Annotated in this window: 48 protein-coding genes, 1 tRNA gene and 1 rRNA gene (1 of these 50 only partly in view); 28 read left to right on the forward strand and 22 right to left on the reverse strand. The window is 73.3% G+C overall.

All coding sequences use genetic code 11. The annotated features are described in order from the left end of the window. Positions 1–93 (forward strand): 5S ribosomal RNA (gene rrf, locus ACF09E_RS31725); the annotation flags it as partial. A 5-nt stretch (positions 94–98) separates the two neighbouring features. Beyond that, a tRNA-Thr gene (locus ACF09E_RS31730) sits at positions 99–174 on the forward strand. A 98-nt stretch (positions 175–272) separates the two neighbouring features. Here the strand turns inward: ACF09E_RS31730 and ACF09E_RS31735 are convergent. After that, positions 273–2921: a SpoIIE family protein phosphatase gene (locus tag ACF09E_RS31735; RefSeq protein WP_392209171.1), complete on the reverse strand. Its 2649-nt coding sequence runs from the start codon at positions 2919–2921 to the stop codon at positions 273–275. 270 nt (positions 2922–3191) lie between these two features. Between ACF09E_RS31735 and ACF09E_RS31740 the strand changes: the two genes are divergently transcribed. From ACF09E_RS31740 to ACF09E_RS31780, 9 genes are all read left to right on the forward strand, one after another. After that, entirely contained in the window at positions 3192–8669 is a 5478-nt protein-coding gene (locus ACF09E_RS31740; RefSeq protein WP_392209173.1) for a HAMP domain-containing protein, read from the forward strand. Positions 8670–8991: 322 nt separating this feature from the next. Further along, positions 8992–9666 (forward strand): two-component system response regulator, encoded by a 675-nt coding sequence (locus ACF09E_RS31745; protein ID WP_392209174.1) that lies wholly within the window; start codon positions 8992–8994, stop codon positions 9664–9666. 126 nt (positions 9667–9792) lie between these two features. After that, positions 9793–12624: a DNA translocase FtsK gene (locus ACF09E_RS31750; RefSeq protein ID WP_392209176.1), complete on the forward strand. Its 2832-nt coding sequence runs from the start codon at positions 9793–9795 to the stop codon at positions 12622–12624. Positions 12625–12917: 293 nt separating this feature from the next. After that, a complete protein-coding gene (locus ACF09E_RS31755; protein ID WP_392209178.1) occupies positions 12918–13745 on the forward strand; it encodes a helix-turn-helix domain-containing protein in 828 nt (275 codons plus the stop codon). Between the two features lie 90 nt (positions 13746–13835). Further along, complete coding sequence (gene rimO / locus ACF09E_RS31760; RefSeq protein ID WP_392209180.1) at positions 13836–15353, forward strand: 30S ribosomal protein S12 methylthiotransferase RimO; 1518 nt, start codon at positions 13836–13838, stop codon at positions 15351–15353. Further along, positions 15350–16027, forward strand: a complete 678-nt coding sequence (gene pgsA / locus ACF09E_RS31765) for a CDP-diacylglycerol--glycerol-3-phosphate 3-phosphatidyltransferase (RefSeq protein ID WP_392209182.1) — start codon at positions 15350–15352, stop codon at positions 16025–16027. The genes rimO and pgsA overlap by 4 nt, the downstream gene beginning before the upstream one ends. Then, positions 16024–16545, forward strand: coding sequence for a CinA family protein (locus ACF09E_RS31770; RefSeq protein ID WP_361858186.1), 522 nt, complete (start codon positions 16024–16026; stop codon positions 16543–16545). Before pgsA ends, ACF09E_RS31770 begins: the two co-directional genes overlap by 4 nt. Positions 16546–16654: 109 nt before the next feature. Further along, positions 16655–17038: a helix-turn-helix domain-containing protein gene (locus ACF09E_RS31775; RefSeq protein ID WP_030326330.1), complete on the forward strand. Its 384-nt coding sequence runs from the start codon at positions 16655–16657 to the stop codon at positions 17036–17038. Between the two features lie 253 nt (positions 17039–17291). After that, positions 17292–17561, forward strand: coding sequence for a hypothetical protein (locus tag ACF09E_RS31780; RefSeq protein ID WP_383437435.1), 270 nt, complete (start codon positions 17292–17294; stop codon positions 17559–17561). Here the strand turns inward: ACF09E_RS31780 and ACF09E_RS31785 are convergent. The 3 genes from ACF09E_RS31785 to ACF09E_RS31795 all read right to left on the reverse strand — a co-directional run bounded on the left by ACF09E_RS31785 (position 17509) and on the right by ACF09E_RS31795 (position 24155). Then, positions 17509–18303, reverse strand: a complete 795-nt coding sequence (locus ACF09E_RS31785; RefSeq protein WP_392209473.1) for an SDR family NAD(P)-dependent oxidoreductase — start codon at positions 18301–18303, stop codon at positions 17509–17511. The genes ACF09E_RS31780 and ACF09E_RS31785 overlap by 53 nt on opposite strands. 272 nt (positions 18304–18575) lie before the next feature. Then, complete coding sequence (locus ACF09E_RS31790) at positions 18576–19391, reverse strand: DNA-formamidopyrimidine glycosylase family protein (protein ID WP_392209185.1); 816 nt, start codon at positions 19389–19391, stop codon at positions 18576–18578. Between the two features lie 114 nt (positions 19392–19505). Continuing rightward, complete coding sequence (locus ACF09E_RS31795; RefSeq protein WP_392209187.1) at positions 19506–24155, reverse strand: DEAD/DEAH box helicase; 4650 nt, start codon at positions 24153–24155, stop codon at positions 19506–19508. Between the two features lie 109 nt (positions 24156–24264). Between ACF09E_RS31795 and ACF09E_RS31800 the strand changes: the two genes are divergently transcribed. From ACF09E_RS31800 to ACF09E_RS31810, 3 genes are read left to right on the forward strand one after another with little or no spacing between them, the layout of a single operon-like run. Further along, positions 24265–25110 carry an AraC family transcriptional regulator gene (locus tag ACF09E_RS31800; RefSeq protein WP_361858195.1) on the forward strand — a complete coding sequence of 282 codons (846 nt, stop codon included), beginning with the start codon at positions 24265–24267 and terminating at the stop codon, positions 25108–25110. Between the two features lie 10 nt (positions 25111–25120). Then, positions 25121–25861, forward strand: coding sequence for an AzlC family ABC transporter permease (locus ACF09E_RS31805; RefSeq protein WP_392209189.1), 741 nt, complete (start codon positions 25121–25123; stop codon positions 25859–25861). Then, positions 25858–26166 carry an AzlD domain-containing protein gene (locus ACF09E_RS31810; RefSeq protein ID WP_392209191.1) on the forward strand — a complete coding sequence of 103 codons (309 nt, stop codon included), beginning with the start codon at positions 25858–25860 and terminating at the stop codon, positions 26164–26166. Before ACF09E_RS31805 ends, ACF09E_RS31810 begins: the two co-directional genes overlap by 4 nt. A 23-nt stretch (positions 26167–26189) precedes the next feature. Here ACF09E_RS31810 and ACF09E_RS31815 read toward each other — a convergent pair whose 3' ends face one another. Next, positions 26190–27119, reverse strand: coding sequence for a hypothetical protein (locus ACF09E_RS31815; RefSeq protein ID WP_392209193.1), 930 nt, complete (start codon positions 27117–27119; stop codon positions 26190–26192). Between the two features lie 79 nt (positions 27120–27198). Here ACF09E_RS31815 and ACF09E_RS31820 point away from each other — a divergent pair, with 79 nt between their 5' ends. Both ACF09E_RS31820 and ACF09E_RS31825 read left to right on the forward strand, forming a co-directional pair. Next, positions 27199–27393, forward strand: coding sequence for a DUF3046 domain-containing protein (locus tag ACF09E_RS31820; protein ID WP_361859889.1), 195 nt, complete (start codon positions 27199–27201; stop codon positions 27391–27393). 405 nt (positions 27394–27798) lie between these two features. Then, positions 27799–29013, forward strand: coding sequence for an AI-2E family transporter (locus ACF09E_RS31825; protein ID WP_392209475.1), 1215 nt, complete (start codon positions 27799–27801; stop codon positions 29011–29013). A gap of 25 nt (positions 29014–29038) precedes the next feature. Here ACF09E_RS31825 and ACF09E_RS31830 read toward each other — a convergent pair whose 3' ends face one another. The 4 genes from ACF09E_RS31830 to ACF09E_RS31845 form a co-directional block, all read right to left on the reverse strand. Next, a complete protein-coding gene (locus tag ACF09E_RS31830; protein WP_392209195.1) occupies positions 29039–29818 on the reverse strand; it encodes a cytochrome d ubiquinol oxidase subunit II in 780 nt (259 codons plus the stop codon). A 158-nt stretch (positions 29819–29976) separates the two neighbouring features. Then, positions 29977–31335, reverse strand: coding sequence for a cytochrome ubiquinol oxidase subunit I (locus tag ACF09E_RS31835; RefSeq protein ID WP_392209197.1), 1359 nt, complete (start codon positions 31333–31335; stop codon positions 29977–29979). Positions 31336–31501: 166 nt separating this feature from the next. Continuing rightward, the gene (locus ACF09E_RS31840; protein WP_392209199.1) at positions 31502–32170 is read right to left on the reverse strand and encodes a response regulator; all 669 of its coding nucleotides are present in this window, start codon (positions 32168–32170) and stop codon (positions 31502–31504) included. Beyond that, positions 32167–33582 (reverse strand): sensor histidine kinase, encoded by a 1416-nt coding sequence (locus ACF09E_RS31845; protein ID WP_392209201.1) that lies wholly within the window; start codon positions 33580–33582, stop codon positions 32167–32169. Before ACF09E_RS31845 ends, ACF09E_RS31840 begins: the two co-directional genes overlap by 4 nt. Positions 33583–33653: 71 nt before the next feature. On the opposite strand from ACF09E_RS31845, the gene ACF09E_RS31850 reads away from it, so the two are divergent. Beyond that, entirely contained in the window at positions 33654–34010 is a 357-nt protein-coding gene (locus tag ACF09E_RS31850) for a hypothetical protein (RefSeq protein ID WP_392209203.1), read from the forward strand. A gap of 56 nt (positions 34011–34066) precedes the next feature. On the opposite strand, the gene ACF09E_RS31855 is transcribed toward ACF09E_RS31850, so the two are convergent. The 3 genes from ACF09E_RS31855 to ACF09E_RS31865 all read right to left on the reverse strand — a co-directional run bounded on the left by ACF09E_RS31855 (position 34067) and on the right by ACF09E_RS31865 (position 36095). Further along, a complete protein-coding gene (locus ACF09E_RS31855; RefSeq protein WP_392209204.1) occupies positions 34067–34651 on the reverse strand; it encodes a DUF3291 domain-containing protein in 585 nt (194 codons plus the stop codon). A 31-nt stretch (positions 34652–34682) separates the two neighbouring features. After that, a complete protein-coding gene (locus ACF09E_RS31860; RefSeq protein WP_392209206.1) occupies positions 34683–35423 on the reverse strand; it encodes a helix-turn-helix transcriptional regulator in 741 nt (246 codons plus the stop codon). Positions 35424–35489: 66 nt separating this feature from the next. Continuing rightward, a complete protein-coding gene (locus tag ACF09E_RS31865; protein ID WP_388806922.1) occupies positions 35490–36095 on the reverse strand; it encodes a GPP34 family phosphoprotein in 606 nt (201 codons plus the stop codon). A 635-nt stretch (positions 36096–36730) separates the two neighbouring features. Here ACF09E_RS31865 and recA point away from each other — a divergent pair. After that, the gene (gene recA, locus ACF09E_RS31870; protein WP_392209209.1) at positions 36731–37873 is read left to right on the forward strand and encodes a recombinase RecA; all 1143 of its coding nucleotides are present in this window, start codon (positions 36731–36733) and stop codon (positions 37871–37873) included. A gap of 4 nt (positions 37874–37877) precedes the next feature. Further along, on the forward strand, positions 37878–38444 hold the full coding sequence (gene recX / locus ACF09E_RS31875) for a recombination regulator RecX (protein ID WP_392209211.1): 567 nt from the start codon (positions 37878–37880) through the stop codon (positions 38442–38444). A 46-nt stretch (positions 38445–38490) separates the two neighbouring features. Here the strand turns inward: recX and ACF09E_RS31880 are convergent, their stop codons facing one another. The 8 genes from ACF09E_RS31880 to ACF09E_RS31915 form a co-directional block, all read right to left on the reverse strand. Next, positions 38491–38910, reverse strand: coding sequence for a rhodanese-like domain-containing protein (locus ACF09E_RS31880; protein WP_392209212.1), 420 nt, complete (start codon positions 38908–38910; stop codon positions 38491–38493). Then, on the reverse strand, positions 38907–39485 hold the full coding sequence (locus ACF09E_RS31885; RefSeq protein ID WP_388806918.1) for a cysteine dioxygenase: 579 nt from the start codon (positions 39483–39485) through the stop codon (positions 38907–38909). Before ACF09E_RS31885 ends, ACF09E_RS31880 begins: the two co-directional genes overlap by 4 nt. 106 nt (positions 39486–39591) lie before the next feature. Then, positions 39592–39678 (reverse strand): putative leader peptide, encoded by an 87-nt coding sequence (locus ACF09E_RS31890; protein ID WP_311605579.1) that lies wholly within the window; start codon positions 39676–39678, stop codon positions 39592–39594. Between the two features lie 32 nt (positions 39679–39710). Beyond that, a complete protein-coding gene (locus ACF09E_RS31895; RefSeq protein ID WP_392209214.1) occupies positions 39711–41489 on the reverse strand; it encodes an FAD-dependent monooxygenase in 1779 nt (592 codons plus the stop codon). A gap of 192 nt (positions 41490–41681) precedes the next feature. After that, positions 41682–42572: an amino acid ABC transporter permease gene (locus ACF09E_RS31900; RefSeq protein WP_392209216.1), complete on the reverse strand. Its 891-nt coding sequence runs from the start codon at positions 42570–42572 to the stop codon at positions 41682–41684. Continuing rightward, the gene (locus ACF09E_RS31905) at positions 42569–43243 is read right to left on the reverse strand and encodes an amino acid ABC transporter permease (RefSeq protein ID WP_361853606.1); all 675 of its coding nucleotides are present in this window, start codon (positions 43241–43243) and stop codon (positions 42569–42571) included. Before ACF09E_RS31905 ends, ACF09E_RS31900 begins: the two co-directional genes overlap by 4 nt. A gap of 119 nt (positions 43244–43362) precedes the next feature. Further along, positions 43363–44184: a glutamate ABC transporter substrate-binding protein gene (locus ACF09E_RS31910; protein WP_361853603.1), complete on the reverse strand. Its 822-nt coding sequence runs from the start codon at positions 44182–44184 to the stop codon at positions 43363–43365. Between the two features lie 54 nt (positions 44185–44238). After that, positions 44239–45036, reverse strand: a complete 798-nt coding sequence (locus tag ACF09E_RS31915) for an amino acid ABC transporter ATP-binding protein (RefSeq protein WP_388806912.1) — start codon at positions 45034–45036, stop codon at positions 44239–44241. Between the two features lie 295 nt (positions 45037–45331). Here ACF09E_RS31915 and ACF09E_RS31920 point away from each other — a divergent pair, with 295 nt between their 5' ends. Together ACF09E_RS31920 and ACF09E_RS31925 are read left to right on the forward strand one after the other, a co-directional pair. Further along, complete coding sequence (locus tag ACF09E_RS31920; protein WP_392209218.1) at positions 45332–46045, forward strand: response regulator transcription factor; 714 nt, start codon at positions 45332–45334, stop codon at positions 46043–46045. An 18-nt stretch (positions 46046–46063) separates the two neighbouring features. Further along, entirely contained in the window at positions 46064–47500 is a 1437-nt protein-coding gene (locus ACF09E_RS31925; protein WP_392209220.1) for an ATP-binding protein, read from the forward strand. On the opposite strand, the gene ACF09E_RS31930 is transcribed toward ACF09E_RS31925, so the two are convergent. Continuing rightward, complete coding sequence (locus ACF09E_RS31930; protein ID WP_392209222.1) at positions 47479–48477, reverse strand: TAXI family TRAP transporter solute-binding subunit; 999 nt, start codon at positions 48475–48477, stop codon at positions 47479–47481. The two genes, ACF09E_RS31925 and ACF09E_RS31930, sit on opposite strands and share 22 nt — an antisense overlap. A gap of 677 nt (positions 48478–49154) precedes the next feature. Next, positions 49155–50813 carry a glutamate--tRNA ligase gene (locus ACF09E_RS31935; protein WP_392209224.1) on the reverse strand — a complete coding sequence of 553 codons (1659 nt, stop codon included), beginning with the start codon at positions 50811–50813 and terminating at the stop codon, positions 49155–49157. 196 nt (positions 50814–51009) lie between these two features. On the opposite strand from ACF09E_RS31935, the gene ACF09E_RS31940 reads away from it, so the two are divergent. From ACF09E_RS31940 to ACF09E_RS31970, 7 genes are all read left to right on the forward strand, one after another. Then, on the forward strand, positions 51010–52338 hold the full coding sequence (locus ACF09E_RS31940; protein WP_392209226.1) for an MFS transporter: 1329 nt from the start codon (positions 51010–51012) through the stop codon (positions 52336–52338). Continuing rightward, positions 52335–53252: a TIGR03619 family F420-dependent LLM class oxidoreductase gene (locus ACF09E_RS31945; RefSeq protein WP_392209228.1), complete on the forward strand. Its 918-nt coding sequence runs from the start codon at positions 52335–52337 to the stop codon at positions 53250–53252. The genes ACF09E_RS31940 and ACF09E_RS31945 overlap by 4 nt, the downstream gene beginning before the upstream one ends. Before the next feature lie 32 nt (positions 53253–53284). Beyond that, a complete protein-coding gene (locus ACF09E_RS31950; protein WP_392209230.1) occupies positions 53285–54328 on the forward strand; it encodes a LysR family transcriptional regulator in 1044 nt (347 codons plus the stop codon). Positions 54329–54546: 218 nt separating this feature from the next. After that, the gene (locus tag ACF09E_RS31955; protein WP_392209232.1) at positions 54547–55476 is read left to right on the forward strand and encodes a DMT family transporter; all 930 of its coding nucleotides are present in this window, start codon (positions 54547–54549) and stop codon (positions 55474–55476) included. 106 nt (positions 55477–55582) lie between these two features. Continuing rightward, positions 55583–56197, forward strand: a complete 615-nt coding sequence (locus tag ACF09E_RS31960; RefSeq protein ID WP_392209234.1) for a LuxR C-terminal-related transcriptional regulator — start codon at positions 55583–55585, stop codon at positions 56195–56197. A gap of 102 nt (positions 56198–56299) precedes the next feature. Then, a complete protein-coding gene (locus tag ACF09E_RS31965; protein WP_392209236.1) occupies positions 56300–56719 on the forward strand; it encodes a 4-oxalocrotonate tautomerase family protein in 420 nt (139 codons plus the stop codon). A gap of 276 nt (positions 56720–56995) precedes the next feature. Then, positions 56996–57366: the 5' portion of an arylmalonate decarboxylase gene (locus ACF09E_RS31970; RefSeq protein ID WP_392209238.1), read on the forward strand. Its footprint extends 433 nt past the window's final position; the window shows 371 of its 804 coding nt (coding positions 1–371); its start codon is at positions 56996–56998; its stop codon lies beyond the right edge, outside the window.

The following is a 57366-nucleotide window of genomic DNA, read 5'->3' on the forward strand; positions in this document are numbered from 1 at the left end:
ACGCCCGGTTACATTCCGAACCCGGAAGCTAAGCCTTTCAGCGCCGATGGTACTGCAGGGGGGACCCTGTGGGAGAGTAGGACGCCGCCGAACAACCCGCCCTTTTAGCTCAGTCGGTAGAGCGTCTCCATGGTAAGGAGAAGGTCAACGGTTCGATTCCGTTAAAGGGCTCCAAGTAGAAAGGCCCCCGCCATCAGGCGGGGGCCTTTCTACGTTCCGGGGAGAGACGCATCGGTCGGCGATCCCCCAGGCAGGGGGGATCGCCCGTGCCGTCAGCGGTCGTCAGGCTCGCGCAGGCGCATGGCCAGGATCGCCATGTCGTCGGAGGCCGGAGCCTGCGCGAAGCGCTCCACCGCGCGAAGCACTCGTGCGGCGACCGCGCCGGCCGTCAGGCCCGTACAGGTCTTGAGGACCTCGGCGAGGCCGTCGTCGCCCAGCATGCGGGTGCCCTCACGGCGTTCCGTCACGCCGTCCGTGACACACAGGAGGACGTCGCCCGGGTCGAGCGTGACGGTCTCCTCGTACAGTTCGAGGTCCTCCATCACCCCCAGGAGCGGCTGGGGCTCCGCGGCGGGGCTCACCGAGCCGTCGGGACGCAGGCGCAGCGGCAGCGGATGGCCGGCGCACACGACCTTGAGGATCGCGGAACCGTCCTCCTGCGGGCGCATCTCGCCGTACAGCAGCGTGAGGAAGCGACTGCGGGCACCCTCGTCGAGGATCGCCGCGTTCAGGCGCTCCAGGACGGCCGGGCCGCCGAAGCCCTCGCGGGCCAGCAGCCGCAGCGCGTGCCGGGCCAGGCCGGTGACCGCGGCCGCCTCCGGGCCCGTACCGCAGACGTCGCCGATGGCGAACCCGTAGGCGCCGTCGCGGATCGGGAAGAGGTCGTAGAAGTCGCCGCCCACCTCGTTGCCCTCGCCGGCCGCGCGGTAGATCACGTCCACCTCGACCCCCGGGATGTCCGGCAGGCCGGGCGGCAGGAGGCTGCGCTGGAGGGACTGGCTGATCGCCACGCGCTCCGAGTAGAGGCGGGCGTTGTCCAGGGCCAGGGCGGCCCGGCGCGAGAGGTCCTCGGCGAGCTCCAGGATCTCCTGGCGGAAGTGGTCCTCCGAAGGCCTGCCGAGGGTCAGCATGCCGATGACCCGGTTGCGGGCGACCAGCGGCAGGACGACCGTCTCGCCAGCGACCGTGCTCGCGGTGGCGAGGGTGTTGTCGATGCCCGAGGAGAGCGGGCTCGCCGGGTGGTCCAGGGCGCGGACCGAGGCGGTCACGGCCGCGCGCTGAGCGGCCTCGCCGGGAGCGGTCCAGACACGGGCGCCGGGCGTCGGCACCGGGTCGGGCGGCGAGATCGAGGACAGCAGGTCCTTGAGGCCGTCGATGCGGTCCTCGTCCTCGTGCAGCACGTACGACAGGTACGGGTCGGAGGCCTGGTCGGCGATCGTGTAGACCGCGCACCAGGTGGCGAGGGTCGGGACCGTCATCTGGGCCATCAGCGCCAGTGTCTGGTCGCGGTCGAGGGTGCCGGCCAGCAGGTCCGAGGCCTCGACGAGGAAGCTGAGGGAGCCGCGGCGCAGGCGCTCCAGCTCGCCCAGGCGGGCGGACTCCACGGCCAGGGCGATCCGGTCGGCGGCGAACTGGAGGCGGAGCGCCTCCTCGTTCGAGTAGCGGTTCGCGGTCTCGGCGGCCACGCCGAGGGAGCCGGTGAGCCGGCCCTCCACCTTCAGGGGCACGGTGACGACCGAGCGCATGCCGGTGCCTTCGAGGAGGGGGACGGCGCCGGGAACGGCGGCCAGGTCCTCGTGCACGGCGGGCATGCGGGCGGAGCCGTAACGGCTGGCTCCGGTCTCGACGGGGACGCGGGCGAAGCGCTGGCGGGCGGCCGGGAGACCGGTGGTCGCCCGGACCTCCAGCTCCGTCTCGTCGTCGGTGGCCAGGAGCAGGAAGGCCGCGTCGCCGTCGAGCATGTCGCGGGCGCGCTCGACCGTGCGCTGGAGGAGTCCGTCCAGGTCGTCGGGGGCGGGGGAGCCGATGAAGACCTCGAAGGGGTCGGTCGTGCGGCTCTCCGAGCCGGGCTCCGCTGCGGGGCGCTGCGGGGTCTGGAGGATCGCCCGCTCGTGCTCGCGGACCAGGAGGCAGACGGTCGAGGGCTCTCCCTGGGCGTCGCGGACGCGGAGGTGGGCGGCGTAGACCGGGATCACGCGGCCGTCGGAGCAGCGGATGCCGTAGCTGCCCTCCCAGCGGGAGAGGCGGAGGGCCTCGGCGAGGCCCGTGCCGATGCCGGGGGTGTGGGGCCAGGCGGCGAGGTCGCCGAGGGGCTTGCCCGTGACCTGTTCGGAGGCGTACCCGAAGAGTTCCTCGGCGTCCTCGTTCCAGGCGCTGATGGCGCCGCCGCGGTCGATCTGGACGACGGCGACGCGGACGCGGCTGTCGGTGACCGGGAGGAGGGACTCGGGGAGGACCGGGCCCGCGGAGCGGGTGCCGACCGGGCGCTGGGCGAGGTCGAGGTGGAACCAGACGTGCTTCCGCGTCGGGGTGTAGTCGACGCCCCAGCGGTGGGCGAGGGCGGCGCAGAGCAGCAGGCCGCGGCCGTTCTCGCGGTCGGGGTTGCCGAGGGCGCGGCCGCCGGCCTGGACGGGGATCTCGCGCTCCGGGTAGCGGTCGGCGACCTCGACGCGGATGCTGTCGTCCGAACGGAGGCAGAGGACCTCCGCGGAGGTGCCGGCGTGGATGACGGCGTTGGTGACGAGCTCGCTGGTCAGCACGACGGCGTCGTCGACGAGCTCCGGGTGGCCCCAGCCCTGGAGGGTGTCCCGGACGAAGGCGCGGGCGGCCGCGACGGACCGCCCGACGGGCTCGAAGCTGGCAGTCGCCCGCGCGGTGATCACAGAACTCCTCGTACGCGTCTCGACGCCCGGCTCTGCCATGCTCGGTCTGTCCCTCCCGCTGCCCGGTGGTCGTGTGTGCACCACACCGCCCCCGCCGGGCGGACCGGGGCGGTTGGACAGTCGGAAGCCAGGTTACTTACCTTCACCGTCCGAGCGGATGCCGGTCATCGCTGAATCCGTCCCCAGAGGGTAGGGGCGGATGTGCGAAGCTGCCGAACTGTTATCGCCTGGTTCGGTGGCGGTGAAACACTGGGCAGGCTACCGGCGGAAGCCGGAGCGGTACGGTCGACCCCTTTCGGGAGGGACACGGTGGAACCTGGCACGGCGGCGCGGCGCGGCGGAGGCAGCGGTACGCGCGCGAGGGGCGGGCGTTCCCGTGGGGGGACGGTGCAGGTCGACGCGGCTGCGCTGGAGCGGCTGCTGGCCGCGCTGGTGTCCATGCGGGACGGCAACCTCCGCAGGCGGCTCACGGTGTCCGGCGACGGGGTCATGGCGGAGATCTCCGCCGTGTTCAACGAGGTCGCGGACCGGCAGATGCACGTGACGGGTGAGCTGTCCCGGGTCCGCCGGGTGGTGGGGCGCGAGGGCAAGCTGTCCGAGCGTCTGGAGGCCGGTGCGGGTGAGGGGGCGTGGGCGGCGGCGATCGAGGCCGCGAACGCGCTCGTCGACGATCTGGCCCGGCCGGTGTCCGAGGTGGGCCGGGTGCTCTCGGCGGTGGCCGAGGGCGACCTGGACCAGCGGATGGACCTGCGTTCGGAGGGTGCCGACGGGGCGGTGCGGCCGCTGCGCGGCGAGTTCCTCAAGGTGGCCCGTACCGCGAACAACCTCGTCGACCAGCTGTCGGTGTTCGCCTCCGAGGTGACCAGGGTCGCCGTCGAGGTGGGTACGGACGGCAAGCTGGGCGGGCAGGCGCAGGTGCGCGGGGTGTCCGGTTCGTGGAAGGACCTCACGGACTCGGTCAACACCATGGCGAACCGGCTGACGGCCCAGGTGCGGGACATCGCGCTGGTGACGACGGCGGTCGCGGACGGTGACCTGTCGCAGAAGGTCACGGCGAACGTGGCCGGCGAGATGCTGGAGCTCAAGAACACCGTCAACCGGATGGTCGACCAGCTGTCCTCGTTCTCGTCCGAGGTGACCCGGGTCGCCCGCGAGGTGGGCACGGAGGGCGAGCTCGGCGGTCAGGCCGAGGTGGCCGGGGTCGCCGGTGTGTGGAAGGACCTCACGGACTCCGTCAACACGATGGCGGGCAACCTGACCAGCCAGGTGCGCGGTATCGCCGAGGTCACGACGGCGGTCGCCAACGGCGACCTGTCGCAGAAGGTGCGGGTGTCGGCGCGCGGTGAGATCGCGCAGCTGGCGGACACCATCAACCAGATGACGAAGACGCTGCGGATCTTCGCCGACGAGGTGACCCGGGTGTCGGGCGAGGTGGGCGCCGAGGGCCTGCTCGGCGGCCAGGCGCAGGTGCCGGGCGCGGCGGGGACGTGGAAGGACCTCACGGACTCGGTCAACACGGTCTTCCGGAACATCACCACGCAGGTGCGTGACATCGCGCAGGTCACCACGGCGGTGGCGAACGGCGACCTGTCGCAGAAGGTCACCGTGGACGTGGCCGGCGAGATGCTGGAGCTCAAGAACACCGTCAACACCATGGTGGACCAGCTGTCCGCCTTCGGTTCCGAGGTGACCCGGGTGGCCCGGGAGGTCGGCGTCGAGGGTCTGCTGGGCGGCCAGGCCGAGGTGAAGGGTGCGGCCGGAACGTGGAAGGACCTCACCGATTCGGTGAACACGGCCTTCCGGAACCTGACCGGACAGGTGCGTGACATCGCGCAGGTCACCACGGCGGTGGCGAACGGCGACCTGTCGCAGAAGGTCACGGTCGACGTGGCCGGCGAGATGCTGGAGCTCAAGAACACCGTCAACACGATGGTGTCGCAGCTGTCCTCGTTCGCGGACCAGGTGACCCGGATGGCGCGGGACGTGGGCACCGAGGGCCGGCTGGGCGGTCAGGCGCGGGTGGACGGCGTGTCGGGGCGCTGGCGGGAGCTCACCGACTCGGTGAACTTCATGGCCGGCAACCTGACCTCGCAGGTGCGGCAGATCGCGCAGGTGACGACGGCGGTGGCGCGGGGCGACCTGTCGCAGAAGATCGACGTGGACGCGCGCGGCGAGATCCTGGAGCTGAAGAACACCATCAACACGATGGTCGACCAGCTCTCCGCGTTCGCCGACCAGGTGACCCGGGTGGCCCGCGAGGTGGGCACCGACGGGCGGCTCGGCGGGCAGGCTCAGGTGCCGGGTGTGGCCGGTGTGTGGCGGGATCTGACGGACTCGGTGAACGGCATGGCCGGGAACCTGACCACCCAGGTCCGCAACATCGCGCAGGTCGCGACGGCGGTGGCGCGGGGCGACCTGTCGCAGAAGATCGACGTGGACGCGCGCGGCGAGATCCTGGAGCTGAAGAACACCCTCAACACGATGGTGGACCAGCTGTCGAACTTCGCCGAGCAGGTGACGAGGGTGGCCCGCGAGGTGGGCACCGAGGGCATCCTGGGCGGACAGGCCGAGGTGCAGGGGGTCTCCGGCACCTGGAAGGACCTCACCCAGTCCGTGAACTTCATGGCGAACAACCTCACCATCCAGGTGCGGAACATCGCCGAGGTCACCACGGCCGTCGCCAAGGGCGACCTGTCGAAGAAGATCACCGTCGACGCCCGGGGCGAGATCCTGGAGCTGGTGACGACCGTCAACACCATGGTCGACCAGCTGTCGAACTTCGCCGACGAGGTCACGCGCGTGGCCCGCGAGGTGGGCACGGAGGGCATCCTCGGCGGTCAGGCGCGGGTCCGGGGCGTCACGGGCACCTGGAAGGACCTGAGCGACAACGTCAACCTGATGGCCAACAACCTGACGAGTCAGGTGCGGAACATCTCCCGGGTCTCGGCGGCCGTCGCCAACGGCGACCTGACCAAGAAGGTGACGGTCGAGGCGCGCGGCGAGGTCGCCGAGCTCGCCGACACCGTGAACACGATGGTGACGACCCTGTCGTCGTTCGCCGACGAGGTCACCCGGGTGGCCCGCGAGGTGGGCACGGAGGGCGAGCTGGGCGGTCAGGCCCGGGTGCCGGGTGTCTCCGGCACCTGGAAGGACCTGACCGAGTCGGTGAACTCGATGGCCTCGAACCTCACCGGCCAGGTGCGCCAGATCGCGGCGGTCACCACGGCCATCGCCAAGGGCGACCTCACCAAGAAGATCGACATCGACGCGCGCGGCGAGATCCAGGAGCTGAAGAGCACCATCAACACGATGGTCGACCAGCTGTCGAACTTCGCCGAGGAGGTCACGCGGGTGGCCCGCGAGGTGGGCACCGACGGTCAGCTCGGCGGTCAGGCCCGGGTGCGCGACGTGGACGGCACCTGGCGGGACCTGACGGAGTCGGTGAACGAGATGGCCGGGAACCTGACCCGGCAGGTGCGGGCGATCGCCGCGGTCGCCACGGCGGTGACGCGGGGCGACCTCAACCTCAAGATCGACGGTGTCGACGCGGCGGGCGAGATCCAGGCCCTTCAGGAGAACATCAACACCATGATCGCCAACCTGCGCGACACCACCCTCGCCAACGAGGAGCAGGACTGGCTGAAGGGCAACCTGGCCCGGATCTCCGGCCTCATGCAGGGCCGGCGGGACCTGGACGACGTCGCCTCGCTCATCATGAGCGAGCTGACCCCGGTGGTCTCGGCGCAGCACGGCGCCTTCTTCGTGGCGATGCCGACCGGCTCCGCGCACGGCGACGCCGAACTCGTCGGCGAGGGGGAGGGCTCGTACGAGCTGCGGATGCGGGGGAGTTACGGGTACTCCGCCGGGTCCATGCCGACCTCGTTCCGGCCCGGCGAGACGCTCATCGGGACGGCGGCCGAGGAGAAGCGGACCATCCAGGTCAACGTGCCGCCCGGCTATCTGAAGATCTCCTCCGGGCTGGGGGAGGCCTCCCCGGCGCACGTGATCGTGCTCCCGGTGCTCTTCGAGGGCAAGGTCCTCGGCGTGATCGAGCTGGCGTCCTTCCAGCCGTTCACGCAGATCCAGCGCGACTTCCTCAACCAGCTCGCCGAGCTGATCGCCACGACCGTGAACACGATCAGCGTCAACACCAAGACCGAGGTGCTGCTCCAGCAGTCGCAGGAGCTCACCGAGCAGCTCAAGGAGCGGTCGGCGGAGCTGGAGCACCGGCAGAAGGAGCTGCAGGGCTCCAACCTGGAGCTGGAGGAGAAGGCCGAGCTCCTCGCCCGGCAGAACCGGGACATCGAGGTGAAGAACACCGAGATCGAGGAGGCGCGGCAGGTCCTGGAGGAGCGTGCCGAACAGCTCGCCGTCTCCATGCGGTACAAGTCCGAGTTCCTGGCGAACATGTCGCACGAGCTGCGCACCCCGCTCAACTCGCTGCTGATCCTGGCCAAGTTGCTCGCGGACAACGCCGAGACGAATCTGACGCCCAAGCAGGTCGAGTTCGCGGAGACCATCCACGGCGCCGGTTCGGACCTGCTCCAGCTGATCAACGACATCCTCGACCTGTCCAAGGTCGAGGCGGGCAAGATGGACGTCTCACCGACCCGGATCGCGCTCGTCCAGCTCGTCGACTACGTGGAGGCGACCTTCCGGCCGCTGACCGCGGAGAAGGGGCTGGACTTCTCGGTGCGGGTCTCGCCCGAGCTGCCGGCCACCCTGCACACCGACGAGCAGCGGCTGCTCCAGGTGCTCCGCAACCTCCTCTCCAACGCGGTGAAGTTCACCGACACGGGGGCGGTGGAGCTGGTGATCAGGCCGGCCGGGATCGATGTGCCGCAGTCGATCCGCGAGCAGCTCCTGGAGGCCGGTTCGCTGCGGGACCCGGAGGCCGATCTGATCGCCTTCTCGGTCACGGACACCGGCATCGGGATCGCCGCGAGCAAGATGCGGGTCATCTTCGAGGCGTTCAAGCAGGCCGACGGCACGACCAGCCGGAAGTACGGCGGTACGGGCCTGGGACTCTCGATCAGCCGGGAGATCGCGCGGCTGCTCGGGGGCGAGATCTTCGCGGCGAGCGAGCCGGGCCGCGGCTCGACGTTCACCCTCTACCTGCCGCTGAGTCCGACGGAGCTGCCGCCCGGGTACGGGCAGGGGGCGGCGGACGATCCGCAGCAGGGCGCCGAGGAGACGGCCGCCGGTGCCGTCCACCCGTTCCCGCACTTCTCGCCGCCGCCCGTGCGGACGGAGGCGCGGTCCGGGGCCGGGGCGCTCTTCCGGCACCGGCGGAAGGCGGCCGCGGAGGCGACCGGGGCACGGACGGAGGCGCCGGGGCAGCCCGGGCAGCAGACCGCCGTGGAGCGGCCCGAGCAGGAGGCGGAGGCCGAGCCGCGCCGCACCTTCGGCTTCTCGGGCGAGAAGGTGCTCATCGTCGACGACGACATCCGCAACGTGTTCGCGCTCACCAGCGTCCTGGAGCAGCACGGACTCGCGGTGCTCTACGCGGAGAACGGGCGGGAGGGCATCGAGGTCCTGGAGCAGCACGACGACGTCACGATCGTCCTGATGGACATCATGATGCCGGAGATGGACGGGTACGCCACGACGACCGCGATCCGGCGCATGCCGCAGTTCGCGGGGCTGCCGATCATCGCGCTGACGGCGAAGGCGATGAAGGGCGACCGGGAGAAGGCGATCGAGTCCGGTGCCTCGGACTACGTGACCAAGCCGGTCGACCCCGATCACCTGCTGTCCGTGATGGAGCAGTGGATGCGCGGGGAGTGAGTCCGGTCGCGTCCCGTGGTGCGGGCGGGTGGCTCCGCACCACGGGACCGCCGGGTCGTGCCGGCTCGGCGTCCTCGCTGACGGACTGTCGCCAGAAGGGTGTGAGGGGCCGGGATACGGGGAACCTTCTGGTCTCCCACCGCGTTTCCGGTACGTGCACAGTGACATCGCGGTGACAGGGTGTGGCGACGGGCGGGGTGCGGCTACGATGACCGGCACAAGGACGGACGGCGTTAGGGAGTCGTCTTCTGGGGCGGCGCCCGGTGCCTCCCCCGGTTCCGGGAGCCGGGGAGAGACGTCGCCGGGGCGAGGAGGACGGGGCATGGTGCAGAAGGCCAAGATCCTCCTGGTCGATGACCGGCCGGAGAATCTGCTGGCGCTGGAGGCCATTCTCTCCGCGCTCGATCAGACGCTGGTGCGGGCATCGTCCGGGGAGGAAGCGCTCAAGGCGCTGTTGACGGACGACTTCGCGGTCATCCTGCTCGACGTCCAGATGCCGGGAATGGACGGTTTCGAGACCGCCGCCCACATCAAGCGGCGGGAGCGGACCCGGGACATCCCGATCATCTTCCTCACCGCGATCAACCACGGCCCCCACCACACCTTCCGCGGGTACGCGGCCGGGGCGGTGGACTACATCTCGAAGCCGTTCGACCCGTGGGTGCTGCGCGCCAAGGTGTCGGTCTTCGTCGAGCTGTACATGAAGAACTGCAAGCTGCGCGAGCAGGCGGCGCTGCTCCGGCTCCAGTTGGAGGGCGGCGGCGAGGGCGGCCACGGCAAGGAGACCGCCGGTCTGCTCGCCGAGCTGTCCGCACGCCTCGCGGCCGTCGAGGAGCAGGCGGAGGCCCTGTCCAAGCAGCTCGACGACGACTCCGCCGACGCGGCGGCCGTGGCCACCGCCGCGCACCTGGAGCGGAAGCTCACCGGACTGCGCCGGGCGCTGGACGCCCTGGAGCCCGGCACCGGCGCCGCGCCGTCGCTCCCGACCCAGAGCTGACGTCCCGTCACCGTGTGTTCGGGCGGGCGCCGTCCCGCATGATGCGACGTCACCTTCGGGCCACGGTGGGAACGACACGAACGGGTGAGGCGGACAGCCGGTCGTCACACCGGTAACCTCACCATCATGGCTTCACGTACGTCCGGCAAGGGTTCCCAGGGCACGGCGGCCGCGAAGCCGCGCGCCGGTCGTACGACGGGCGCCGCGAAGAAGGCGGCACCCGCGAAGTCCCCCGCCAAGCCGCCCGCGAAGAAGACGGCGGCCAAGAAGGCGGCGCCCGCCAAGCGAGCCCCGGCGCGGAAGCCCGCGGCGAAGCGGCCCGCGCCCCGGCCCGCGCCGTCCCCCACCGGGGGCGTCTACCGGATCGCCCGCGGCGCCTGGCTCGGCCTGGCGCACGCGGTCGGGGCGATGTTCCGGGGGATAGGGCGGGGCGCCAAGGGCCTCGACCCGGCACACCGCAAGGACGGCCTCGCCCTCCTGCTGCTCGGCCTCGCCCTGATCGTCGCCGCGGGCACCTGGTCCAACCTCCGGGGGCCCGTCGGCGACCTCGTCGAGATGCTCGTCACCGGCTCCTTCGGCCGGCTCGACCTGCTCGTCCCGCTGCTCGTCGGCACGATCGGCGTACGGCTCATCCTCTTCCCGGAGAGGCCCGAGGCCAACGGGCGGATCAGCATCGGGCTCTCCGCCCTCGTCATCGGCGTCCTCGGCCAGGTCCACATCGCCTGCGGCTCACCCGGCCGCGGCGACGGCAGCGAGGCCATGCAGAACGCCGGCGGGCTCATCGGCTGGGCCGCGTCCCAGCCACTCGTCTTCATGATGGGCGAGGTTCTCGCCGTACCGATGCTGGTGCTCCTCACCCTCTTCGGGCTGCTCGTCGTCACCGCCACCCCGGTCAACGCGATCCCGCAGCGGCTGCGCGCCCTCGGCGCCAGACTGGGCATCGTCGAGCCCGCCTACGACCCCGCGCAGGACGACACCGAGGGGCGCGGCATCCCCGTCGGCGAGTACGACGGTCGCGACGAGGAGTGGCGGGAGGCCCGGCCGCAGCCCCGGAGCGGCCGGCCCGCGCGGCGCCGCGGCCCCGCCGACCCCTACGACGTGGACCGGGCCGAGGCGGAGCTCCTCGAACGGCGCAGCCGGCTGGCCCGCCGCCCCTCGGAGCGCGACGCCGAGGACGGCCTGGACCCGGTGGACGTGGCCGCGGCGGCGGCCGCCGCGCTCGACGGCGCGGTGCTCAACGGCATGCCTCCGTCCCCGGTCGTCGCCGACCTCACCCGGGACGTCACCGCGGACCGCAAGGCCGCCGTGGACGCCGCGGCGAAGGCGGCGGCCGAGGCGGCCGAGGCGGACGCTCCGGCCGCTCCCGTACCGCCCGCCCGCGGCGGCGGACGGCGGCCCGGCGGAGGCGTACCGGACCTGACCAAGCCCGCGCCCGAGCCGACCGACCTGCCGCCCCGCGCCGAGCAGCTCCAGCTGGCCGGCGACGTCACGTACGCCCTGCCCTCGCTGGACCTCCTGGAGCGGGGCGGGCCCGGCAAGACGCGCAGCGCCGCCAACGACGCCGTGGTGGACTCGCTCTCGAACGTCTTCACCGAGTTCAAGGTCGACGCGGCCGTCACCGGCTTCACCCGGGGGCCGACGGTCACGCGGTACGAGGTCGAGCTCGGGCCCGCCGTGAAGGTCGAGAAGATCACGGCCCTGACCAAGAACATCGCGTACGCCGTGGCCTCCCCGGACGTGCGGATCATCTCGCCGATCCCCGGCAAGTCCGCGGTCGGCATCGAGATCCCCAACAGCGACCGGGAGATGGTCAACCTCGGCGACGTGCTGCGGCTCGCGGCCGCGGCCGAGGACGACCACCCGATGCTCGTGGCGCTCGGCAAGAACGTCGAGGGCGGCTACGAGATGGCCAACCTGGCGAAGATGCCGCACGTCCTGGTCGCCGGTGCGACCGGCTCCGGAAAGTCCTCCTGCATCAACTGCCTGATCACTTCGATCATGATAAGGGCGACCCCCGAGGACGTCCGGATGGTCCTCGTCGACCCGAAGCGGGTGGAGCTCACCGCGTACGAGGGCATCCCGCACCTGATCACGCCGATCATCACCAACCCCAAGCGGGCCGCCGAGGCCCTCCAGTGGGTGGTGAAGGAGATGGACCTCCGCTACGACGACCTGGCGGCCTTCGGGTACCGGCACATCGACGACTTCAACCAGGCGATCCGGGACGGCAAGATCACGCTGCCCGAGGGCAGCGAACGGGAGCTCAACCCGTACCCGTACCTGCTGGTCATCGTCGACGAACTCGCCGACCTGATGATGGTGGCGCCCCGGGACGTCGAGGACTCGATCGTCCGCATCACCCAGCTCGCGCGCGCCGCCGGCATCCACCTGGTGCTCGCCACCCAGCGGCCGTCCGTGGACGTCGTCACCGGCCTCATCAAGGCGAACGTGCCCTCCCGGCTCGCCTTCGCGACCTCCTCGCTCGCCGACAGCCGGGTCATCCTCGACCAGCCGGGCGCCGAGAAGCTCATCGGCAAGGGCGACGGGCTGTTCCTGCCGATGGGCGCCAACAAGCCCGTCCGCATGCAGGGCGCCTTCGTCACCGAGGACGAGGTCGCGGCCGTCGTGCAGCACTGCAAGGACCAGATGACCCCGGTCTTCCGGGACGACGTCACGGTCGCCACCCGGCAGAAGAAGGAGATCGACGAGGACATCGGCGACGACCTCGACCTGCTGTGCCAGGCGGCCGAACTGGTCGTCTCCACGCAGTTCGGCTCCACGTCGATGCTCCAGCGCAAGCTGCGGGTCGGCTTCGCCAAGGCCGGGCGGCTGATGGACCTCATGGAGTCCCGGAACATCGTCGGTCCGAGCGAGGGTTCCAAGGCCCGCGACGTCCTGGTCAAGCCCGACGAGCTGGACGGCGTGCTGGCCGTGATCCGGGGCGAGTCGGCCGAATAGCGCGCGGCCGGACGGGTCCCCCGGGGAGCGCGGGGGACCCGTCCGGAGCAAGGCGGCGCCCGGCCGGAGTGGACGTCCGGGGAGCGGGTACGCGATCGAGACCGGGCCGAGACTCACTCGTAAGGGAATGGAGGGCAACCGTTTCCCCTGGCCGTACGTCAAGTTGAGCGGAGGGACAGAAGGATGTCCCAGCCTCATGGCGTACAAACAGCACCCGCCCGGTTGCCCCACCCTTTCGTACCACCCATAGACTGAACGTCCAGCAGGTGGCTACACGCTCGAAAGGCGCTCTCGTGTCCATCGGCAACTCCCCCGAAGACGACCGGACCTTCCCGGCAGACGACCGGGATCCGATCGGTCGTGCTCTCCAGCAGGCCCGCATCGCCGCCGGTCTCACCGTCGAAGAGGTCAGTGCCTCCACCCGTGTCCGGATTCCGATCGTGCACGCGATCGAGGAGGACGACTTCTCGCGCTGTGGCGGCGACGTCTACGCTCGCGGCCACATCCGCACGCTCGCGCGTGCCGTCGGTCTCGATCCGGCCCCGCTGATCGAGCAGTACGACGCCGAGCACGGCGGTCGTCCCGCCCCCACCCCCGCAGCCCCGCTGTTCGAGGCGGAACGCATCCGCCCCGAGCCGCGCCGGCCCAACTGGACCGCCGCGATGGTCGCGGCCATCGTCGCCGTCGTCGGGTTCGTCGGCTTCACGATGTTCAACGGCAACGAGGCGCCCAAGGGCACCTCCGCCGCGGACGGAGGACCGGCGCCCGCGCCGGAGAAGGCCACCTCCGCGGGCAAGCCGAAGCCGGTCAAGCCCACGCCGCCGAAGCCCACCGAGAGCGCGATCGCCGCGGTCCCGCAGGACAAGGTGACGGTGAAGATGACCGCCGCCGAGGGCAAGAGCTGGATCTCGGCCAAGGACGCCAACGGCAAGCTGCTCTTCGACGGGCTGCTCCTGGACGGCGAGTCCAAGACCTTCCAGGACGACGAGCGCATCGACCTCGTCCTCGGCAACGCCGGGGCGATCGAGCTCTACGTGAACGGCAAGAAGATCGACGACAAGTTCGAATCCGGCCAGGTCGAGCGGCTGACCTACACCAAGGGCGACCCCGAGGCCGGCTGAGCCGCCCCGCCGGGCCCGTGATGTGGCCCCTGTCGCGCAGGTGAACCCTGCGCGACGGGGGAACGGCCGGGACGAAGTAGTCTTGAGTCCATGCCCGAACGCCGTACCGTCGCCCTTGTCACTCTTGGCTGCGCCCGTAACGAGGTGGACTCGGAGGAGCTCGCAGGCCGCTTGGCAGCGGACGGCTGGGAGCTCGTCGAGAACGCCGAGGACGCGGACGTCGCCGTCGTCAACACCTGTGGATTCGTCGAGGCCGCCAAGAAGGACTCCGTCGACGCCCTCCTCGAAGCCAATGATCTGAAGGACCACGGCCGCACCCAGGCCGTCGTCGCCGTCGGCTGCATGGCCGAGCGCTACGGCAAGGAGCTCGCCGAGGCCCTTCCGGAGGCCGACGGCGTCCTGGGCTTCGACGACTACTCCGACATCTCCAACCGCCTCCAGACCATCCTCAGCGGTGGCAGTGTCGAGGCGCACACCCCGCGTGACCGGCGCAAGCTGCTGCCGCTCTCGCCGGTGGAGCGCCAGGCGGCCGCCGCCGCGGTCGCCCTCCCCGGCCACGGCGCCGTGGACGCCCCCGCGCCCGCCGCCCCGGCCACCGCGCCCGAGGACGTCCCCAGCGACCTGCCCGAGGGCCTGGCCCCCGCCTCCGGGCCGCGCGCCCCGCTCCGCCGGCGCCTGGACACCAGCCCCGTCGCCTCCGTGAAGCTCGCCTCCGGCTGCGACCGCCGCTGCTCCTTCTGCGCCATCCCCTCCTTCCGCGGCTCCTTCGTCTCGCGCCGCCCCTCGGACGTGCTGAACGAGACGCGCTGGCTCGCCGAGCAGGGGGTGAAGGAGGTCATGCTGGTCTCCGAGAACAACACCTCGTACGGCAAGGACCTCGGCGACATCCGGCTCCTGGAGAGCCTGCTGCCCGAGCTCGCCGCCGTCGACGGCATCGAGCGCGTCCGCGTCAGCTACCTCCAGCCCGCCGAGATGCGCCCCGGCCTGATCGACGTCCTCACCTCGACGGACAAGGTCGTGCCGTACTTCGACCTGTCGTTCCAGCACAGCGCCCCCGACGTGCTGCGGGCCATGCGCCGCTTCGGCGACACCGACCGCTTCCTGGAGCTCCTGGAGACCATCCGGTCCAAGGCCCCCACCGCGGGTGCCCGCTCCAACTTCATCGTCGGCTTCCCCGGCGAGACCGAGGCAGACTTCGCCGAGCTGGAACGCTTCGTCTCCCACGCCCGGCTCGACGCGATCGGCGTCTTCGGCTACTCCGACGAGGACGGCACCGAGGCCGCCTCGTACGAGCACAAGCTCGACCAGGACGTCGTCGACGCGCGCCTCGCCCACCTCTCCCGGCTCGCCGAGGAGCTCACCGCGCAGCGCGCGGAGGAGCGGATCGGAGAGACCCTGGAGGTACTGGTCGAGTCCGTGGACGACGAGGACGGCGTGATCGGCCGCGCCGCGCACCAGGCGCCCGAGACCGACGGTCAGGTGGTCCTCACCACGGCCGGCGGTACGAGCCCGGACGTGGCTCCGGGCCGTATGGTCGTGGCGAAGGTCGTCGGCACGGAGGGCGTCGACCTGGTGGCCGAGTGTCTTTTCGAGGAGGCAGGCAGATGACCGGAGTCCCGGCATCCGCGACGGGCGGGACCGGTAGGCCGGCGCCCCGCGGCAAGCTGGGCACGGCGGCCGTCAACCAGGCCAGTCTGTGGAACATCGCCAACATCCTGACCATGATCCGGCTCGTGCTCGTCCCGGCCTTCGTGCTGCTGCTCTTCCAGGACGGCGGTCACGACCCCGCCTGGCGCGCCTGGGCCTGGGCGGCCTTCGCCGTCGCCATGATCACGGACGTCTTCGACGGGCACCTCGCCCGCGCGTACAACCTGGTCACGGACTTCGGGAAGATCGCCGACCCGATCGCCGACAAGGCGATCATGGCGGCGGGGCTCGTCTCGCTGTCCCTGCTCGGGGACCTGCCCTGGTGGGTGACGGGCGTGATCCTCGCCCGCGAGCTGGGGATCACCCTCATGCGGTTCTGGGTGATCCGCCACGGGGTCATCCCCGCCAGCCGCGGCGGCAAGATGAAGACGCTCGCCCAGGGCACGGCGGTCGGCATGTACGTGCTGATGCTCACCGGCCCGCTCGCCACCCTCCGCTTCTGGGTGATGGCGCTCGCCGTCGTGCTGACGGTCGTCACCGGTCTGGATTACGTCCGCCAGGCCGTCCTGCTGCGCCGCCAGGGCCTCGCCGCCGAACGGGCCGCCGCCGCGGTGTCGGAGGCGGCGGCGCGATGACCGAGGCCGCCCGGGTGCTGGCGCTGCTCGCGGAGCGTGGTCACACGCTGGCCGCCGCGGAGTCGCTCACGGGCGGACTGGTGGCCGCGGAGCTCACCGGAGTTCCCGGGGCCTCGGTGTCCTTCCGTGGGTCGGTCACGGCCTACGCCACGGCCCTCAAGCAGGAGCTGCTCGGCGTCGACGCGGGCCTGCTCGCCGAATGCGGAGCGGTGGATCCCGAGGTCGCGCTGCAGATGGCGGCGGGTGTACGGGCCCGGCTCGGCGCCGACTGGGGGATCTCCACGACCGGGGTCGCGGGGCCCGATCCACAGGACGGGCAGCCGGTCGGAACCGTCTACGTCGCGGTGGCGGGACCCGCCGCGACGGGCGCCCGGGCCGGGAAAGTGGTCTCGTTGAGGTTGAACGGGGACCGCGCGGAAATCCGTAGAGAGAGCGTACGGAGCGTGCTGGAACTGCTCCACGAGGAACTCTCGGGAAATGCGCGGGCACAGGATACGGAACAGAACGGGGGGAATTGATGTTTGCAGCCCTGAGTGAACACGACATCGCTCCCCGCACGGCCGCAGCGCGAGGCGGTACGGTGGGGCGTGAAGGATGCGGCTACGCGGTCCGAGGAGGGAGCCACCGATGATTCTGCTCCGTCGCCTGTTGGGTGACGTGCTGCGTCGGCAGCGCCAGCGCCAAGGCCGTACTCTGCGCGAAGTCTCCTCGTCCGCCCGAGTCTCGCTCGGCTATCTCTCCGAGGTGGAGCGGGGGCAGAAGGAGGCTTCCTCCGAACTGCTCTCCGCGATCTGCGACGCGCTGGACGTACGGATGTCCGAGCTCATGCGTGAAGTGAGCGACGAGCTGTCACTGGCCGAACTGGCCGAGTCGGCAGCGGCGAGCGAACCGGTGCCGACGCCGGTGCGCCCGATGCTCAATTCGGTGTCGGTGACGTCGGTGGGCCGCGTGCCCACCGAGCGGGTGACCATCAAGGCGCCCGCGGAAGCGGTCGACGTGGTCGCCGCCTAGTCGTCGCCGTTCGAAGCGATACGGGTTCAGCCCCGGTCGGCACCCCTGGGTGCCGACCGGGGCTTTCCGATGGGCGGGGGTTTCCGCGGGGCGGTGTGTCGGGGGCCCGCGTCACTTGTCTGAGATGCCGGGTTCCGGTGCCTCGTGCATGGTGGGGGGAACGCACGACTGGGCCGTGTGCGCCGGGTCTGCCTCCGGTGCGCCCTCCCGCAGGGTGATCCTGCCGGTCTAGCGTCGACGGCAGGAGGCGGCCATGGTACGGCGACGGATGCCGCCGGCCACGCTCGCGCTGGTCGCGATCGGGCTGGTGGCCGGGGGGCTCTGGTGGTGGGCGGTGCTGCGCCTGCTCCTGATGCCGGCGGAGGCCGGCACGGTCGAGGGGGCGGTGGCCGCCGGGGGCTGGGGGCTGAGTCTGCTGCCGGTGCACGTGGCCGCCTCGTCGGGACGGCCGGGGGCCCTGGCCCGGCGGATCACCAGGGCATCGCGACGCCGCCGTTGGGGCGCAGGATCTGGCCTGTCGTGAAGGCCGAGGCGTCGGATGCGAGGTGCAGGACCGCGTGCGCGATGTCCTGGGCCTCCCCGACCCGGCCCAGCGGTGAGTGGCGGATCATCGCCGCCTCCGCCTGCTCCTGTGCGGCCGGCTCGTGCCGGTCCGTCATGGGGGTACGGATCCAGCCCGGGGCGACCGCGTTGACCCGGATGCCGTGCCGGCCCGCCTCCGTCGCCAGGGTCTTCGTCAGCTGGGCGACGGCGGCCTTGGTGACGCTGTAGCAGAGCAGGCCCGGGCTCGCGGTGTCCATCGCGCCCGAGGCCATCGTGACGATCGAGCCCGGGACGCCGGCCGCGATCATCGAGCCGGCCGCCTCCTGGCAGGCGTAGAGCACGCCCTTGAAGTTGACCGCGAGGATCCGGTCCAGGTCCTCCTCGCGGGTCTCCAGGACCGAGCTCGTGTGCATGATCCCCGCCACGGCGGCCATGACGTGCAGGGGGCCGGCCGCGCGGACGGCGGCCGCGAGTGCGTCCCGGTCGGTGACGTCCAGGGGGTGCGCGTGGGCGGTGCCGCCCTCGCGGGAGACCAGGGAGACGGTCTCCCGGAGGCCGGACTCGTCGCGGTCCGCGCAGTGCACGGTGGCGCCCGCCTGGGCCAGGAGGACGGCGGTGGCGCGGCCGATGCCGCTCGCGGCGCCGGTGACGAAGGCGGTGCGGCCGGTGAGGTCGTAGGCGGGGAGGCGGGGAGGGGGTGCTCCGGTCCTCGGCGCGAGCACCCCGGCGTCGGTCGCCGTGGTCGCGTCGGCGGTCAGGGTTGCGGTGTCGGTGGCTCCGGTGGCTTCGGTGGCGTCGCCGGTGGGGTCGGTGGCTGCGCGGGTCGGGTCGGTGGCTGCGCGGGTCGGTCCGGTGGCTTCGCCGGTGGGGTCGGCGGGTCCGGTGGCTTCGCCGGTCGGTCCGGTCGCTCCCGTCTCCCCGGGTGCGTGCGGCGTAAGCGGGTTGTGCGCCGTGTCCGTCATGGTCGGACCGTACGACCGTATCTGACGGGGCGTCAATTATCGGGAGCGGTCTCGTTCGACGGGCCCCGCTGGCAGCCGGGGCACCAGTACGTGACCCGGTCGCCGAGCTCCGCCTTGCGGATCGGGCCTCCGCAGCGGAGGCAGGGGTGTCCGGCGCGGCCGTAGACGTGCAGGCGGGTGCCCGGGCGGCGCGTGGTGGTGGTGCGGCGGTCGGGGTGGTCCTTGTTCGCCTCCAGGAGGCGGTGGGCCGTCGCCACCAGCCGGGCCGGGACGTCGGCCGCGAGGTCGCCGACGGGCAGCCAGGGGGTCACGCCGGCCAGGAAGGCCAGCTCCGACTTGTACACGTTGCCGATCCCCGCCAGGTTCCGCTGGTCCAGCAGGGCCTCGCCGAGCGTGCGGGCGGGGTCCGCCGTCAGCCGGCGGGTCGCCTCCTCGGCGGCAGGGGCGCCCCAGTCGGGTCCGAGCAGGTCCGGCCCCAGATGGCCCACCACGTCCGGCTCGTCCGCGGTGCGGATCAGCTCCAGGACGGGCAGGCGGTAGCCGTACGCGGTCTGCTCGGTGTTCCCGAGGATCGCGCGGATCTGGTGCTCCGGGCCGCCGCGCGGGCGCTCCCCGGTGGCGTACACGCGCCAGGCGCCGTCCATCCGGAGATGGGAGTGGAGGGTGAGGCCGCCCTCGATGCGGGTGAGCAGGTGCTTGCCCCGGGAGGTGACGTCGAGGAGCGTGCGGTCGGTCAGGTCGGCGGTGGCGAAGCGGGGGACCCGGAGGTCCGCGCGCGTCAGCGGGCGGCCGGCCAGCGCGGTGTGGAGGCGGCGGGCGGCCTGCCAGATGGTGTCTCCTTCGGGCACGGTTCCATGATGCCGGGTGCGTGGCGTCCCGTCCGGGCGCGCCGTCTCCACCGGCCATCTCGCGCTCCGCGTCCCCCGGCGCGTCCCGTGTCCTCGGCCCTCCGGCGGTGCCGGTCAGGCGCGGAGCCGGAGGCCTCTCGGGGTGGCGACGAAGCCCGCCTTCTCCAGCGGGCCGGCCAGGGGCGACGTCAGGGACGTCGCGCCGTTGACGCGTTCCACCGTGACCGTGCCCAGGGTGCCCGACTTCGCGGACGCCGCCAGGGCCTCCGCCGCGGCCGCGAGCGCCGGATCGTCCGGCTCCGTCCGCCAGGACAGGAGGGTCTTGCCGCCCCGCTCCATGTAGAGCGCGAGCTCGCCGTCGACCAGGACCACCAGGGCGCCCGCCTTGCGCCCCGGCTTGTGGCCCGCCCCCGTCGGGGGCTCGGGCCAGGACAGGGCCGCCCCGTAGGCGTTCGCCGGATCCGCCGCCGCGAGGACCAGCGCGCGGGGACCCGACGCTGCCTCCGCGCCGCGGTCCCGGGCCGTCGCGGCGGCCCGGAGCCGGTCCACCGCCCCGTCCATGGCGAACTGGGCCGCTCCGAGACCCTCGACGACATAGCCGCGCCGGGCCTGCCCGCTGTCCTCGAAGGCCGCCAGGATCCGGTACGTGGCGGAGAAACCGCCCTCCACCCCCTCCGCCGCCACCGCGCCCCGGGTGACCACACCGTGCCGGTCGAGGAGCGTACGGGCGAGGGCGTGCGCCCGGTGGGTCGGCTCCGGCTCCGGCGGGGGCAGCAGGGACCAGCGGCCGGAGACCGTGGGCGGGCCGGTGCGGGAGGTGGGACGGGCGGACGCGGACAGCGCGCCGAACCGGCCGCGCGGGACCGTGCGGCGCGCGCGATGGGCCGTGGAGCCGGCCGTGCGGCCCGAGCCGAGGAGCGAGCGCAGCGGGGCCAGGGTGTCGTTGGTCAGCCGGCCCGACCAGGCCAGGTCCCACAGGGCGTCCGCAAGCTGCGGATCGGTGGCGTCCGGGTGGGTGGTGGCCCGGATCTGGTCGGCGATCTGCCGGAAGAACAGGCCGTACCCGCCGGAGAGGGTGGTGAGCACCGACTCGTGCAGGGCGGACAGCTCCAGCGGGTGGGGCTGCGGGAGGAGCAGCGGCGCCGCGTCCGCCAGGTAGAGCGAGACCCAGCCGTCCTTGCCGGGCAGTGCCCCGGCCCCCGCCCAGAGCACCTCGCCGGTGGTCGTCAGCTCGTCGAGGAGCCCGGGGGAGTAGTCGCGGACCCGGGACGGCAGGATCAGCTTCTCCAGCGCCGACGCGGGCACCGGCGCCCCCTGGAGCTGCTCGATCGCCCGGGCGAGGCCGTCGATGCCGCGCAGGCTGTTGCTCCCCAGGTGCTGCCACTGCGGCAGGAAGGTGGCGAGCGCCGCCGGCGGCACCGGCTCCAGCTCGTGGCGCAGGGCGGCGAGGGAGCGGCGGCGCAGCCGGCGCAGGACGGTGGCGTCGCACCACTCCTGGCCGATGCCGGAGGGGTGGAACTCGCCCTGGACGACGCGGCCGCCGGCGGCGAGCCGCTGGAGGGCGCCGTCGGTGACGGCCGCGCCCAGGCCGAAGCGCGCGGCGGCCTGGGAGGAGGTGAACGGGCCGTGCGTCCGCGCGTACCGGGCGAGGAGGTCGCCCAGCGGGTCCTTCACCGGCTCGGTGAAGGACTCCGGTACGCCGACGGGCAGGGCGGTGCCGAGGGCGTCCCGGAGCCTGCCCGCGTCCTCGACGGCCGCCCAGTGCTCCCGGCCCCCGATCCGCACCCGGATCGCCCGGCGGGCCGTCTCGAGTCCGGGCGCCCAGTCCGGCTCGGCCCCGCGCCCGGTCAGCTCGTCGTCGGTCAGCGGGCCCAGCACCCGCAGGAGGTCGGCGACCCCCTCGGCGTCCTTGACGCGGCGGTCGTCCGTCAGCCACTGGAGCTCCTGCTCCAGCTCCGTCAGGACGTCGGCGTCCAGGAGCTCGCGCAGCTCCGCCTGGCCGAGCAGCTCGGCGAGCAGCCGGGAGTCCAGGGAGAGCGCGGCCGCCCGCCGCTCGGCGAGCGGCGAGTCGCCCTCGTACAGGAACTGCGCCACGTAGCCGAAGAGGAGCGAGCGGGCGAACGGGGACGGCTCCGCCGTCGTGACCTCGACCAGGCGGACCCGGCGGGCCTCGATGTCCCCCATCAGCTCCGTGAGACCGGGCAGGTCGAAGACGTCCTGGAGGCATTCGCGGACGGCCTCCAGGACGATCGGGAAGGAGCCGAACTCGCTGGCCACCTGGAGGAGCTGGGCGGCGCGCTGCCGCTGCTGCCAGAGCGGGGTGCGCTTGCCGGGGTTGCGCTTGGGCAGCAGCAGGGCGCGCGCGGCGCACTCGCGGAAGCGGGACGCGAACAGCGCCGAGCCGCCCACCTGGTCGGTGACGATCTGGCCGATCTCGCCCTTGTCGAAGAGGGCGTCGGCCGCGCCGACCGGTGCCTTGTCGGCGTCGAAGGTCGTGTCGAGGTGCCGTCCGGGATCGACCGGCTCGTGGTCGAGGAGGTCCAGGCCCATGTCCAGGCCCATCAGGTCCGCGTCCGGCAGGCGCAGCACGATGCCGTCGTCCGCGTGCATCACCTGCGCGTCCATGCCGTACCGCTCGGCGAGCCGGGCGCCGAGCGCCAGCGCCCACGGGGCGTGCACCTGCGCGCCGAACGGGGAGTGGATGACGACCCGCCAGTCCCCGAGCTCGTCCCGGAAGCGCTCGACCAGGATCGTCCGGTCGTCGGGCACATGGCCGCAGGCCTCGCGCTGCTCCTTGAGGTACGCCACGACGTTCTCCGCGGCCCAGGCGTCCAGGCCGGCGGTGAGCAGCCGCAGCCGTGCGTCCTCGTCCGTGAGCGCGCCGACCTCGCGGAGGAAGGCGCCGAGCGCGCGGCCGAGTTCGAGCGGGCGGCCCAGCTGGTCGCCCTTCCAGAACGGCAGCCTGCCGGGCACGCCGGGCGCCGGGGTGACGAGCACCCGGTCCCGGGTGATGTCCTGGATCCGCCAGGAGGTGGTGCCGAGGGTGAACACGTCACCGACCCGGGACTCGTACACCATCTCCTCGTCGAGCTCCCCTACCCTGCCCCCGCCCTTCTTGGGGTCCGAGCCGACGAGGAACACCCCGAAGAGGCCCCGGTCGGGGATCGTGCCGCCGGAGGTGACGGCGAGCCGCTGCGCTCCCGGCCGGCCCGTGACCGTGCCCGCGACCCGGTCCCAGACCACGCGCGGGCGCAGCTCGGCGAAGGCGTCCGACGGGTAGCGGCCGGCGAGCATGTCGAGCACGCCGGTGAACGCCGACTCGGGCAGGGAGGAGAACGGTGCCGCCCGGCGCACCAGGGCGAGCAGGTCGTCCACCTGCCAGGTGTCGAGCGCCACGATGGCCACGAGCTGCTGGGCGAGGACGTCCAGCGGGTTGGCGGGGATCCGCATCGACTCGATCGCGCCCGCGCGCATCCGCTCGGTCACCACCGCGGCCTGCACCAGGTCGCCGCGGTACTTGGGGAAGACCACGCCCGTCGACACCGCGCCGACCTGGTGGCCGGCGCGGCCCACGCGCTGGAGCCCGGAGGCCACCGAGGGCGGCGACTCGACCTGCACCACCAGGTCGACCGCGCCCATGTCGATGCCCAGCTCCAGGCTGGACGTGGCCACCACCGCGGGCAGCCGCCCCGCCTTCAGGTCCTCCTCCACCTGGGCGCGCTGCTCCTTCGACACCGAGCCGTGGTGGGCCCGGGCGAGCAGCGCCGGGGCGCCGCCGGCCGCCCCGGACTGGGCCATGACCTCGGCCGGGGGCGCCCCCTCGGGGAGGGGCTCGCCGGTCTCCCGCTCGTACGCGATCTCGTTGAGCCGGTTGCACAGGCGCTCCGCGAGACGGCGGGAGTTGGCGAAGACGATCGTGGACCGGTGGGACTGGACGAGGTCGGCGATCCGCTCCTCGACCTGCGGCCAGATCGACGGCTTGTCGCCGCCGTCCTTGCCCTCGGACGCGGGCGAGCCCCCCAGCTCGCCCATGTCCTCGACGGGGACGACGACGGACAGGTCGAACTCCTTGCCCGAGGGCGGCTGCACGATCTCGACGGCGCGGCCCGGCGACAGGTAGCGCGCCACCTCGTCCACCGGGCGGACCGTGGCCGACAGGCCGATCCTGCGCGCGGGGCGGGGGAGCAGCTCGTCGAGGCGCTCCAGGGAGAGGGCGAGGTGCGCGCCCCGCTTCGTGCCCGCGACCGCGTGGACCTCGTCGAGAATGACCGTCTCCACGCCCGCGAGGGCCTCCCGGGTGGCGGAGGTCAGCATCAGGAACAGCGACTCGGGTGTGGTGATCAGGATGTCCGGCGGGCGGGTCGCGAGGGCGCGGCGCTCGGCCGGCGGGGTGTCGCCGGAGCGGATTCCGACCTTGATGTCCGGCTCGGGCTGCCCGAGCCGGACCGACTCCTGCCGGATCCCGATCAGCGGTGAGCGCAGGTTCCGCTCGACGTCCACGGCCAGGGCCTTGAGCGGCGACACGTACAGCACGCGGCAGCGCTTCTTCGGCTCGGCCGGCGGCGGAGCGGAGGCGAGCCGGTCCAGGGAGGCGAGGAACGCGGCCAGGGTCTTGCCCGAGCCCGTCGGAGCGACCACGAGCACGTCGGAGCCCGCCTCGATGGCCGTCCAGGCGCCCTCCTGCGCCGCCGTGGGCGCCGTGAAGGCCCCGGTGAACCAGCCGCGGGTCGCGGGGGAGAACGAGTCGAGCGCGGACCTCACCATGCCCCCATCGTGCACCCCGGCACTGACAACCGCCCGGACCTGGGGATATCCGGGCCGGTCTCCCCGGTGCGGCACGGCGACGGTCCCCGTCCTGGCGCAGAATGGAGGCATGGCGAGCGGGGAGCGGGCACGGTACTGGCAGTACTCCGAGCTGCCCGGGGTCGACCTGCTGCATGCCCACTACATCCGTAAGGCCTTCGCCCGGCACACCCACGAGACCTTCGTCTTCGCCGCGATCACCGAGGGTGTCGAAGCCTTCCACTACCGCGACGACCTCGTCCACGCGGGTCCCGGGCAGATCGCCCTGGTGAACCCCGACACCCCGCACACCGGGCACGCGGGCGTGCCCGAGGGCTGGACCTACCGGACGATCTACCCGGACGCGGGGATCGTGCGGTCGATCGCCGCCGACACCCTGGCCCTGCGCGGCTCGGTCGGTTTCACCACGCCCGTCGTGGACGACCCGGAGGCCGCCCGGCTCGTCGTCGGCGTCCACCGGGCCGCCGAGGAGGGCAACGCGCTCGCGGCCGACAGCCTGCTCCGGCTGGTCACCGCCCGGATGCTGCGCAGCCACGGCGGGATCGTCAGCCCGCTCCCGCCGCGTTCGGCGGGGGCCCGGAACGCGGCACGCGCGCGTGCCGTCCTGGAGGACCGCATGACCGCGCCGCCCACCCTGGAGCGGCTCGCCACGGACCTCGACACCAGCCCCTTCGCCCTCCTGCGCGCCTTCCGGGACGCGTACGGCATGCCCCCGCACACCTGGCTGACCGACGCGCGCGTGCGCCGGGCCCGGCAGCTGCTCGACACGGGGATCCCGCCGGCGGAGGCGGCCGCGGCCGTCGGCTTCACCGACCAGTCGCACCTCAACCGGCACTTCACCCGCAGCGTCGGCGTCCCGCCGGGCGCCTACCAGCGCGCAAGAACGTACAAGACCGGGCCGCGGCGACTCCCGTAGCGTCCCCGACGTGGCAGAACAGACAGCACCTCCCGTCATACGCGACGGCACACCGGCCAAACCCGACGCCGCGGTCGTCCGCGACGCCCTCGGGGTCGGCGTCGCCGTCGGCCTCTCCGGCTTCGCCTTCGGCGTGACCTCCGCGGGCTCCGGCCTCAGCGTCCTGCAGACCTGCCTCCTCAGCCTGCTCGTCTTCACCGGCGCCTCGCAGTTCGCCCTGGTCGGAGCGCTGGCCGCGGGCGGCAACCCCTTCACGGCCGCCGCCGGGGCCTTCTTCCTCGGCACCCGCAACGCCTTCTACGGGCTGCGGCTCTCCCAGCTCCTCGCCGTACCGAAGGCCGTGAGGCCGTTCGCCGCGCACTGGGTGATCGACGAGACCGCCGCCGTCTCCCTCGCCCAGCCGACCCGCCGGGCCGCCCGCATCGGCTTCACCGTCACCGGACTCACGCTGTACGTCCTGTGGAACGCCACCACCCTGCTCGGGGCACTCGGCGCCGAGGCGATCGGCGACACCGCGGCCTGGGGGCTCGACGCGGCGGGCCCCGCGGTCTTCCTCGCCCTGCTCGCCCCCATGCTGAAGTCAGCGACCGAGCGGGCCACCGCCGCGATCGCCGTCCTGCTCGGCCTCGGGCTGCTGCCCGTGCTCCCGGCCGGCGTCCCGGTCCTCGCGGCCGCCCTCGCCGCGCCGCTGGTGCTCTGGTTCCAGGGTCGCCGGACGGCCCCCGCCGGACGAGAGAAGGACTCCCGATGAACGTGTGGATCGCGATCGCCCTGACCGCCGCCGGGTGCTACCTGGTGAAGCTGGCCGGCCTGCTCGTACCCGCCGGCGCGCTGGAGCGGCCCCTCGTCCAGCGGCTCGCCGCCCTGCTCCCGGTGGCGCTGCTCGCCGCGCTCACGGCGCAGCAGACCTTCGACTCGGGCGGTGCCGTGGTCCTGGACGCCCGCGCGGCGGGGCTCGCCGCGGCGGCCGTCGCCCTCGTCCTGCGGGCGCCGTTCCTGGTCGTCGTGGGCGCGGCCGTCGCCGTCACCGCGGGGGTGCGGGCGCTCGGCTGGTGACCCGCGGGCCCGGCCGCTCGCGGTCAGTCGATCGGCCGGCCGTGCGCGCGGAGCGTGCGGAGGGCCTCGACGGTGACCATGGGGCGGCACTCCAGGGCCGTGCCGGGGGCCCAGGTACGCCAGCGGATCGGCCAGCCTCCGTCCTCCTGCTGGTCCGCCGCGAGCCGGTCGAGCGAGCGGGTCATCTCCTCCTCGGTGAACCAGCGGGCCGCCAGCGAGTCCGGCACGCGCGCGTAGTCGTGCGGAAAGTGCAGCTCGCCCGGCGCGTAGCCGTCCGCCACCGGGTACTCCTCCTCCCGGTCCGGGTCCAGGACGGCGAGCCGCTGGTCCCGGACCATCCGGCCGAGCCGGTCGGCGGCGGCCTCCGCACGCGCGCGGTCCGGGGCCCCGTCCAGGAAGGCGACGGCCGCCTGCACCTCGTACGGGTGGGACTTCTCCAGCGACTCCACCGCCGACCAGCAGAACTCGGTCGCGCGGAACAGCCACGCGTGCCACACCTGGTTGCGGTGCAGCACCCCGACCACCGGGCCGGTGGCGAGCAGGGCGCTCGGCGGGGAGTCGACGACCGGGACGAACGGCGCGGACGGGTAGGGGCGCTGCGACGGGTGGACGGCCGGGAGCGCGCCCTCGTGCGTCGACACGTCCGTGAGGTAGCGGCAGATCCGCTCCACGCGCAGCCCGCCGCAGCGGCCGATGGAGTCCAGCACGCGCAGCGCGTGCGCGGTGTGCAGGGGCTGGCTGACCGGGCCGCGGAGATCGGGTTCGAGCGCGTGGCCGTAGCCGCCGTCCTCGTTGAGATACGCCGAGAGGGCCGTCTCCACCTGATCCGCGCCACCGCGCAGGAAGTGGTAGGAGAACCGGCGTTGTTCCAGGACGCGGGCCGTCAGCCAGACGAAGTGCTCGGCACGGGCCAGGGGTGTCGCGGGCGGGGGCGAGAGTGGTTTTTCGGCCATGCTCCGACCGTAGGGCGGAAAGTCGCGGTGACAAGGGCTATGGAGCGGGCTGCACTCTTGGGAGCGTGATACTGGGGTCATGCGGTTGACGATTTTCTGGGAACGGATGGCGGAGCACTTCGGTGCGTCGTACGCCGAGTCCTTCGCGCGGGACCACGTGATGGCCGAACTGGGGGGCCGGACGGTGCACGAGGCGCTGGACTCCGGCTGGGAGACGAAGGACGTGTGGCGGGCCGTGTGCGCGGCCGTCGACATTCCCGCGGACAAGCGCTGACCGGTCGCCGGCATTCCGGCGGACGAGCGCCGACCGGTCGTCGATGCGGACGCGGACGAGCGCCGGCCGGTCGCCGATGCGGACGCGGGGGGTCCGGGGTGGAATGTCCGTGCCGTACGCGAGACTGACGGGGTGGCTCCTCCGACTGACGACACCGACGGCTCCGACGGCTCCGACCCGAACGCACCGAAGGACTCGACCCACGGGACCGGACCGGACGCACCGCGCTCCGTGACCGGCCCGGCCGCCGCGACCGGCCCGACGGCCCCGGCCGGGCCCGTCGCCCCGACCGGTTCCGCCGGGGCCGCGGGTTCCGCCGGTCCTGCGGGCCCCGCCGTGTCCACGGCGACGGCCGGCAGAGGCGACGGCGGCGCGGCGCCCGTGCCCGCCGCCCAGGCGGCCCGGATGCCGCGATGGCTGCCGCGCGCCCTCGTCCTGGCCCTCGCGCTCTACTCCGTCTTCCTCCTCGGCAGCTGGGCCTTCCACCAGCTCGTCGGCCTCCTCGTCAACATCCTGCTGGCCTTCTTCCTCGCCCTCGCCATCGAACCGGCGGTGGGGCGGATGGCGGCCCGCGGGATGCGCCGGGGGCTCGCCACCTTCCTCGTCTTCTTCGCGGTCCTGATCTTCGGCGTCGGGTTCGTGGTCCTCCTGGGCTCGATGCTCGCCGGCCAGATCGTGGACATGGTCGAGAACTTCCCCGAGTACCTCGACTCGCTCATCAACTGGATCAACCAGAGCTTCCACACCGACCTGTCGCGGGTCGAGGTCCAGGACAGCGTCCTGAGCTCCGACTGGCTGCAGAAGTACGTCCAGAACAGCGCGTCCGGCGTCCTCGACGTCTCCGCCACCGTCCTCGGCGGCCTGTTCCGGCTCCTGACGATCTTCCTGTTCTCGTTCTACTTCGCGGCCGACGGACCCCGGCTGCGCCGCGCGCTCTGCTCGGTCCTGCCGCCCGCCCGGCAGACGGAGGTGCTGCGGGCCTGGGAGATCGCGGTCGACAAGACCGGCGGCTACCTCTACTCGCGCGGGCTCATGGCCCTGATCTCCGGCGTCGCGCACTTCGTGCTCTTCGAGATCCTCGACGTGCCGTACGCGCCCGCGCTCGCGGTCTGGGTCGGCCTGGTCTCGCAGTTCATCCCGACCATCGGCACCTATCTGGCCGGCGCGCTGCCGATGCTGATCGCCTTCACCGTGAACCCCTGGTACGCGCTGTGGGTGCTCGGCTTCGTGGTCGTCTACCAGCAGTTCGAGAACTACATGCTCCAGCCGAAGCTCACGTCGAAGACGGTGGACATCCACCCCGCGGTGGCCTTCGGCTCGGTCATCGCGGGCACCGCGCTGCTCGGCGCCGTCGGCGCCCTCATCGCCATCCCGGCCGTCGCCACGCTCCAGGCGTTCCTCGGCGCCTACGTGAAGCGCTACGACGTGACGGACGACCCGCGCGTCCACGGCCACCGGCGGTACGGGGAGGCCGTGGTCGCGCGCCTGCAGAAGGCCCTGCACCACAAGAAGGAGACCGGGCAGTGGGAGCCGCCGGAGGACTCCGAGGGAGCGTCGCGCGGATCGGACGGGCCGCCGTCGGGATCGGACGGGCCGCCGCCGGGATCCGGCGGGGCGTAGCCGGGATCTGTAAGGGTCCCTCGCCTCAGAGGTACGACGGCCCGGTGACCCGGTGCCGGAAGGTGTGCCAGATCCACCCCTGGACGACCACCAGCAGCGGCGTGACGACCAGGAGGGCGGGCACGAGGAGACCGAGCGTGCCGGGTGCCGCCGCCCGCCCGGCCAGCGGCAGCGCCGTGCCCGCCCAGACCGGCAGCCCGCCCATCAGGACCGCGGTCAGGGCGAAGGACTGCCAGGGGCGCCCGGAGCGCCCGACGAGCCTGCGGGCGCGCTCGTACGGCAGTCCCGAGAGGCGCAGCGTCGCGAAACCGAGCCCGTGCGCCGCGAACACCGCGGCCACCGCGAGCGCGGTGAGGACGGCCGTGGCCCCGGTCGCCGGTGCGTACGGCCGCCCGGTGAGCAGGGCGGCGAGCAGCCAGCCCCAGGACAGCGCCACGCCCCAGCTCCCGCAGGCCACCGCGGCGTCGCAGGCCGCGCGCCAACGGGGGCCGGGGCCCCGGCCGCGGGACCAGAGGCCCGCGTCCCGGAGGATCCAGCCGGTCAGCAGGGCCACGAGAACCGGGTACTGACCGCTGAGGAGTTCGCCTTCGAGGGCGGGGAAGCAGCCGACGAGGACACCGGCGGTGGCCACCAGCCAGACCTCGTTGCCCAGGAAGAACGGGGCGAACGAGGCCAGGACCAGCCGCCGCTCGCGGTCGTTCCGGCCGAGCCAGGGCATGAGCATCCCGGTGCCGAGGTCCGCTCCGGCGAGGACGGACCAGCCCGTCGCGAAGAAGGCGAGCAGGGCGATGGCCAGGGTCTCCACGGGGGCTCCTCGGGCTTTCCTGGGCGGGCGGTGGGATGAGGGGATGAAGCGAGGATGCGGACGGGCAGGCCGGCCGGCGTGGCGGGCGTCCCGTCCGGTGGCTGATCAGGCCGTCCGATGGCTGCTCGGGGCGTCCGGGGGCCCGGGGCGTCCGGGGCTCAGTAGCGGGGTGCCGGGAGGGCGTCGACGGGATCGGGTGCTCCGCCGTCGCCGCCGTGCCCGCTTCCGCCGTCGGTATCGCCGTGGCCCCGGGGCCCGCCCCCGCTCCCGCCCGCGGTCGGCCGTTCGTCGTGGCCGAGGCCGGCCTCGACCGGGCCCCGGCGGGCGTGCCGGATGAGGAGCCAGGCGTTGAGGGCCGCCAGGAGGACGAAGACCGTCGTGAAGGCCACCAGCGAGAGGCGCATGGTGCCGGGCGACAGGTCGGAGACCGCGTCCTCCGTCCTGAGCAGGCCGTACACCACCCAGGGCTGCCGCCCGGACTCCCGGAAGACCCAGCCGCTGATCATCGCGATGTACGGCAGGGGGACGGCCGCCATCAGGACGAGATGCCACGGGCGGAACCGGAAGACGGCCTTCCTGAAGGCGGCCAGGACCACCCCGGCGAAGCACAGGTACATCATCAGCGCGAAGCAGATCAGCATCACCAGCGCCCCGCCCCGGGTCCAGGCCTCGGAGGGCACGTAGTCGCCGGGCCCGAAACGTTCCGTCAGCTCGGCCTGGACCCGCGCGATCTCCGCCGACTTCCCCCGGAACACGGCCGACTTCATCGGCTGGAAGGCGTCGAGGACGGCGAGCTGCACCCCGCCGAAGACGGCGGTCACCATCAGCGCGGGTGCCGACAGGAACACCCCGATCCGCAGGCTCCGGCCGAAGAACTCCCACTCCGGGCTGCGCCGGAACAGGTGGTAGGCGCTCACCCCCGCCATGAAGAACCCCGCCGTGAGCAGCGCGCCCGCCACGACGTGGCCGAAGGCCAGCAGCGCCGAGGGGTTGGTGAGGACCGCGACCGGGTCGTCGAGGACCAGTTCGCCGTGCTCGGAGCGGTGGCCGACGGGATGGTTGAGGAAGCCGTTGGAGACGAGGATCCAGTACGCCGAGACGTAGGCGGTCAGGACGACGACCCAGATCGCGGCCAGGTGGGCCCAGCGGTTGAGCCGGTTCCAGCCGAAGATCCACAGGCCGAGGAAGGTCGACTCGACGAAGAACGCCACGATCGTCTCGACGGCGAGCGAGGCCCCGAGGATGTTGCCCGCCTCGTGGGTGAGCCCGCTCCACGCCATGCCGAACTGGAACTCCATCACCAGACCGGTGACGATGCCGACCGCGTAGTTGATCACGTACAGCTGGCCCCAGAACCGCACCATGCGCGCGTCCAGCGGCTTACGGCTGAACATGGCCCGTGTCTGGAGCACGGCGACCACGGTCGCGAGCCCCAGGGTGAGGGCGACGAACAGGAAGTGGCCGCCCGCCGTGAGGGCGAACTGCAGCCGCGCGAGATCGAGTACGTCCTGGTTCACCCGATCAGCGTCGGCGTACGACCAGGGGTGCGGCGTCACCCCCGGGAGGACAGTGGCCGTACCCCTGAGGTTGTGCCGGGGCACGCGCGCGTACCCCGTGAGTCGCGCCGGGCGGCCTGCCGCGCCCCCTGGCGCGTCCGGGGCGTGCCCGCCGACCCGCTCCCGGTCAGGCCAGCCAGCCCGGCGTGATCATCCCCGACTCGTACGCCAGGATCACCAGCTGGGCCCGGTCCCGTACCGCCAGTTTCGTCATGATCCGGCTGACGTGGGTCTTGGCGGTCGCGGGGGACAGCACGAGCCGGCCGGCGATCTCGTCGTTGGAGAGCCCGGCGCCCACCAGGCCGAGGACCTCGCGTTCCCGTTCGGTGAGGGCGTTGAGCCGGGGGCTCGGATCGGGCTGCCGGTCGGCCCGGCCGGCGAACTCGGCGATCAGACGGCGGGTCACGGCCGGCGCGATCAGGGCGTCCCCGCGTGCCACCACCCGCACCGCGTGGAGCAGTTCCATCGGCTCGGTGTCCTTCACCAGGAACCCCGACGCGCCCGCGCGCAGCGCCCCGTACACGTGGTCGTCCGCGTCGAAGGTGGTCAGGATGACCACCCGCACGCCTTCGAGCCGCTCGTCGGCGGTGATGCGGCGGGTGGCCTCCAGGCCGTCGAGGACCGGCATGCGGATGTCCATGAGGACCACGTCCGGCCGCAGTTCGCGGGCGAGCGCGATGGCCTGCTCGCCGTCGCCGGCCTCTGCGACGACCTCCAGGTCCTCCTCGTCGGACAGGATCGACCGGAAGCCGGCCCGGACCAGGGTCTGGTCGTCGGCGAGCACGACACGGATCATCGGGGGTCCCTTTCGGACGCGTCGCTCGGGGACGCGGCGGGCTCGGCCACGTCGGCTCCGGACGCGGTGCGGTCGGACGTGGTGCGGTCGGACGTGGTGGCGTCGGTGGTGCCGCGTTCGTGCACGCCGGGGTCGGTGGTGCCTTGTGCGCGGACGGCGGGGGCGGGAGCAGCGACCTCGCGCGCGGCGGGGGAGGGCGGTGCGGTCGCCGCGGGGCGGTCGGGGAACGGCAGTCGGGCGTCGACCAGGAAGCCGCCGTCCTCGCCGTTCCCGGCGGTCAGCTCTCCGCCCAGCGCGCGGGCCCGCTCGGCCATGCCCCGGACCCCGCTGCCGAGGGGCCGGTCCTCCGGCGCGCCCCCGCCGTCGTCCGCGATCCGCAGCCGCACCGCGCCCGCCTCCCAATCGAGGGTGATGCGGACGGTCCTCGCGCCCGCGTGGCGGGTGACGTTCGTGAGCGACTCCTGCACGATCCGGTACGCGGCCAGGTCGACGGGCGGCGGAAGGGCCACCGCGGTGCCCGTGATCTCCGTACGGACGTCGAGACCGGCACTGCGCGCGCGTGCGGCGAGGTCGCCGAGGAGCGCGAGCCCCGAGGAGGACGGGGCGGTCGGCGTCGGCTCTTCGGCCCGGCGGAGCACCCCGAGCGTCGCCCGCAGCTCGCGCAGTGCGTCCTTGCTCGTGGACCTGACCGCCTGGAGGGCCTCGGTGGCGGTGGCGAGTCCGGCCTCCGGCGCGGGCCCCTTGCCGAGGCGGTGGAGCGCGGCGCCCGACTGGACGTTGATCAGCGAGATGCTGTGGCCGAGCACGTCGTGCACCTCCCGGGCGATCCGCAGCCGTTCCTCGGTGGCGCTCTGCCGGGCCCGCGCCTCCTGCTCCCGCTCGGCGGCCAGCGCCCGCTGCTCCACCTCGTGCAGATAGGCGGCCCGGGTGCGCTGGGCCCGCCCCACCGCCACCAGGCTGATCAGCCAGCCGGCCAGCATGACCAGGGAGGTGTCGTCGATCTGCCGGTGCCCGGGCCGCTGCCGGATCTCGCCGAGCCCGACCGCGAGGAGCGTCACGGCGGCCAGCGCGACGGCGGCGGCGAAGCGGCCCTCGGCGGCGGCCGTGTACAGGGCGAGCGCGAAGGCGATCATCAGCGGGCCGTCCTGCGAGGACAGCGGGTAGTAGACGACGCAGGCGAGCAGCGTGACCACGGACACGGCGACGGGCTGCCGCCGTCGGAAGTACAGGGACCCGCAGCCGGCCAGGATCAGTGCCCAGCCGAGCGCCGTCCGGCCGGGGGGCTCGCTCGCGGAGCGCGCGGAGACGAGAGTCCAGACGGCGACGACGAGCAGCACGGCACCCGCCACGGCCGCGTCGGCGGCCCGTGGCGCAAGGCGCCCGCCGGCCGGGGAACGGTGGGGGAGGGGCATGCGTCGAAGGATAGGCGGGGGACGGTTCGCGGGGGCGGGCCGTGTCGGGTCGGGGGCTGCGGGGGGTTTCGATGATGTTCGGGTACGCGGACGAGTGGTGGGCGCTGCTGTTCGTGCCCGTGATCCTTTGGGTGCCGTTCGGACCCTTCCTCATGGGCGCCGTGGGGGTGTGGTGCGCCCGGCGGCCCGGGTGGTGGCCGCGGCTCTGGTCCGTGCTGCTGCCCCTGGTGCCCGTGGCGGTCTCGGCGACCGCGGTCGTGCTGCCCGTGGACGGCTGGGACGACCCCCGCCACACGGAGGACGTGCTCGGGTACGTCCTCGTCTACGTCCTGGGCCTCACGGTGCTGCCCTGGGTGCTGGGGTACGGGATCACCCGGGTGGTACGAGCGGTCCGGGCGCGTCGGGAACGGAGGCGCACGGACTCCTAGGGGGTGTCTTGCCGATCGGGCCGGGGCCCCGCGGGGTCTGATCGGCGGGACCCCCTTCAGGCGGGCGTGTCCCCCGCGGGCGCGGTTCCGGCGGGCGCGGGCGCGGTTCGGGCGGGCGCGGGTGCCCCGCCCGGCCGCGCCGCCGCGCCGCGCGGTGTCGCCCCCGCCTGCCTGGCCGCCTCGTCGGCGGTGGAGGCGGACGCGAAGGTGAACGCGCGCGGGGACGGGCCGTTCGTCCGCAGGTCCGCCAGCCGCTCCAGGGCCTCCTCGACGGTCGGGAGGTGTCCGGCGGGAACCCACCACAGCACCATGTGCGCCTCGACGTGCCGGGCGAACCACTCGCGCCGCCGCCGCATCACCTCCAGGTGCCCGCTGCGGTAGGCGAAGTCCCACAGCGCCTCCCGGCTCTCCCAGACCGACAGGTTGACGATGACGTCCTCGCCCGCCGGACGCAGGGCGGTGGCGTCCGGCGCGCCCTCGCCGACCAGCCGCCACACGAAGCCGGGTGCGGCGTCGGCGGCCGCGTTGACCGGGTCCAGCAGCTCGACGAACGGCGCCACGCGCGGGTCGTCGAGCGGGTGGAGGAGCGTGGCCAGGTTCAGCTGGGCGAGATGGACGGCGGCGTGCGGGGGTGCGGTCATGCCTCATCCCAGCACGACGCCGTTTTCTATGTCAATGATCGTTGTTTTTAGAATCCTCGACCACCACGCAGCACTCGCCCGGCCTCGCGTCCATGCGGGCGCGTACGGCACCGTCGGCGCCCAGCAGCCCTTCGAGCAGGGCGAGGTTCATGCCGCAGACGAGCGGCGGGAAGCGCTCCGCGACGGCGTGGAAGGGGCAGTTGCGCATCCGGACGACGCGCGCGGGCGCCGCCGCTCCCGGCGCCGATCCCGCCGTCGCGCCGAGGGGGTCCGTACGCGGATCGCCGTCGGCGCCGGCGGTCTCCAGGTGGGGTTCGTAGCCGCGGGCCGCCAGCGTCCGCATGGCCTCGTCGAGGCTGCCGCAGGGCGCCGCCGAGCCGCGCAGCCCCTCCCCGCGGCGGCGGGCGGCCGCGCGGAGCCCGGCGTCGAGCCCGGCCTCTTCGGCGGCCTCGGCGAGCAGCTCGGCGGCGGTGCGGTAGTCACGGGCCGGCAGGGAGACCGACCGCTCGGCCGACGCCCGTGTGTACACCTTGGCGGGGCGCCCGGCCCCCGGCCCCGAGCGCCCCGTCAGGCGACGGCTGCCGCTCTCCAGGAGCCCGGCGCCGGTCAGCTTGTCCAGGTGGTGCGCCGCGAGCGTGCGCGCCACCCCGGTGGCCTCGGCGGCCTCGTTGCGCCCGACCTCGCGTCCCTGCGCGACCACGTACGCGTACAGGCGTCGCCGCACCGGGTCCTGGAGCACGGCGATCGCGTCGATGTCCTGCGTGTCCTCCATCGGTCCATTCTAGAAACGACGCAGGTGGGAGATAGAAGGCCTCCGCGGGCCCGGGGGCGCCCGCGGTCAGGGGCCGCGCCAGACGTTGGCGAAGGCGGTGTTCTCGATGGTCCGCCGCTGGCGCACGGCCTCCAGCTCCATCACGGCCTCGTTGACGACCGCGACCACGGTGGTCACCGCCTCGTCCGCGAATCCCGGCTCCTCGTCGGACCACTCGCCGCCGACGCCCACGGCGGAGGCGAGGGCGGCCAGTACGGGCTCGCCCTCCTCCCGGCGGGCGGCGGCCCGCCGGCTCGCCTCCGTGTCGGCCGGCTCCACGGTCTCCGGGCCGAAGGGCAGCAGGCCGCTGCGCCTGCGCGTGAGCGCGCCGGCCTTCTCCAGGGTGCTCCGGTACGTGGCCGAGAGGTCGCGGCCCCGGCGCCACAGCCAGTCCTCGACCGGCTCGTAGGGCTCCTGCCGGACGAGCTCCGCCTCGGCCGCGGCGAGGAGACGGTCGTCCGGCGCCGACGGCGGGCCCGGCACGATCCGGTCCTCGTCGATGGCGGCCGCCCCCGAGCCGAGGAGATCGATCAGCTCGGCTCCCGCGAGCGCGAGCGACAGGTCCCCCTGGCCCACGGGACGCTCCGACCCCGGGTCCATGGCGATGATGAACAGGTCCTGCGCCGTGGTCATGAAGGCTCCCCTCGAAGGCGTCGGCATGGCGGGGCTCCCGCGCCGCCCGGCCGTCCCGGTCGTGACCGGTCGGGGGCGAAACGGCCGCCACGATCAGTATCGCTCGCCACTCGCGCGTCCGAAGCCCCGGCGGGCGGCGGGGAGTTCGGGGCGGCGCGGGGCCGGGGCGGCGCGGGGCCGGGACGGGGCGGGGACCGGGACGGGGCGGGGCTGGGACCGGGGTGATGCGGGGGTCGGGGCGATGCGGGGGCCGGGATGGTGTCGCGCGCGGCGAGCCGTGCCCGCCCGACCGGCCAACGGCCCTACGGTCGAAGGGGGGCGGGGGCGAGCCTCGGTCTACGGGGACGTGGGGCCGTGGAGCCTGGCCGTCCGCACCCGCCGTCCGCGCCCTGCCGGCCTCGCCCCCGCGGCGACGATCGGTGGGCGACGGCGGGGCCGAAGAGCCGGGGTCCGGCCCGGCGAGTGCGCTTGACACTGAAATCGAACATCCATTCTCATGGAAGCCCGGCCCTTGGAATCTCGGGCATTTCGCCGAGTTGTCCACAGGTCGGAGGGGACGTCGGGGCCCATTGTCAGTGGCAGGGGTTAGCGTCTTTCACATGAAGCGATCGACTCAAGCAAACCGGGTGGAACCCATGGCAGGAACCGACCGCGAGAAGGCGCTCGACGCCGCGCTCGCACAGATTGAACGCCAATTCGGCAAGGGCGCCGTGATGCGCATGGGCGACCGCACCCAGGAGCCGATCGAGGTGATCCCGACCGGATCGACCGCCCTCGACATCGCCCTCGGCGTCGGCGGCCTGCCGCGCGGCCGTGTCATCGAGGTCTACGGCCCGGAGTCCTCCGGCAAGACGACCCTGACCCTGCACGCGGTGGCCAACGCGCAGAAGGCCGGCGGTCAGGTGGCGTTCGTGGACGCCGAGCACGCCCTCGACCCCGAGTACGCCAGGAAGCTCGGCGTCGACATCGACAACCTGATCCTGTCCCAGCCGGACAACGGCGAGCAGGCCCTCGAGATCGTCGACATGCTGGTCCGCTCCGGCGCACTCGACCTGATCGTCATCGACTCCGTCGCCGCGCTCGTCCCGCGCGCGGAGATCGAGGGCGAGATGGGCGACTCCCACGTCGGCCTCCAGGCCCGTCTGATGAGCCAGGCGCTCCGGAAGATCACCAGCGCGCTCAACCAGTCCAAGACCACCGCGATCTTCATCAACCAGCTCCGCGAGAAGATCGGCGTGATGTTCGGCTCGCCGGAGACCACGACCGGTGGCCGCGCCCTCAAGTTCTACGCCTCGGTGCGCCTCGACATCCGCCGGATCGAGACCCTCAAGGACGGCACCGACGCGGTCGGCAACCGCACCCGCGTCAAGGTCGTCAAGAACAAGGTCGCGCCGCCCTTCAAGCAGGCCGAGTTCGACATCCTCTACGGCCAGGGCATCAGCCGCGAGGGCGGCCTGATCGACATGGGCGTGGAGCACGGCTTCGTGCGCAAGGCCGGCGCCTGGTACACGTACGAGGGCGACCAGCTCGGTCAGGGCAAGGAGAACGCCCGCAACTTCCTCAAGGACAACCCCGACCTCGCCGACGAGATCGAGAAGAAGATCAAGGAGAAGCTCGGCGTGGGCGTCCGGCCCGAGGCCGCCGACGCGGCGAAGGACGCGGCGAAGGACGCGGCCCCCGCCGCGGACGCCGCCGCCACGGACGAGGCCGCCAAGAGCGTCCCGGCACCCGCCACCAAGACCGCGAAGGCGACCAAGGCCACCGCGGTCAAGAGCTGACCCCGTGACCGGTCGCACCGAATGGCCGGGTGAAAGCCCCGACTCGTCGAGGGCCGAGAAAGAGCTGTCACCCCAAGACCCGGCCGAGCGGGCGCGGGCGATCTGCCTGCGCCTGCTCACCGGGACCCCCCGCACGCGCAAGCAGCTCGCCGACGCCCTGCGCAAGCGGGAGATCCCCGACGAGGTGGCCGAAGAGGTCCTCTCCCGCTTCGAGGACGTCGGACTCATCGACGACGCCGCCTTCGCCGGGGCCTGGGTGGAGTCCCGCCACCACGGCCGGGGCCTCGCCCGGCGGGCACTCGCCCGCGAACTGCGGACCAAGGGCGTCGAGCCCACCCTGATCCAGGAAGCGGTGGAGCAGCTCGACTCCGACCAGGAGGAGGCCACCGCGCGGGAGCTCGTCGCCCGCAAGCTGCGCGCCACCCGCGGTCTCGACCGCGACCGGCGCCTGAGACGGCTCGCCGGGATGCTCGCCCGCAAGGGCTATCCCGAGGGCATGGCCCTCCGTGTCGTCCGCCAGGCGCTGGAGGCCGAGGGCGAGGACACGGACGGGCTCGACGAGTCCTTCTGATCCCCGGGGGAGATCAGAAGGACGCGTCGGGCACCGGCCAGGCCCCCTAGCCCGCCGACGGGGGGAGCAGGACCGGGAGGCCCGCCGCCTTCCAGGCCTGGAAACCGCCGACCAGGTCGGTCGCCCGGTGCAGTCCCAGGCGGCGCAGGGACTCGGCCGCCAGGGACGAGGCGTAGCCCTCGTTGCAGAGCACCACCACCAGCAGGTCGTGGCCGGTGGCCTCCGGCGCGCGATGGCTGCCCTGCGGGTCGAGCCGCCACTCCAGCTCGTTCCGCTCCACGACCAGCGCGCCCGGGATCAGACCGTCCCGCTCGCGCAGGGCCGCGTAGCGGGTGTCCACCAGCAGCGCCTCGCCCGTCTCGTAGGCCTCGTAGGCGGCCCGCGGTTCGATCCGGTCGAGGCCCGACCTCACCTGCTCCAGGAGCTCGTCGATGCCGATGCGCTCGTCGCCGCCGTGGTCGCTCACTGCCAGTCCTCCGGACGCTCGACCTGCTCGAGACGGAGCACCGCGCCCGCCCGGCTGAAGCGCCGGATCAGGGGCAGCGGCGGATAGTAGGCGTGCACCGACACCGCGTGGGTGTCGGGGGACTCGTTGAGCACCTCGTGCACATGGTGGCGGCCGAAGGCGCGGCCACCGCCCTCGCCCAGCCGGCGGGAGCGGTCGAGGCCGTCGGCCAGCTCCAGCGTCTTCCAGCCGCTCGCCGGCAGGCGGACCGCCAGCGCGTTCTCGGTCAGGGTGCCGCGCGCGGTGGCGAAGGCGCCCTGCGACTCGGCGTGGTCGTGCCAGCCGGTACCCGTTCCGGGCGGCCAGCCGATGAGCCAGGCCTCGCTGCCGCCGGGACCCTCCAGCCGCACCCACGTACGGCCCTCGGGATCGAGCGGCAGGGAGTCGACGAGGTCGCGGTCCGCCGCGGTGCGCCGGACGAAGTCGAGCAGTTCGGCCGCCGTCGGGGCGCCGGGAGCCGGCGCGGCGGAGTCGGTGGGGGAGCCGGCGGCAGGGGCGGCGGCGCTCAGGGGGTGTGCGGGGGCGGGTCGGGACACGGGTGACCGTCCTGGGTTCGCTGAGGGCGCGCGGCGGCGGCACGGCACACGGGCGTACCTGGACGTACGGCGGTGGAGGCGGGGCGCGCGCGGGGAAGGGGCGAGATCAGCAGGACGGGCGACACACGCAGCCCGCGTAGCGGACGAGGTCCATATGGACCCTCCGCCACAGGCGCACATCGGTGTCGGTCACGTTCCGGAGTACACCATGTGCGCCTGCCGGAATCAATGCATGTCCGCTGAGCGGTCACTCCCCGTGGACGCCCCGGCGGCCCCCACCTTCGCCGCGGCCTTCGCTCCGGACCCCGTCCCGGCCCGGGCCGCCGCCTTCGTCCCGGTCCTCGCCCCGGCGTCCGTCCCGCTCTCCCCGCCGTCCTCCGGCGCGGCCGGATCGTCGGCCGGGGAGCCGCCGCGGACCGCGTCCGCCGCCGCGTACAGCTCCGCGGGATGGACGCCGGCGAAGGCCGCGGCGAGGTGCCCGTCGGGCCGCACCAGCAGGACGGCGTGGGCGGGGGCGCCCGGGTAGGCCTCCGTGACCAGGACCTCCGCCTTCGCCGGCAGGGCCGACACCGCCTCTTCGAGCCGGGGCATGACCCCGGCCCCGCGCCAGTGCCGCCGGTCCCACACCCCGGTGCCGGGGGCGACCAGGAGGACCAGGAGGCGGCCCTGACCGAGCCGGTCCCGGAGCCGTACCGTCGTGCCGTCCGGGGCGGTCACCCGGACGTCCTCGACCGGCGCCCCCTCCGGCGTGCCCACCGGGGTGCGGCCCACGGAGTACGGGGGCGCGAGAGGCGAGTGGGGGTACGCCGGGGGCGCGCCCAGCGGGCCGCGCCCCACATGGCCGTCGGTGAGCAGCGCGTCGTGCCCGCGCGCCGCCCCGGGGAGGTACGTCCGCAGGCCGCCGCCGCCCCGCAGGACCGGCAGCGACTGGTCGGCGGCGCGCAGCCGGTGGGCGACGGCCGCCCGCCGCTCGCTCTGGTAGCTGTCGAGCAGCCGCTCGGATGCCCCGTGGTGCCAGGTGTGGGCCAGCTTCCAGGCGAGGTTGTCGACGTCCCGCAGCCCCTCGTCGAGTCCCTGGGTGCCGACCGCGCCGAGCAGGTGCGCCGCGTCCCCGGCGAGCAGGACGCGGTCGACCCGCCAGCGGCGGGCGAGCCGGTGGTGGAGGGTGTGGACGCCGGTGTCGATGAGCTCGTACGGGGGCGTCACGCCGTCGCACCAGCCGGCCAGCGTCTCGCGGATCCGGGCGACGAGCGCGTCCGGGGTCACCAGGTCGCCCCGGGGCGGCAGCAGCCAGTCGATCCGCCACACCCCGTCGGGCAGCGGGCGGGCGGAGATCTCGTCGGGAGCGCCGCGCCACGGCGGCTGACGGTGCAGCAGGGCCTCGCCGGGCCAGGGGAGTTCGGTGCGGAGGGCGGCGACCGCGTGCCGCTCGACGGCCGTACGGCCCGGGAAGCGGATGCCGAGCAGCTTGCGCACGGTCGAGCGGGCGCCGTCGCAGCCCACGAGGTGGCTGCCGCGCCACCAGGTGCCCGCCGGGCCCCGGGTGTGGGCGACCACGCCGTCCCGGTCCTGCTCGATGGTGTCGAGCCGGGCCTCGGCGACGAGCCGGATCAGCTTCTGGTGCCCGATCGCGTCGCGCAGCCCGCGCGCCAGGGCGTGCTGGGGGATGTGCAGCGGTGCGGCGGGGGCGGACGGCGCGGCGGGGTCCTCGGACCACTCCTCCGTGCCGCCGAGTCCGACGTCGAGGGTGAGCGCGCGGACCACCTGCCGGCGGCGCATGCCGCGCCAGCCGACCCAGCGGACCCCCTCGTCACGGAGGGTGGTGCAGCCGAGCCGCTCGACCATCGCGGCCGTGTCGGCGCGCAGCACGACGCTGCGGGCGGGGCGTGGTTCGTCCTTGCCCGAGCCCTCGTCGAGGACGATGCTGGGCACGCCCTGCGCGGCGAGCGCGAGGGAGAGCGCGAGGCCGACCGGCCCCGCGCCCACGATGATCACCGGGTCCACGGCGCGGCTCCTGAAGGCCGGACGGTCATGGGGGCAGCACATACGAGTGTGGCACGAGCCCGGTGCTTGATCACAGACCGTATGCAACCCACTGAGGGTGCTTGCGTCAAGCGACGGGGTGGGCGCGGTGCGGCTGACCTGAAGTCAGTGCCGCTCCGGCCCACCCCTGTTGCCCCGCGGACCCCCGAGAGGTCAGGCGCCGCTGATGGCGTCGCTCTTCACCTCGGCGGGTCCGCCCTGGGCGGGGACGGTCGCCGCCGTGGACCTCTTCCCCTGCCGCAGGCGCCGCTCCAGGCGGCCGGCGAGGTGGGTGAGGAGGGAGTTGAGGAGGATGTAGATGAGCGCGATGACCACGAGGGTGGCGATCGTGTTGGCGCCGTAGTTGGCGGTGATCTGCCGGTTCTGGCTGAGCAGCTCCTCGAAGCCGAGGAGCGCGCCGCCGAGCGCCGTGTCCTTCACGATCACCACGAGCTGGCTGACCAGGGCCGGCAGCATCACGGTGACGGCCTGCGGCAGCAGGACGTACAGCATGGTCTGGCCCTTGCGCATGCCGAGCGCGACGGACGCGTCGCCCTGGCCGCGGGGCAGCGACAGCACACCGGCGCGGACGACCTCGGCGATCACCGAGGCGTTGTACAGCACCAGGCCGGTGACGACCGCGTACAGCGGGCGGAAGTCGGAGCTGATGGTCGTGAACTCCCGGTACAGGGCGGCCGCGAACATCATGAGGAGCAGGACCGGGATGGCCCGGAAGAACTCGACGACCGCGCCGACGGGCACCCGGACCCAGCGGTGGTCGGAGAGCCGGCCGATGCCCAGGGCCGCGCCGAGGGGCAGCGCGATCAGGATGGAGAGCACCGCGGCCTTGAGGGTCTCGACGAGGCCGGGCAGCAGGTACGTCGTCCAGACGTTGGCGTCGGTGACGAACGGGCTCCACTTGTCGGCGTCCAGCTGGTGCTTCTCGTCCAGGGCGCCGAGCACGTACCAGGCCGCGAGGGCGAGGACCGCCAGGAACAGGATCGTGTAGACGATGTTGCGCCGCTTGGCGCGCGGTCCGGGAGTGTCGTACAGGACGGAGCTCATCGCTTCACCGCCAGTCGCTTGGCCGCCCAGCCCAGGATGAGGCCGGTGGGGAGGGTGAGGACGATGAAGCCGAAGGCGAAGACGGCGAAGACGGCGAAGAGCGCGTCGGCCTCGTTCTCGATCATCTCCTTCATCAGGAACGCCGCGTCCGCGGCGCCGATCGCGGCCGCCACGGTGGTGTTCTTGGTGAGGGCGATCAGGACGTTGGCGAGCGGGGCCACCGCCGCGCGGAAGGCCTGCGGGAGGACCACCAGGGTGAGGACCTGGGTGAAGCTCATGCCCAGCGCCCGGGCGGCCTCCGCCTGGCCCGCGGGAACGGTGTTGATGCCCGACCGGAGCGCCTCGCAGACGAAGGTGCCGGTGTAGGCGATGAGTCCGAGGACGGCGAGCCGGAAGCCGATGTCCTCCGCGCGCTCGCCGCCGAGCGCGATGCTCAGGGTCTGGTTGAGGCCCAGCAGACACCCGACCAGGACCACCGTCAGCGGGGTGTTCCGGACGATGTTCACGTACGCGGTGCCGAAGGCGCGCATCAGCGGGACCGGGCTCACCCGCATGGAGACGAGGGCGGTGCCCCAGACCAGCGAGCCGATCGCCGAGTAGAGGGCGAGCTTCGCCGTCACCCAGAAGGCGCCGAGCAGGTCGTACTGCCCGGAATCAAGAAAGTCGAACACGATGCCCGCGCTCTCCCCTGGTGGTCGGTCGGGTGTGAAGACCGGTGCGTGTGCAGCGGCCGGTGCCGGTGGGACGGCCGCCCCGGGAGGGGGCGGCCGTCACGGCCGGTCGGGTCGGATCAGTTCTCGACCTTGGGCGCGGGCTCGTACTTGTAGCCGGACGGGCCGAAGTGCTCCTTGACGAGCTTCTCCCAGGTGCCGTCGGAGACCATCTTCTCCAGCGCCTTGTTGATCTTGCCGCGCAGCTCGTCGTCGCCCTTCTTGACGCCGATGCCGTACTTCTCGTCGCTCATCCGCAGGCCGGCCAGCTTGAACTTGCCCTGGTGGCTCTTCTGCGAGGCGTAGCCCGCGAGGATGGAGTCGTCGGTGGTCAGGGCGTCGACGGCCTTGTTCTCCAGGCCGGTCAGGCACTCGGAGTAGCCGCCGAGCTGCTGGAGGTCGGCCTTGGGGGCGAGCTTCTCCTTGACGTTCTGCGCGGAGGTCGAGCCGGTGACCGAGCAGAGCTTCTTGGAGTTGAGGTCCTCGACCTTGGTGATCGAGCTGTCGTCGGCGCGCACGAGCAGGTCCTGGTGGGCCAGGAAGTACGGACCGGCGAAGTCGACCTCCTTCTTGCGCTTGTCGTTGATCGAGTAGCTGGCGACGACGAACTTCACGTCACCGTTCTTGATCAGGTTCTCGCGCTCGGCGCTGGGCGCCTGCTTGAAGGTGATCTTGTCCTCGGGGAAGCCGAGCTCCTTGGCGACGTAGCGCGCCACGTCCACGTCGAAGCCGACGTACTTGCCGTCCGGGGCCTTCAGGCCGAGGCCGGGCTGGTCGAACTTGATGCCGATGTTGATCTTGTCACCGTTGCTGCCGGAGTCCGATCCGGTGCCACAGGCGGTGGCGGTCAGCGCGAGGACGACGGCGGCCGCGGCGGCGGCAGGGGTGCGACGAAGCTTCATCGAGGAATGTCCCTTGGTCTAGAAGTGAGTGGGGAAGAATAGGCCCGAACTCGCTCAGTGGTGAAGGATCTTGGAGAGGAAGTCCTTCGCCCGGTCGCTGCGCGGGTTGCTGAAGAACTCCTCGGGCGTCGCCTGCTCGACGATGCGGCCGTCCGCCATGAACACGACCCGGTTGGCGGCGGAGCGCGCGAAGCCCATCTCGTGGGTCACGACGACCATCGTCATCCCGTCCCGGGCCAGTTGCTGCATGACCTCGAGGACCTCGTTGATCATCTCGGGGTCCAGCGCGGACGTCGGCTCGTCGAACAGCATGACCTTCGGGTCCATCGCGAGCGCGCGGGCGATCGCCACGCGCTGCTGCTGGCCGCCGGAGAGCTGCGCCGGGTACTTGTCCGCCTGGGTGCCGACGCCGACCCTGTCGAGCAGGGCGCGGGCCTTCTCCTCGGCGGCCTTCTTCTCCGTCTTCCGGACCTTGATCTGGCCCAGCATCACGTTCTCGAGCACCGTCTTGTGCGCGAAGAGGTTGAACGACTGGAAGACCATGCCGACGTCGGAACGCAGGCGCGCGAGCTCCTTGCCCTCCGCCGGCAGCGGCTTGCCGTCGATGGTGATGGTGCCGGAGTCGACGCTCTCCAGCCGGTTGATCGTGCGGCACAGCGTCGACTTGCCGGACCCGGAGGGTCCGATGACGACCACGACCTCGCCGCGGCTGATCGTCAGATCGATGTCCTGGAGGACATGCAGCGCGCCGAAGTGCTTGTTCACGCCGGACAGTACGACCAGGTCGTCCGCGGGGCGCGGGGTGTCCTCGGGCCCCCTGGGCACGGACTTGGACACTGACTCTCCGCTCATCGGGCTCTAGCTCCGTCCTCCTCGGTTGGGGAGGACACTAGAGACCCGATGTGATGACCGTCATCACATCTGAGCGGAAATTGAGGATAACGATCCGGCCGCAACCGGACACAGTGTGTGAACGGGACAGCCGGGGCCGTACCGGCTGCATAACGGAAACGCCGCCGTCACAGGGGGACACTTGACTGTGACACCGGACATCGGTGTTCATGCCCTGGTACCACCTGGTACACAGAGAGCCGCCATCAGGACCGCGACCGGCGCGGCCACGAAGATCCCCACGGAGGAGGCACGTATGCGACTGCTGCTCGTCGAGGACGACGACCACGTCGCCGCCGCCCTCTCCGCGATCCTCGCGAAGCACGGCTTCACGGTGACCCACGCCCGCAACGGCGAGGAGGCGCTCCAGGCCGTGCTCCCCACGGCCCAGGGCGAGCGCCCCACGTACGGCGTGATCCTGCTGGACCTCGGCCTGCCCGACCAGGACGGCTACCAGGTCTGCGGCCGCATCCGGAAGCTCACCACCACCCCGGTGATCATGGTGACCGCGCGCGGCGACGTGCGCTCGCGGATCCACGGGCTGAACCTCGGCGCCGACGACTACGTCGTCAAGCCCTACGACCCCGGTGAGCTCCTCGCCCGCATCCACGCCGTCAGCCGGCGCAACACCGGCCCGGAGGAGACGACGGGAGCCGGCGCACCCGCCGACGGGACCCAGCTGCGGCTCGGCTCCGTCACCATCGAGCTGCCCACCCGCCGCGTCAGCGTCGACGGCGAGAGCGTGCCCCTCACCCGCAAGGAGTTCGACCTGCTGGCCCTCCTCGCGCAGCGGCCCGGCGTCGTCTTCCGCCGCGAGCAGATCATCAGCGAGGTCTGGCGCACCAGTTGGGAGGGGACCGGCCGCACGCTGGAGGTGCACGTCGCCTCCCTGCGCTCCAAGCTCCGGATGCCCACCCTGATCGAGACCGTACGGGGCGTGGGCTACCGCCTGGTCGCCCCCGCCGCGTAACCGCCGGACGGCCCCTCCGTGCGCACCCGCCTCCTCCCGCTGCTCATCGTGCTGATGGCCGGCGTCCTGCTGGCCCTCGGCTTCCCGCTCGCCGCCAGCCTCGCCGCCTCCGAGCAGCAGCGGGTCGTCGTCGACCGCCTCGACGACGCCGCCCGGTTCGCCGCGCTCGCCCAGTTCGTCAGCGAGACCAGCCCCGGCACCGACGAGCGCCGCACCACACTCGGCGGCGAACTCGCCAGCTACCACGACGTGTACGACATCCGGGCCGGCATCTTCTACCGCGACAACCGGTCCATGGCCGCCGCCCCCGAGGACTGGGTGGTCCCCTACGAAGGGGAGGGCCGCCGTGCCTTCAACGAGTCGCTGCTCGGCCGCCGCAGCCACGACCCGCCCCAGGTGTGGCCCTGGCAGGCCCACGCCCGGCTGATCATCGCCTCACCGGTCGTCCGCGACGGCGACGTCGTCGCGGTCGTCGTCACCGACTCGCCGACCGGCCAGCTCCGGCTCCGCATCCTGCGCGGCTGGCTGCTGATCTTCGCCGGCGAGTCCCTGGCCATGCTGGTCGCCGTCGGCGCCGCCTTCCGGCTGACCGGCTGGGTCCTGCGGCCCGTCCGCGTCCTCGACTCCGTCACCCACGACATCGCCACCGGCCGGATGAACTCCCGGGTCGCGGCGACCGGCGGCCCGCCCGAGCTCCGCCGCCTCGCGCTCTCCTTCAACGAGATGGCCGACAACGTCGAGGAGGCGCTCGAACAGCAGCGGGCGTTCGTCGCCGACGCCTCCCACCAGCTGCGCAACCCGCTCGCCGCACTCCTGCTGCGGATCGAGCTGCTCGCCATGGAGCTCCCCGAGGGGAACGAGGAGATCGCCTCCGTACGGACCGAGGGCAAGCGCCTCTCGCAGGTCCTCGACGACCTCCTCGGCCTGGCGCTCGCCGAGCACACGGCGGCCGAGCTGCAGCTCGTCGACGTCGGCGCGCTCGCCGCCGAGCGGGTCGCGTCCTGGCGGCCGGTCGCCGACGACAAGGGTGTCGTGCTCACCGGGGAGTGCGGGGCCGTCACGGCCTGGGCGGACCCGGTGGCGCTCTCCAGCGCACTGGACGCGGTGATCGACAACGCGGTGAAGTTCACCCCGGCCGGGGAGGAGGTCACCGTCACGGCGGAGCCGGTGCCCGGCGGGGGCGAGGTCGCCGTCGTCGTGGCGGACCACGGCCCCGGCCTCACGGACGAGGAGCTGGACCGCGTCGGCGACCGCTTCTGGCGCGCGGGCCGCCACCAGAACGTCAAGGGATCGGGCCTCGGCCTCTCGATCACCCGCGTCCTGCTCACGGCGGGCGGCGGCGGCATCTCCTTCGCGCCGAACGAGCCCCACGGGCTGCGCGTGACGGTGACCGTGCCCCGGAACCAGCCGGCGGCGAAGGGCGACCGCGAGGGTCAGGGCTTCACCGATCGGTAGTAGCGGCGGGCACCCTCGTGGAGGGTCAGCGGCTCGGTGTAGACGGCGGTCCGCAGGTCCACCAGCTGGGCCGGGTGCACCTTGCTGCCGATCCGGTCCCTGCTCCTGATCACCGTCCGGGTGAAGCCCTCCACCAGGTCCGCGTCGGCGTCCACCGTGGTGACCAGGAGGTTCGCCACCGCCAGGGTCTCGATCTCGTGGCCGTCCTGCGCCTTGGCGTACGAGTCGGCCGGGATCACCGCCGACCGGTAGTGGCGGGTCGACCCGCCCACGTCGTGGAGCCGGTCGACCAGCGCCTTGTCCAGGGGGAGCAGCCGGATCTCGTAGTTCTCGGCGAGGGTCTGCACGGCCTGGGTCGGCAGACCGCCCGACCAGAAGAAGGCGTCGAGCTCGCCCCGCTCCAGGAGCCCGGGCATCGTGTTGATGCCCAGGGAGTACGCCTCGACGTCCCGGTCGGGGGTCAGGCCGGCGGCGGCGAGCACCCGGTCGGCGATCAGCCGCACGCCGGAGCCGTCCTGGCCGACGCCCACCTTGAGGCCGCGCAGGTCCCGCACGGTCTGCAGGTCGGAGCCCTTCCGCACGACGAGCTGGACGTAGTCGTCGTAGAGGCGCGCGCAGCCGCGCAGCCGCTCGAAGCCGGGCCGGCGCTCCCGCTGGTACTGGGCGACGGCGTCGGCCGTCGCGATGGTGAAGTCGGCCTTGCCCGAGGCCACCCGGGACAGGTTCTGCTGGGAGCCCTCGCTGTCGGTGAGGGATATCGACACCTCGGGCATGTCCTGCGCCAGGGCCTGCTTGAGCAGCGCCCCGTACCGCTGGTAGACGCCGGTGGGCACTCCCGTGCTGAAGGTGAGGGAGCCGCTCGGCACGGGAGAGCCGAAGGGGACCAGCCACCACACCAGCACTCCGCACACCGCGAGCAGCGCGACCGCGCCCGTGAGGACACGGCGGCGGGCGGCGCGGGTGAGGGAGGCGAACATGCTGGCGATCCTGCCAGGCGGTGGGCGTGTCTGGCCAGGATCGATTGCGTGAGGTCGATCGGGGGCGGGGCGGTGGGGTGGGGGAGAAGGGGGCCGGGTGGGCCCGTGGAACCCGGGCCCGGTGCAGCGGGGACGGGCCTCCAGGCCCGTCGGGGAGGGGACAGGCCTCCGTGTCTGGTGCGGCGGGGGCAGGTCTCCGTGCCGGGTGCGGCGTGTGGGGTCTGGCGCGGCGGGTGCTGCGGGTGGTGTCCGTCGCGGGCCGGGCCCGTCGCCGTGCCGCGGTCCGGCGGTGTCCCGGCGCCGTCCCGCGTGCGCTCCGCCGAAGTGGTGAGCGGCCTCCGGGACGCGCGCCGCACCGTGTGTCCTGCCGGGGCGCCGACGCCCCGCGGGCTAGCGTCTGGATGCGCTCGGTGATCTTGAGGGCTGTCCCCGGCCCGCCCCTGGCGTCCCCCGCCGAGCCACGAACCCGCCCCTGGCGTCCCCCGCCGTGCCACCCCTGTCCCAGGGAGTTCCGATGACCGCACCGACGGTGCCGGCGCGCCGCCCACCGGCCGCCGACGCCCACTCCCCGCCCCCGCTCCGTACACCGCGACGCGGGGCCCCGACGGTCCGGCCCGCCCGGGCCGGGGGGTCGGCGGGAGGCGCGCCGGACCGTGCCGGCGGGTGCCGCCCGCGCCTCACCCCGCCACGGCGGTGAGGCGGCGCAGCACCTCGGCCGGGCCCAGGGCCCGGGCCACGGCGAACAGGTCGGGGCTGCGGGTGGCGCCGGTCAGCGCGACCCGCACCACGTTCGCGACCATCCGCGGCGGGCCCGCCCAGCGGCCGGGGTCCCGGCGCCAGGAGGCCGTGTCCGGGGCGTGCCCGTGCCGCTCGGCCAGCTCGCGGAGCGCGCCGTACCAGGCTTCCGGCGTCACGGCGGCCCCCTCCCGGGCCGGCCCGGCGGCGAAGTCGGCGGCGATCCGGCGCACGAGCTCCGGGGCCAGGCCGCCGTACCGGTCGTCGTCGGCGGCCGGGGGCGCACCGAAGAGCTCCGCGAAGAAGAAGCCGTAGCGGTCCCGGAAGCAGGACCAGCGGTCCAGGTCCTTGCGGGCGGGCGCCCCCTCGGGCCGGCCCGCCGCCAGCGCGGCCAGGGCCTGCTCCCGCTGCCCGGCGAGGACGGATCCGAGCTCCGGGTCGTACTCCTCCGCCCAGGCGAGCAGCTGGCCGTACAGCTCGTCGGGACTCAGCGACGCGATGAACTCCCGGCTCAGGGAGTGCAGTTTGGGGAGGTCCAGCAGCGGCCCGGAGGGGCGCATGCCGTCGAGCCGGACCGGGGCGGCGAGCGCCTCGGCCGTGGGCACGTCCATGAGCCGGATGTTGGCCAGCCCCCGCAGGTAGTGCTGGACGGCCGCCGGCGGATACCCGGCGGACAGGTAGTAGTCCACCGACGCCTCGGGGTCCTTGCGCTTGCTGAGCTTGCGCCGGGAGGGCCCCTCGGCCTTCATCAGCGGCGCCAGGTGCGCGTACGCGGGCGGTTCGAAGCCCAGTGCCGCGTGGAGCTGGAGGTGCACCGGCGTCGAGGACAGCCACTCCTCGCCGCGCACCACCAGCGAGACCCGCATCAGGTGGTCGTCCACCACGTGCGCCAAGTGATAGGTGGGCAGCGGGAGTTCCTCCTGCGAGGACTTGAGTAGCACGATGTCGTTGCCGTTGTCCTGCATGGTGACCCCCGCGCGGATCCGGTCCGTGAACCGGACCCGGCCGGGGAACTCGTACGGGCAGCGGAACCGCACGACGTACGGCTCGCCGGCCGACAGCCGCCGCGCCGCCTCCTCCGGGGGCAGCGTCCGGCACGGCGCCCACCTGCCGTAGTAGCCGATGGGGGAGCGGCCCGCGCGCTGCTCCTCCGCGCTGCGGGCCAGCCGCTCCTTGTCGCAGAAGCACGGGTACGCGCGGTCCCGCCGCAGCAGTGCGCGCACCTGGCTCAGGTAGACGTCGCGGCGCTCCGACTGGAGGTACGGGCCCCACTCCCCGTCACCGGCGACCCCGCCCTCGTCGGGCGCGAGCCCGAAGGCCGCGAGCAGCCGGGAGAACTCCTCGGCGGCCCCCGCCACTTGGCGTGACCGGTCGGTGTCCTCGACGCGCAGGACGTGCACGCCGCCCGACTGGTGGGCCAGGGCGCGCGCGACGGCCGCCGTGTAGAGGCCGCCGATGTGCAGGTGCCCGGTGGGGCTCGGGGCGAAGCGCGTCACCTCGGCGCCCTCCGGCAGGGCGCGCGACGGGAAGCGGCGCTCCCAGTCGGCCGGTTCCGGGAGATCGGGCGGGAACATCGCGTTGATGACGGACAGGTCGAGCACGGTGGACTCCCTCCGGGGGTTCCTCGATCGATCCACCGTAGGCCGGTGACCGGCCGATTCCGGGGGAGCGGGGGCGCGAGGCTGCGGAACCCCGAACCCACTTCGGTGCTGCGGGCCCCGTCCGGCGCGCACGGTCAGTAGCGTCCGGAGGGCCGCTCCGTACGACACGGACGGTCGTGGAACCGAAAGGGACGTGATGGGCGGCACGCGTGCGGTGGCCCTGCTGGCGCTGGGCTCCTTCGCCATGGGGACCGACGCCTACGCGATGGCGGGACTGCTCCCGGACATCGGCGCCGACCTGGGGGTGTCCGTCTCCCTCGCCGGGCAGTCCGTCACCGCCTTCACCCTCTGCTACGCCCTCGCCGCACCGCTCTTCTCGGCGGTCCTCGCCCGCTGGGGCACCCGTACGGTCCTGGTGACCGCGCTGGTGGTCTTCGTCCTCGCCAACGCCGGTACCGCGCTGACCGGTTCGTACGCCGGGCTCCTCGGCACCCGCGCCCTGGCCGGCGCCGCGGCGGGCCTGTTCACCCCGGCGGCGGCCACCGCGGCCGTCGCGCTCGTGCCGCCCGAGCGCCGCGGACGCGCCCTCGGCCTGGTCCTCGGCGGGATGAGCGCGGGTACGGTCCTCGGCGTGCCGCTCGGCCTGCTCGTGGCGGCCGACGCGGGCTGGCGCGCCGCCCTGTGGCTGATCACCGGCCTCGGAGCGGTCGCGCTCGCCGGGGTGGGAGCCGGGCTGCCGCCGGTCCGCGGAGCGGCGGCCCCCTCGCTGAGGTCCCGGTTCGCCGCCCTCGCCCGGCCCCGGGTCGCCGTGGTCGTCGCCGTCACCTTCACCCAGACCGTCGCCAGCCTCGGGCTCTACACCTATCTGGAACCGGTCCTGCACCGGGTCGCCGACGTCGGCGACGCCGTGCCGTACCTCTGGGTCTGGGGCATCGGCGGGGTCTGCGGCAGCCTCCTCGCCGGCACCCTCGTCGACCGGACCGGGCGGCCCGCCCTGCTGGCCGTCGCCCTGCTCGGCACCCTCGCCGCCGCCCTGACCCTGCTCCCGTGGGCCGGGGCCGTCCCCGGCCTCGTCCTGCTGCCCCTGCTCGTGTGGGGGGCGGTCGGCTGGGCCTTCGTCGTCCCCCAGCAGCACCGGCTGCTCGCGGGCGAAGCGGGCGAAGGGCACGCCGGTGCCGCCGCCGTCGGCCTCAACAGCTCCGCCACCTACCTCGGCGGCGCCGTCGGCTCCGCCCTCGGCGGCCTCGCCCTCGCCCACGGGCTCGACGCCCGCTGGCTCCCGCTCCCCGCCGCCGGGGTCGCGCTCGCGGGAGTCCTCTTCCACCTCATCGCGGTGCGCGTGCCGGCCGGACCCGCCGGAGCCCCCGGCGCCGGAGCCGGAGCCGACGGCCGGGACGCCGGGACGGACCCGCGTGACGCCGGGGCCGACGGGCGCGGCACCGCGACCGACCACCGTGACAGCAACGGGACCGGAGCCGCGGGTGGTGCGACCGCGACCGACGCCCTGGAAAGGAACACGCCATGAAGTTCGGCGTCAATCTGCCCAACTACGGCCCCGAGGCCACCCCCGACGCCCTCGCCGACTGGGCGCTGCGGGTCGAGTCGATGGGCTACCACTACGCGATGGTCTCCGACCACGTCGCGCTCACCCCGGACGTGCAGCACCTCTTCCCCGCCCCGTTCTACGACCCCTTCGCGACCCTCGCGTGGCTCGCGGGCGTCACGCGGACCGTCGGGCTCGGGACCACGGTGGCGATCCTCCCGTACCGGCATCCCGTGCACACGGCCCGCGTCGCCGCCAACATCGACCGGTTCAGCAACGGCCGGCTCGTCTTCGGCGCCGCCGCCGGCTGGGCCGCCCGGGAGTTCGCCGTCCTCGACGTCCCGTACCGCAAGAGGGGGGCGATCAGCGACGAGTACCTCGCCGCCATCAAGGCCTGCTGGGCCTCCGAGGTGGCCTCGTTCGACGGCGCTCACGTCTCCTTCCGCGAGGTGCACACCGGTCCGCTGCCCGTTCAGCGGCCCGGTCCGCCGGTCTGGGTCGGCGGCCACAGCTACGGCGCGCTCCGCCGGGCCGTCCGGCTCGGCGACGCCTGGCACCCCACCTCCGTCTCCGGCGACTGGCTCCTGGGCGTCGGCCTGCCGGCGCTCCGCCAGGTCGCCGAGGAGCACGAGCGGCCCGTCCCCGGCCTCTGCCCCCGGATCAAACTCCGCGTCACCCCGCGGCCGCTGGGCCCCCGCCGCCTGCTCGGCGAGGGCACGGCGGCGCAGATCGCCGACGACCTCGGACTCCTCCAGGACCTCGGCGCCCGCGCGGTCGTCCTCGACCCCACCTACCCGGGCGACCGGCGCGAGGCGGGCCGCACCGCCCGGGACCTCGACGTCCTGGAGGCACTGGTCAAGGAGGTCATCGACGTGGACGCCGGCTGCGTACGATGACCGAACGGCGGCAGCGGGAGGGGGCGCGCGACATGACCGATCCGGACCTGCGGAAGCTGCGGGTGCTGAGGGAACTCAGCGAGCGCGGCACCGTCAGCGCGGCCGCCCAGGCCCTGCACCTCACGCCCCAGGCCGTCTCGCAGCAGATCAGCGCGCTGGGACGCGAGCTGGGGGTCCAGCTCACCGAGCCGTCCGGGCGGCGGCTGCGGCTCACCGGGGCCGCGCGGATCGTCCTCCGGCACGCCGACGCCGTCTTCCGGCAGGTCGAGCAGATGCGCGCGGAGCTCGCCGCCCACCAGAGCGGCGAGCGGGGCGAGGTGGGCGTCGCCGGCTTCTCCACCACCCTGTCGGCGCTCATTCTGCCCGCGGTGGCCCGGCTGCGGGAGACCCGGCCGCTGCTGCGGACCTCGCTGGCCGAGGTCGACCCGCCGGAGAGCTTCTCGCTGCTCCAGCGGGGGGAGACGGACGTCGTCATCTCCGCGGACACCACGCGGCCCGCGCCGCTCCAGGTGCCGGGGACCGCGGGGAGCGGGTACGGACACCCCGGCGGGCCCGGCGACGGACCGGCCGACGGCGGGCGGGACGGCGGCGGGCGGGACGGCGGCGCGCGGGACGGTGGCGCGCGGGACGGTGGCTCGGACGGGCGCTTCCACCGGGTCGTCCTCTGCGACGACCCCTTCGACATCGCCCTCCCGGCCGGTCACCGGCTCCTCGACAGCGAACGGCTGCTCCTCGCGGACCTGGCCGACGAGACCTGGATCTTCGCCACCACCGGCCTCTGCCACGACATCGGGGTCGCCGCGTGTACGGCGGCCGGGTTCACCCCGCAGGCCTCCCACGCCATCGGCGACTGGGACGCCACGCTCGCGGCGGTGCGGCTCGGCCTCGGGGTCGCACTGGTGCCCCGCCTCGCCAAGCCGGTCCAGCGGCCCGAGGTGACGATCCGCCCGTTCACCGAGCGGGCCCCCTCGCGGACGGTCTTCGCCGCCGTACGGGAGGGAAGCCAGACCTCCCCGGAGATCGCCGCGGTCCTCGACGCGCTGCGGACGGCCGCCAGGGCGGCCGTCGCCGGCTGAGCGCCCACCGCGGGCGACACCTGACGCATCCACTCCGACCTGCGGGAACACGATTCGCCACGGCTCGTGGACGGTACCGTCCACGAGCCGTTGCTGGACCCGCCCGACCGCCGGTGCGAGGCTCGATCCCGTACCGCGGAGCGCTCCGCGCGCCCTCCCCACCCTTCCTTTCCAACTCCTTGCCGAGCCCTGTCTGCCTTAGGAGAGCGGGAACACCCATGTCCAAAGCCACCTACACACGGCTGGCCGCACTGAGCCTCATCTGGGGCTCCGTCTTCCTCTGGATCAAGATCGCCGGATACGGCTTCTCGCCCGTCCAGATGGTGCTGATCCGGCTCGCCCTCGGAGCCGTCGTCATCCTCGCCATCGGCTACGCCCGAGGCCTCCGGCTCCCCAGGGAAGCCGCCACCTGGGGTCATCTGACCGTCGCCGCGCTCCTCGGCAACGCCATCCCGTGGACCCTCTACGCCGAGGGGGAGATCGAGGGGTCGAGCAGCGTCGCCGCGGTCGTCAACGGCAGCGCTCCGATCTGGACGCTGGCCGCCGCGCTCCTGCTCGGCCAGGAGAAGCGGGTCTCCGGCTTCAAGGCCGGCGGCGTGCTCCTCGGCCTCGGGGGCACCGCGCTCATCGCCTCACCCTGGAACTCCTCGTCGGCCGGGACCGGTTGGAGCATCCTCTGCTTCGTCCTCGGCTCCATCAGCTTCGGTGCCAGCTTCGCGTACATGGGCAAGTACCTGGTGGGCAGGGGCATTCCGCCACTGATGCTCGCGGGCGGCCAGCTCGGCGCCGCCACCGTCCTGCTGCTGATCGCCTTCCCCTTCCTGGGACTCCAGGCCGTCACCTGGCGGACCGACTCGGTGATCTCCGTCCTCGTCCTCGGCGTGGTCTGCACCGGCTTCGCCGCCCTGCTCAACTTCGAGCTGATCATCAAGGACGGTCCCACCGTGGCCTCCACGGTCACCTACCTCATGACCGCCGTCGCCGTCGTCCTGGGCGCCCTCGTCCTCGACGAGCCCCTCGGCTGGACCGTCTGGGTCGGGGCCGTCGCGGTCCTCGCGGCCACCGGGCTGCTCCGCCGCAAGCCGCGACCGGCGCCCGAACCGGCTCCCGGGGCCGCCCCCGTACCGGCCCCCGCCGCGGCGGATTAGCCGCCCGATTCCCTCCGGAAATGCCGGGCCGCCGCCCGCAACATTGTGTTCATTCATGGGGCGGGTGAGGGGTGGTAGCGTCACGAGTGGAAACACCCGGCCTTTTATGGGGGAGTCGCACGTGGCTTTTGTGGTCGAACTCGTTTTCCGTGGTGATGAGACGGACCGGCTGAGTTTCGGAGAGGCTCACCGGACCTATTGGAAAAGGATGGCCGCCCGCGGCATCCTGCTCGGCGGCGGCCCCTGGCGGGACGGTACCGGGGAACTCCTGGTCTGCGAGGCCAGGGACCGGGGAACCCTCTTACGGGTCCTGTACGCCGATCCCTACGCACAGGCTCAGGTCGTCGGAGAGTTACGGGTCCGCGAATGGAACGCGGTCATGGGACACGTGGTGCTCGCCGGTCTCGAACGGTCCACCGGCGGCGCCGGGACCCATGAGCGAATACGCGGGGGCGTCGCGACGCCCGCCCCGCCGGCCGCCCGCGTGGTGGCCGCCGTACGCGAGGATGCCGCCGTCCGTGAGGAACTGACCGCCCACGAGCGGCGCATCGCCACGATGATGCTCGACGGCCTGACCAACAAGCAGATCGCCGAGTCGTTCACGGTGTCGACCCGGGCCGTGGAGCTTCACATCACCCGGATCTACCGCAAGCTCGACATCCGCCGGCGCGCCCAGCTCGCCGCCGCGATCGACCGTTTCGAGGCCGCGCTGGCCTGCTGACCGCCGCGCCGCCGTGCACCGCCGGCCCCGTCCCGGGGCCCGGTCCCCGCCCGGGACCCGCTTCTTCCCGATCCCGCACCCAACCACCTGGGGGAGTTCGCCATGCCGCTCGTCGAGATCACCGTTCCCGTGGGCACCCTGTCCGAGGCCGCCGCGGAGGTCCTGCAGCAGCAGGTCGCCGACTCCGTGCTGACCGCCATGGAGCTGCCCCGCACCGACTTCTTCGCCGCGGCCACCTGGGTCTACGTCCGGGAGGCGGCCAAGGGGTTCGCCGCCACGGGCGCCGGCGCCGTCCCCGGGGTCCTCGTCGTGGTCACGCCCCTGGAGGGCTTCCTCACCCCCGAGCGCAACGAGGCCCTCTCGGTCGAGGTCACCCGGCACGTCCAGGAGGCGACCGGGCCCGACACCGTCGTCTGGCTCGTCGTGAACGAGATCCCGGAGGGGAACTGGGCCGTGAACGGCGCGCTGACCCGGCGGGCGAAGATCGACGAATTCGTCGCCGACGCCGCCCGGGCGAACTGAATTCCGCTTCCGTATTCCGGACGCCGGACCATTTCGGGCGCCGGTCCATTCCGGATGCCGGTCCATTCCATGCTCCGAAGTATTTCTGGACACCTGGTATTCCGGCTGCCGCGGCGCCGCACCGAATTCACGGTGCGGCGCCGCGGCTTTTCGTCGTGCGGCACTCCGTACCCGGGCGATGAATCCGGCCACGGGTGCGGAATCCCGTATCGATGTGCGATGCGCCCCGCTCGTACGGTGATGTCAATGGCACCGACGGATGGGAGTGACTCGTTCATGGCTCTGCATTCGGCGCCGCGACTCGGTGTGGTGGTTCCTTCGGGAAACGCCGCGGCCGAACCCGAGATCGGCGGCCTCGTCAGCCCCGCGTTCAACGTCCACACGGCACGCTTCCCGGTCCTTCCCGGAAAGGACCTCCGCGGCCGGCTCGACACGTACAACGACGTACTCCCCGACGTCCTGGGGAGTTTCGGCGGACTGCGCCTCGACGCGGCCGTCGTCTCCTGCACCGGATCGCACTACCTCCTGACCCCCGAGGGCGACCGGGCCCTCTGCACCGAGCTCTCCGAGCAGGTGGGAGCGCCCGTCCGGTCGGCGGCGCTCGCCATCCTCGACACGGCGCGGGCCGTCGGCGCCGAGCGGCTCGT

Source organism: Streptomyces sp. NPDC014891, from assembly GCF_043081085.1.
GTDB lineage: Bacteria > Actinomycetota > Actinomycetes > Streptomycetales > Streptomycetaceae > Streptomyces.

Coding starts and splice junctions, on each gene's coding strand:
- ACF09E_RS31920 (WP_392209218.1), top strand. CDS start 45,332: ATGCGACTGCTGCTCGTCGAGGACGACGACCACGTCGCCGCCGCCCTC.
- ACF09E_RS31860 (WP_392209206.1), bottom strand. CDS start 35,423: ATGGAGGACACGCAGGACATCGACGCGATCGCCGTGCTCCAGGACCCG.
- ACF09E_RS31780 (WP_383437435.1), top strand. CDS start 17,292: ATGGTACGGCGACGGATGCCGCCGGCCACGCTCGCGCTGGTCGCGATC.
- ACF09E_RS31955 (WP_392209232.1), top strand. CDS start 54,547: ATGTCCAAAGCCACCTACACACGGCTGGCCGCACTGAGCCTCATCTGG.
- ACF09E_RS31945 (WP_392209228.1), top strand. CDS start 52,335: ATGAAGTTCGGCGTCAATCTGCCCAACTACGGCCCCGAGGCCACCCCC.
- ACF09E_RS31855 (WP_392209204.1), bottom strand. CDS start 34,651: ATGACCGCACCCCCGCACGCCGCCGTCCATCTCGCCCAGCTGAACCTG.
- ACF09E_RS31745 (WP_392209174.1), top strand. CDS start 8,992: ATGGTGCAGAAGGCCAAGATCCTCCTGGTCGATGACCGGCCGGAGAAT.
- ACF09E_RS31815 (WP_392209193.1), bottom strand. CDS start 27,119: ATGGCCGAAAAACCACTCTCGCCCCCGCCCGCGACACCCCTGGCCCGT.
- ACF09E_RS31930 (WP_392209222.1), bottom strand. CDS start 48,477: ATGTTCGCCTCCCTCACCCGCGCCGCCCGCCGCCGTGTCCTCACGGGC.
- ACF09E_RS31735 (WP_392209171.1), bottom strand. CDS start 2,921: ATGGCAGAGCCGGGCGTCGAGACGCGTACGAGGAGTTCTGTGATCACC.
- ACF09E_RS31915 (WP_388806912.1), bottom strand. CDS start 45,036: ATGAGCGGAGAGTCAGTGTCCAAGTCCGTGCCCAGGGGGCCCGAGGAC.
- ACF09E_RS31825 (WP_392209475.1), top strand. CDS start 27,799: ATGCCGCGATGGCTGCCGCGCGCCCTCGTCCTGGCCCTCGCGCTCTAC.
- ACF09E_RS31960 (WP_392209234.1), top strand. CDS start 55,583: ATGGGGGAGTCGCACGTGGCTTTTGTGGTCGAACTCGTTTTCCGTGGT.
- ACF09E_RS31910 (WP_361853603.1), bottom strand. CDS start 44,184: ATGAAGCTTCGTCGCACCCCTGCCGCCGCCGCGGCCGCCGTCGTCCTC.
- ACF09E_RS31845 (WP_392209201.1), bottom strand. CDS start 33,582: ATGCCCCTCCCCCACCGTTCCCCGGCCGGCGGGCGCCTTGCGCCACGG.
- ACF09E_RS31940 (WP_392209226.1), top strand. CDS start 51,010: ATGGGCGGCACGCGTGCGGTGGCCCTGCTGGCGCTGGGCTCCTTCGCC.
- ACF09E_RS31950 (WP_392209230.1), top strand. CDS start 53,285: ATGACCGATCCGGACCTGCGGAAGCTGCGGGTGCTGAGGGAACTCAGC.
- ACF09E_RS31770 (WP_361858186.1), top strand. CDS start 16,024: ATGACCGAGGCCGCCCGGGTGCTGGCGCTGCTCGCGGAGCGTGGTCAC.
- ACF09E_RS31840 (WP_392209199.1), bottom strand. CDS start 32,170: ATGATCCGTGTCGTGCTCGCCGACGACCAGACCCTGGTCCGGGCCGGC.
- pgsA (WP_392209182.1), top strand. CDS start 15,350: ATGACCGGAGTCCCGGCATCCGCGACGGGCGGGACCGGTAGGCCGGCG.
- ACF09E_RS31820 (WP_361859889.1), top strand. CDS start 27,199: ATGCGGTTGACGATTTTCTGGGAACGGATGGCGGAGCACTTCGGTGCG.
- ACF09E_RS31800 (WP_361858195.1), top strand. CDS start 24,265: ATGGCGAGCGGGGAGCGGGCACGGTACTGGCAGTACTCCGAGCTGCCC.
- ACF09E_RS31810 (WP_392209191.1), top strand. CDS start 25,858: ATGAACGTGTGGATCGCGATCGCCCTGACCGCCGCCGGGTGCTACCTG.
- recA (WP_392209209.1), top strand. CDS start 36,731: ATGGCAGGAACCGACCGCGAGAAGGCGCTCGACGCCGCGCTCGCACAG.
- ACF09E_RS31795 (WP_392209187.1), bottom strand. CDS start 24,155: ATGGTGAGGTCCGCGCTCGACTCGTTCTCCCCCGCGACCCGCGGCTGG.
- ACF09E_RS31900 (WP_392209216.1), bottom strand. CDS start 42,572: ATGAGCTCCGTCCTGTACGACACTCCCGGACCGCGCGCCAAGCGGCGC.
- ACF09E_RS31965 (WP_392209236.1), top strand. CDS start 56,300: ATGCCGCTCGTCGAGATCACCGTTCCCGTGGGCACCCTGTCCGAGGCC.
- rimO (WP_392209180.1), top strand. CDS start 13,836: ATGCCCGAACGCCGTACCGTCGCCCTTGTCACTCTTGGCTGCGCCCGT.
- ACF09E_RS31775 (WP_030326330.1), top strand. CDS start 16,655: ATGATTCTGCTCCGTCGCCTGTTGGGTGACGTGCTGCGTCGGCAGCGC.
- ACF09E_RS31865 (WP_388806922.1), bottom strand. CDS start 36,095: ATGACCACGGCGCAGGACCTGTTCATCATCGCCATGGACCCGGGGTCG.
- ACF09E_RS31750 (WP_392209176.1), top strand. CDS start 9,793: ATGGCTTCACGTACGTCCGGCAAGGGTTCCCAGGGCACGGCGGCCGCG.
- ACF09E_RS31850 (WP_392209203.1), top strand. CDS start 33,654: ATGATGTTCGGGTACGCGGACGAGTGGTGGGCGCTGCTGTTCGTGCCC.